This window comes from Pseudomonas sp. PDM01, from assembly GCF_014852325.1.
Taxonomy (GTDB): domain Bacteria; phylum Pseudomonadota; class Gammaproteobacteria; order Pseudomonadales; family Pseudomonadaceae; genus Aquipseudomonas; species Aquipseudomonas migulae.
The window spans coordinates 111,755-168,473 of sequence record NZ_JACVBK010000002.1; the positions used below are offsets into that span (position 1 = coordinate 111,755).

General features: G+C 59.4%; 54 protein-coding genes (2 of these 54 cut by a window edge). 37 read left to right on the forward strand and 17 right to left on the reverse strand.

Going from position 1 to position 56,719, the window contains the following annotated elements:
- The 19 genes from yidD to glmS all read left to right on the forward strand — a co-directional run.
- On the forward strand, nt 1-231 hold the 3' portion of the coding sequence (yidD, locus tag IB246_RS05080) for a membrane protein insertion efficiency factor YidD (protein ID WP_010207715.1). Its footprint begins 15 nt before the window's first position; 231 of the gene's 246 nt are visible here — the last part of the coding sequence; its start codon lies beyond the left edge, outside the window; its stop codon occupies nt 229-231.
- Nucleotides 232-233: 2 nt separating this feature from the next.
- Complete coding sequence (yidC, locus tag IB246_RS05085; protein ID WP_008041448.1) at nt 234-1,919, forward strand: membrane protein insertase YidC; 1,686 nt, start codon at nt 234-236, stop codon at nt 1,917-1,919.
- 79 nt (nt 1,920-1,998) lie between these two features.
- The gene (gene mnmE / locus IB246_RS05090) at nt 1,999-3,369 is read left to right on the forward strand and encodes a tRNA uridine-5-carboxymethylaminomethyl(34) synthesis GTPase MnmE (protein ID WP_192229994.1); all 1,371 of its coding nucleotides are present in this window, start codon (nt 1,999-2,001) and stop codon (nt 3,367-3,369) included.
- Between the two features lie 550 nt (nt 3,370-3,919).
- Nucleotides 3,920-5,818 (forward strand): tRNA uridine-5-carboxymethylaminomethyl(34) synthesis enzyme MnmG, encoded by a 1,899-nt coding sequence (gene mnmG, locus IB246_RS05095; RefSeq protein ID WP_008041445.1) that lies wholly within the window; start codon nt 3,920-3,922, stop codon nt 5,816-5,818.
- Complete coding sequence (gene rsmG / locus IB246_RS05100) at nt 5,815-6,459, forward strand: 16S rRNA (guanine(527)-N(7))-methyltransferase RsmG (protein WP_007948096.1); 645 nt, start codon at nt 5,815-5,817, stop codon at nt 6,457-6,459. The genes mnmG and rsmG overlap by 4 nt, the downstream gene beginning before the upstream one ends.
- An 18-nt stretch (nt 6,460-6,477) precedes the next feature.
- Complete coding sequence (locus IB246_RS05105; RefSeq protein ID WP_008027543.1) at nt 6,478-7,275, forward strand: ParA family protein; 798 nt, start codon at nt 6,478-6,480, stop codon at nt 7,273-7,275.
- 9 nt (nt 7,276-7,284) lie between these two features.
- Nucleotides 7,285-8,157 carry a ParB/RepB/Spo0J family partition protein gene (locus IB246_RS05110; protein WP_008027541.1) on the forward strand — a complete coding sequence of 291 codons (873 nt, stop codon included), beginning with the start codon at nt 7,285-7,287 and terminating at the stop codon, nt 8,155-8,157.
- 148 nt (nt 8,158-8,305) lie between these two features.
- A complete protein-coding gene (locus tag IB246_RS05115; RefSeq protein ID WP_008027539.1) occupies nt 8,306-8,713 on the forward strand; it encodes a F0F1 ATP synthase subunit I in 408 nt (135 codons plus the stop codon).
- A 16-nt stretch (nt 8,714-8,729) separates the two neighbouring features.
- The gene (gene atpB, locus IB246_RS05120; RefSeq protein ID WP_008027537.1) at nt 8,730-9,599 is read left to right on the forward strand and encodes a F0F1 ATP synthase subunit A; all 870 of its coding nucleotides are present in this window, start codon (nt 8,730-8,732) and stop codon (nt 9,597-9,599) included.
- Between the two features lie 133 nt (nt 9,600-9,732).
- Entirely contained in the window at nt 9,733-9,990 is a 258-nt protein-coding gene (gene atpE, locus IB246_RS05125) for a F0F1 ATP synthase subunit C (RefSeq protein ID WP_002555987.1), read from the forward strand.
- Nucleotides 9,991-10,046: 56 nt separating this feature from the next.
- Nucleotides 10,047-10,517 carry a F0F1 ATP synthase subunit B gene (locus IB246_RS05130; protein WP_008027535.1) on the forward strand — a complete coding sequence of 157 codons (471 nt, stop codon included), beginning with the start codon at nt 10,047-10,049 and terminating at the stop codon, nt 10,515-10,517.
- A 12-nt stretch (nt 10,518-10,529) separates the two neighbouring features.
- On the forward strand, nt 10,530-11,066 hold the full coding sequence (locus tag IB246_RS05135; RefSeq protein ID WP_008027533.1) for a F0F1 ATP synthase subunit delta: 537 nt from the start codon (nt 10,530-10,532) through the stop codon (nt 11,064-11,066).
- Between the two features lie 21 nt (nt 11,067-11,087).
- Nucleotides 11,088-12,632: a F0F1 ATP synthase subunit alpha gene (gene atpA, locus IB246_RS05140; RefSeq protein ID WP_008041439.1), complete on the forward strand. Its 1,545-nt coding sequence runs from the start codon at nt 11,088-11,090 to the stop codon at nt 12,630-12,632.
- A 50-nt stretch (nt 12,633-12,682) separates the two neighbouring features.
- Nucleotides 12,683-13,543 (forward strand): F0F1 ATP synthase subunit gamma, encoded by an 861-nt coding sequence (gene atpG / locus IB246_RS05145; protein ID WP_008027528.1) that lies wholly within the window; start codon nt 12,683-12,685, stop codon nt 13,541-13,543.
- 27 nt (nt 13,544-13,570) lie between these two features.
- Entirely contained in the window at nt 13,571-14,950 is a 1,380-nt protein-coding gene (atpD, locus tag IB246_RS05150) for a F0F1 ATP synthase subunit beta (protein ID WP_008027526.1), read from the forward strand.
- Between the two features lie 45 nt (nt 14,951-14,995).
- Entirely contained in the window at nt 14,996-15,421 is a 426-nt protein-coding gene (locus tag IB246_RS05155; RefSeq protein ID WP_007969909.1) for a F0F1 ATP synthase subunit epsilon, read from the forward strand.
- A gap of 116 nt (nt 15,422-15,537) precedes the next feature.
- Nucleotides 15,538-16,905, forward strand: coding sequence for a bifunctional UDP-N-acetylglucosamine diphosphorylase/glucosamine-1-phosphate N-acetyltransferase GlmU (gene glmU, locus IB246_RS05160; protein WP_032832630.1), 1,368 nt, complete (start codon nt 15,538-15,540; stop codon nt 16,903-16,905).
- Between the two features lie 209 nt (nt 16,906-17,114).
- Complete coding sequence (locus IB246_RS05165) at nt 17,115-17,891, forward strand: DeoR family transcriptional regulator (protein WP_008027522.1); 777 nt, start codon at nt 17,115-17,117, stop codon at nt 17,889-17,891.
- Nucleotide 17,892: 1 nt separating this feature from the next.
- The gene (gene glmS / locus IB246_RS05170; RefSeq protein WP_008041429.1) at nt 17,893-19,725 is read left to right on the forward strand and encodes a glutamine--fructose-6-phosphate transaminase (isomerizing); all 1,833 of its coding nucleotides are present in this window, start codon (nt 17,893-17,895) and stop codon (nt 19,723-19,725) included.
- Between the two features lie 69 nt (nt 19,726-19,794).
- On the opposite strand, the gene ppk2 is transcribed toward glmS, so the two are convergent.
- The gene (gene ppk2 / locus IB246_RS05175) at nt 19,795-20,616 is read right to left on the reverse strand and encodes a polyphosphate kinase 2 (RefSeq protein WP_008027519.1); all 822 of its coding nucleotides are present in this window, start codon (nt 20,614-20,616) and stop codon (nt 19,795-19,797) included.
- 106 nt (nt 20,617-20,722) lie between these two features.
- On the opposite strand from ppk2, the gene IB246_RS05180 reads away from it, so the two are divergent.
- From IB246_RS05180 to IB246_RS05200, 5 genes are all read left to right on the forward strand, one after another.
- Nucleotides 20,723-21,625 (forward strand): LysR family transcriptional regulator, encoded by a 903-nt coding sequence (locus IB246_RS05180; protein ID WP_008041374.1) that lies wholly within the window; start codon nt 20,723-20,725, stop codon nt 21,623-21,625.
- A 130-nt stretch (nt 21,626-21,755) separates the two neighbouring features.
- Nucleotides 21,756-22,382, forward strand: a complete 627-nt coding sequence (locus tag IB246_RS05185) for a glutathione S-transferase family protein (protein WP_008041372.1) — start codon at nt 21,756-21,758, stop codon at nt 22,380-22,382.
- A gap of 63 nt (nt 22,383-22,445) precedes the next feature.
- Nucleotides 22,446-24,476, forward strand: coding sequence for a pyridoxamine 5'-phosphate oxidase family protein (locus IB246_RS05190; protein ID WP_008041370.1), 2,031 nt, complete (start codon nt 22,446-22,448; stop codon nt 24,474-24,476).
- A 129-nt stretch (nt 24,477-24,605) separates the two neighbouring features.
- On the forward strand, nt 24,606-25,802 hold the full coding sequence (locus tag IB246_RS05195; protein WP_008041369.1) for a DUF3142 domain-containing protein: 1,197 nt from the start codon (nt 24,606-24,608) through the stop codon (nt 25,800-25,802).
- Nucleotides 25,789-27,906 (forward strand): hypothetical protein, encoded by a 2,118-nt coding sequence (locus tag IB246_RS05200; protein ID WP_008041367.1) that lies wholly within the window; start codon nt 25,789-25,791, stop codon nt 27,904-27,906. The genes IB246_RS05195 and IB246_RS05200 overlap by 14 nt, the downstream gene beginning before the upstream one ends.
- Nucleotides 27,907-27,909: 3 nt before the next feature.
- On the opposite strand, the gene IB246_RS05205 is transcribed toward IB246_RS05200, so the two are convergent.
- A complete protein-coding gene (locus tag IB246_RS05205; RefSeq protein ID WP_008041366.1) occupies nt 27,910-28,539 on the reverse strand; it encodes a LysE family translocator in 630 nt (209 codons plus the stop codon).
- A 144-nt stretch (nt 28,540-28,683) separates the two neighbouring features.
- Here IB246_RS05205 and IB246_RS05210 point away from each other — a divergent pair, with 144 nt between their 5' ends.
- Nucleotides 28,684-29,157 carry an Lrp/AsnC family transcriptional regulator gene (locus tag IB246_RS05210; RefSeq protein WP_008027506.1) on the forward strand — a complete coding sequence of 158 codons (474 nt, stop codon included), beginning with the start codon at nt 28,684-28,686 and terminating at the stop codon, nt 29,155-29,157.
- Nucleotides 29,158-29,278: 121 nt separating this feature from the next.
- Here IB246_RS05210 and lpdA read toward each other — a convergent pair whose 3' ends face one another.
- A complete protein-coding gene (lpdA, locus tag IB246_RS05215) occupies nt 29,279-30,679 on the reverse strand; it encodes a dihydrolipoyl dehydrogenase (protein WP_008041365.1) in 1,401 nt (466 codons plus the stop codon).
- A gap of 217 nt (nt 30,680-30,896) precedes the next feature.
- Here lpdA and hflK (IB246_RS05220) point away from each other — a divergent pair, with 217 nt between their 5' ends.
- The 5 genes from hflK (IB246_RS05220) to cfaB all read left to right on the forward strand — a co-directional run bounded on the left by hflK (IB246_RS05220) (nt 30,897) and on the right by cfaB (nt 38,229).
- Entirely contained in the window at nt 30,897-32,855 is a 1,959-nt protein-coding gene (gene hflK, locus IB246_RS05220) for a protease modulator HflK (RefSeq protein WP_032832634.1), read from the forward strand.
- Nucleotides 32,852-33,892, forward strand: coding sequence for a protease modulator HflC (gene hflC, locus IB246_RS05225; protein WP_008041363.1), 1,041 nt, complete (start codon nt 32,852-32,854; stop codon nt 33,890-33,892). The genes hflK (IB246_RS05220) and hflC overlap by 4 nt, the downstream gene beginning before the upstream one ends.
- On the forward strand, nt 33,889-34,947 hold the full coding sequence (gene hflK / locus IB246_RS05230; protein WP_008041362.1) for a protease modulator HflK: 1,059 nt from the start codon (nt 33,889-33,891) through the stop codon (nt 34,945-34,947). The genes hflC and hflK (IB246_RS05230) overlap by 4 nt, the downstream gene beginning before the upstream one ends.
- A complete protein-coding gene (locus IB246_RS05235) occupies nt 34,944-36,854 on the forward strand; it encodes a cation-translocating P-type ATPase (protein WP_008041361.1) in 1,911 nt (636 codons plus the stop codon). The genes hflK (IB246_RS05230) and IB246_RS05235 overlap by 4 nt, the downstream gene beginning before the upstream one ends.
- Before the next feature lie 190 nt (nt 36,855-37,044).
- Nucleotides 37,045-38,229, forward strand: coding sequence for a C17 cyclopropane fatty acid synthase CfaB (gene cfaB, locus IB246_RS05240; protein WP_008041360.1), 1,185 nt, complete (start codon nt 37,045-37,047; stop codon nt 38,227-38,229).
- Here cfaB and cls read toward each other — a convergent pair.
- Nucleotides 38,226-39,665: a cardiolipin synthase gene (cls, locus tag IB246_RS05245; RefSeq protein WP_008041359.1), complete on the reverse strand. Its 1,440-nt coding sequence runs from the start codon at nt 39,663-39,665 to the stop codon at nt 38,226-38,228. The genes cfaB and cls overlap by 4 nt on opposite strands.
- Before the next feature lie 132 nt (nt 39,666-39,797).
- On the opposite strand from cls, the gene IB246_RS05255 reads away from it, so the two are divergent.
- The gene (locus IB246_RS05255) at nt 39,798-40,319 is read left to right on the forward strand and encodes a DUF3617 domain-containing protein (protein WP_008041357.1); all 522 of its coding nucleotides are present in this window, start codon (nt 39,798-39,800) and stop codon (nt 40,317-40,319) included.
- Nucleotides 40,320-40,398: 79 nt separating this feature from the next.
- Here the strand turns inward: IB246_RS05255 and IB246_RS05260 are convergent, their stop codons facing one another.
- Genes IB246_RS05260 through folE2 form a run of 7 tightly spaced genes read right to left on the reverse strand, consistent with a single transcriptional unit; the run spans nt 40,399 to nt 46,538 of the window.
- Complete coding sequence (locus IB246_RS05260) at nt 40,399-41,304, reverse strand: His/Gly/Thr/Pro-type tRNA ligase C-terminal domain-containing protein (RefSeq protein ID WP_008041356.1); 906 nt, start codon at nt 41,302-41,304, stop codon at nt 40,399-40,401.
- Nucleotides 41,305-41,326: 22 nt separating this feature from the next.
- On the reverse strand, nt 41,327-42,664 hold the full coding sequence (locus IB246_RS05265) for a dihydroorotase (RefSeq protein ID WP_008041355.1): 1,338 nt from the start codon (nt 42,662-42,664) through the stop codon (nt 41,327-41,329).
- A 2-nt stretch (nt 42,665-42,666) separates the two neighbouring features.
- Nucleotides 42,667-43,227, reverse strand: coding sequence for a DapH/DapD/GlmU-related protein (locus IB246_RS05270; RefSeq protein WP_008041354.1), 561 nt, complete (start codon nt 43,225-43,227; stop codon nt 42,667-42,669).
- Complete coding sequence (locus IB246_RS05275; RefSeq protein ID WP_008041352.1) at nt 43,224-44,099, reverse strand: metal ABC transporter substrate-binding protein; 876 nt, start codon at nt 44,097-44,099, stop codon at nt 43,224-43,226. Before IB246_RS05275 ends, IB246_RS05270 begins: the two co-directional genes overlap by 4 nt.
- Nucleotides 44,100-44,110: 11 nt before the next feature.
- The gene (locus IB246_RS05280) at nt 44,111-44,977 is read right to left on the reverse strand and encodes a metal ABC transporter permease (RefSeq protein ID WP_008041350.1); all 867 of its coding nucleotides are present in this window, start codon (nt 44,975-44,977) and stop codon (nt 44,111-44,113) included.
- A complete protein-coding gene (locus IB246_RS05285) occupies nt 44,977-45,645 on the reverse strand; it encodes a metal ABC transporter ATP-binding protein (RefSeq protein ID WP_008041347.1) in 669 nt (222 codons plus the stop codon). Before IB246_RS05285 ends, IB246_RS05280 begins: the two co-directional genes overlap by 1 nt.
- Entirely contained in the window at nt 45,642-46,538 is an 897-nt protein-coding gene (folE2, locus tag IB246_RS05290; RefSeq protein WP_008041346.1) for a GTP cyclohydrolase FolE2, read from the reverse strand. The genes IB246_RS05285 and folE2 overlap by 4 nt, the downstream gene beginning before the upstream one ends.
- A gap of 85 nt (nt 46,539-46,623) precedes the next feature.
- Here folE2 and IB246_RS05295 point away from each other — a divergent pair, with 85 nt between their 5' ends.
- The gene (locus IB246_RS05295; protein ID WP_008041344.1) at nt 46,624-47,820 is read left to right on the forward strand and encodes an N-acetylmuramoyl-L-alanine amidase; all 1,197 of its coding nucleotides are present in this window, start codon (nt 46,624-46,626) and stop codon (nt 47,818-47,820) included.
- Here the strand turns inward: IB246_RS05295 and IB246_RS05300 are convergent.
- A complete protein-coding gene (locus tag IB246_RS05300; RefSeq protein WP_008041342.1) occupies nt 47,817-48,194 on the reverse strand; it encodes a hypothetical protein in 378 nt (125 codons plus the stop codon). The genes IB246_RS05295 and IB246_RS05300 overlap by 4 nt on opposite strands.
- 144 nt (nt 48,195-48,338) lie before the next feature.
- On the opposite strand from IB246_RS05300, the gene zigA reads away from it, so the two are divergent.
- Together zigA and IB246_RS05310 are read left to right on the forward strand one after the other, a co-directional pair.
- Entirely contained in the window at nt 48,339-49,547 is a 1,209-nt protein-coding gene (zigA, locus tag IB246_RS05305) for a zinc metallochaperone GTPase ZigA (protein WP_008027470.1), read from the forward strand.
- Nucleotides 49,547-50,197, forward strand: coding sequence for a DUF1826 domain-containing protein (locus IB246_RS05310; RefSeq protein ID WP_008041340.1), 651 nt, complete (start codon nt 49,547-49,549; stop codon nt 50,195-50,197). The genes zigA and IB246_RS05310 overlap by 1 nt, the downstream gene beginning before the upstream one ends.
- A 4-nt stretch (nt 50,198-50,201) precedes the next feature.
- Here IB246_RS05310 and IB246_RS05315 read toward each other — a convergent pair whose 3' ends face one another.
- Nucleotides 50,202-50,558, reverse strand: a complete 357-nt coding sequence (locus tag IB246_RS05315) for a hypothetical protein (protein WP_008027465.1) — start codon at nt 50,556-50,558, stop codon at nt 50,202-50,204.
- A 27-nt stretch (nt 50,559-50,585) separates the two neighbouring features.
- Between IB246_RS05315 and IB246_RS05320 the strand changes: the two genes are divergently transcribed.
- Nucleotides 50,586-51,551: a CobW family GTP-binding protein gene (locus IB246_RS05320; RefSeq protein WP_008041339.1), complete on the forward strand. Its 966-nt coding sequence runs from the start codon at nt 50,586-50,588 to the stop codon at nt 51,549-51,551.
- Nucleotides 51,552-51,635: 84 nt separating this feature from the next.
- On the opposite strand, the gene IB246_RS05325 is transcribed toward IB246_RS05320, so the two are convergent.
- Nucleotides 51,636-52,049, reverse strand: coding sequence for a DUF3301 domain-containing protein (locus IB246_RS05325; protein WP_008027461.1), 414 nt, complete (start codon nt 52,047-52,049; stop codon nt 51,636-51,638).
- Between the two features lie 120 nt (nt 52,050-52,169).
- Here IB246_RS05325 and pdxY point away from each other — a divergent pair, with 120 nt between their 5' ends.
- Nucleotides 52,170-53,042, forward strand: a complete 873-nt coding sequence (pdxY, locus tag IB246_RS05330; RefSeq protein WP_008041336.1) for a pyridoxal kinase PdxY — start codon at nt 52,170-52,172, stop codon at nt 53,040-53,042.
- 92 nt (nt 53,043-53,134) lie between these two features.
- On the opposite strand, the gene IB246_RS05335 is transcribed toward pdxY, so the two are convergent.
- A complete protein-coding gene (locus IB246_RS05335) occupies nt 53,135-53,617 on the reverse strand; it encodes an acyl-CoA thioesterase (protein ID WP_008027457.1) in 483 nt (160 codons plus the stop codon).
- Nucleotides 53,618-53,818: 201 nt separating this feature from the next.
- On the opposite strand from IB246_RS05335, the gene IB246_RS05340 reads away from it, so the two are divergent.
- Nucleotides 53,819-55,582 (forward strand): cation:proton antiporter, encoded by a 1,764-nt coding sequence (locus IB246_RS05340; RefSeq protein ID WP_008027455.1) that lies wholly within the window; start codon nt 53,819-53,821, stop codon nt 55,580-55,582.
- A 21-nt stretch (nt 55,583-55,603) separates the two neighbouring features.
- Here the strand turns inward: IB246_RS05340 and IB246_RS05345 are convergent, their stop codons facing one another.
- Together IB246_RS05345 and IB246_RS05350 are read right to left on the reverse strand one after the other, a co-directional pair.
- Entirely contained in the window at nt 55,604-56,011 is a 408-nt protein-coding gene (locus IB246_RS05345) for an SMI1/KNR4 family protein (protein WP_003187120.1), read from the reverse strand.
- Nucleotides 56,012-56,148: 137 nt separating this feature from the next.
- Nucleotides 56,149-56,719, reverse strand: the 3' portion of a protein-coding gene (locus tag IB246_RS05350; protein WP_192229995.1) for a Tim44 domain-containing protein. It continues 302 nt past the right edge of the window; only the last 571 of its 873 coding nucleotides appear in the window; its start codon lies off the right edge, out of view; its stop codon occupies nt 56,149-56,151.

Sequence of the window (56,719 nt, forward strand, 5' to 3'; positions counted from 1 at the left end):
CTCGTTCCGATCCAGTTTTATCGCTATGCCATTAGTCCTCTGATGGCCAGTCACTGTCGTTTCTACCCCAGTTGTTCCTGCTACGCGTTAGAAGCCATAGAAAATCATGGCCTTCTGCGCGGTGGCTGGCTGACCTTTCGTCGTTTAGGTCGCTGTCATCCGTGGAATCCCGGTGGTTATGACCCGGTTCCACCTATCCCTACCTCCCGTTCTTCTTCGATGGCCGAGTAATCATGGATATCAAACGCACGATCCTGATCGTCGCCCTGGCAATCGTGTCCTACGTTATGGTTCTTAAATGGAACCAGGACTATGGCCAGGCTGCCCTGCCGACTCAGAATGTTGCTTCCAGTACTTCCGCACCGGGCCTACCGGATACGGCGACTGGCAATAATGCTTCTGTCAGTGACGACATTCCGCGCGCCGCAAGCGATACCAGTGCCACTGCACCTGCTGAAACACCAGTAGCTGCAAGCAAAGACCTCATCCAGATCAAAACGGATGTGCTCAACCTGGCTATCGATCCACAAGGTGGCGATGTTGCACAGTTGACGCTGCCGCTGTATCCACGTCGCCAGGACCATCCGGAAATTCCATTCCAGTTGTTCGATAACGGCAACGAGCGGACTTATCTGGCTCAAAGCGGTTTGATCGGTACCGATGGTCCGGACGCAAGTCCTGCCGGTCGTCCGGTTTACTCCTCCGAGAAGAAGATCTACCAACTGGCTGACGGTCAGGACCAATTGGTCGTAGACCTGAAGTTCAGCAAGGACGGCGTCAACTACATCAAGCGTTTCACACTGAAACGTGGCCTGTACGACGTAACCGTTTCCTACGTGATCGACAACGAAAGCGCCAAGCCTTGGTCCGGTGCGATGTTCGCCCAACTGAAGCGCGACGCCAGCTCCGATCCTTCTTCCAGCACTGCCACCGGCACCGCGACTTACCTGGGCGCCGCCCTGTGGACAAGTAACGAGCCGTACAAGAAAGTGTCGATGAAGGACATGGACAAGGCTCAGCTGAAAGAAACCGTGAACGGTGGTTGGGTTGCCTGGTTGCAACACTACTTCGTGACCGCATGGATTCCGGCGAAGGGCGAAAACAACGTCGTCCAGACCCGTAAAGACAGCAAAGGCAACTACATCATCGGCTACACCGCCCCGGCAATGACTGTTGCGCCAGGTGCGAAAGCCGAAACCAGCGCTGTTCTGTACGCCGGTCCGAAAAGCCAGGCTGTGCTGAAAGAGTTGTCCCCAGGTCTGGAACTGACCGTCGACTACGGCATTCTGTGGTTCATTGCCCAGCCAATCTTCTGGCTGCTGCAACACATCCACGCGCTGGTCGGTAACTGGGGCTGGTCGATCATCTTCCTGACCATGCTGATCAAAGGGATTTTCTTCCCGCTGTCGGCAGCCAGCTACAAATCCATGGCCCGCATGCGCGCAGTGGCACCGAAACTGGCCGCGCTGAAAGAGCAACATGGCGATGACCGGCAGAAAATGTCGCAAGCCATGATGGAGCTGTACAAGAAAGAGAAGATCAATCCGCTGGGTGGTTGCTTGCCAATCCTCGTGCAGATGCCGGTTTTCCTCTCGCTGTACTGGGTTCTGCTGGAAAGCGTTGAAATGCGCCAAGCGCCGTTCATGCTGTGGATTACTGACCTGTCGATCAAGGATCCGTTCTTCATTCTGCCGATCATCATGGGTGCAACCATGTTCATCCAGCAGCAGTTGAACCCGACTCCTCCGGATCCGATGCAGGCCAAGGTGATGAAGCTGATGCCAATCATCTTCACCTTCTTCTTCCTGTGGTTCCCGGCTGGTCTGGTGCTGTACTGGGTAGTGAACAACTGCCTGTCCATCGCCCAACAGTGGTACATCACTCGTAAAATCGAAGCGGCTACTAAAGCAGCTGCCTGATTTACACTGTGGATAACCACTCAAAACGCCCCCTAGTGGGGCGTTTTGCTATCTGTCACTTTTGTCTGGATACCGGTTTATGAGCGCTCCTCGTGAAACCATCGCCGCCGTCGCCACCGCTCAAGGTCGTGGCGGCGTAGGCATCGTCCGTATTTCCGGGCCGCTGGCGAGCGTTGCGGCCAAGGCCTTCAGCGGTCGTGAACTCAAGCCGCGATTCGCCCACTACGGCCCGTTTTTCGATCAAAACGAAGAGGTGCTGGACCAGGGCATTGCCTTGTATTTTCCGGGCCCGAACTCGTTCACCGGCGAAGACGTGCTGGAACTCCAGGGCCATGGCGGCCCGATTGTTCTCGACATGCTGCTCAAGCGATGCCTTGAACTGGGGTGCCGTCTGGCACGACCAGGTGAATTCAGCGAGCGTGCGTTCCTCAATGACAAACTAGACCTGGCACAGGCCGAAGCAATCGCCGACTTGATCGAGGCCAGTTCTGCACAGGCCGCCCGCAATGCATTGCGCTCCTTGCAGGGGGCATTTTCCGATCGTGTGCATAACCTCACCGAGCAACTGATCGGCCTGCGGATTTACGTAGAAGCGGCCATCGACTTCCCGGAAGAAGAAATCGACTTCCTTGCCGATGGCCATGTACTGAGCATGCTCGACAAAGTCAGGGACGAGTTATCCACCGTGCTGCGCGAAGCCGGGCAGGGTGCGTTGCTGCGTGACGGCATGACGGTGGTGATTGCCGGTCGGCCAAATGCCGGTAAATCCAGTTTGCTCAACGCACTGGCGGGTCGTGAAGCAGCGATCGTGACCGAGATTGCCGGCACCACCCGTGACATTTTGCGCGAACATATCCACATCGATGGCATGCCGCTTCACGTGGTAGATACCGCTGGTCTGCGAGATACCGATGACCATGTGGAAAAAATCGGTGTTGAACGGGCTTTGAAAGCCATTATCGAAGCTGATCGAGTGCTGTTGGTGGTCGATGCCACCGCACCGGAAGCGCTTGATCCGTTTGCGTTGTGGCCAGAGTTCCTGGAAACCCGCCCGGATCCGGCAAAAGTCACGTTGATCCGTAACAAAGCCGACCTCACGGGCGAAGCGATTGCCCTGGAAGTCAGTGAGGATGGCCATGTGACCATCAGCCTGAGTGCCAAGTCGGCCGGCGAAGGCCTGGAACTGCTGCGTGATCATCTCAAGGCCTGCATGGGTTATGAACAGACGTCGGAAAGCAGCTTCAGTGCTCGCAGGCGTCACCTTGAGGCGTTGCGTCATGCCAGTGCATCCCTCGAGCACGGCCGTGCGCAGCTGACTCTGGCGGGTGCCGGTGAGCTACTGGCCGAAGATTTGCGCCAGGCTCAACATGCCTTGGGCGAGATCACCGGTGCATTCAGCTCCGATGACCTGCTGGGACGGATCTTTTCCAGTTTCTGTATCGGCAAATAGCCCTTTCGTTGTCCACAGACAGGCCATTCGCGCCTGTCTGTTCTCACCCCTTTTCCTGAATTGCCTCCAGTGCCGAGCAGATTCTTTCTGCCCGGGCGGATTTTCTGCGCCCGGGATTTGATCAATCGGCGCTTTTCTGTGGATTAAGCCCTGTGAATAACTGCCGCTAAGGGCAGTTGATAACAGGGCCTCAAAACTGAAGATAACCGCCTCTGTGGATAACCCCCCCTTTCATCCACAGGCTTACACCGGTTATCCAAGGGCCTCATTGGCACATGACCACAGGGTTTTGATTCTCTGTACATATTGAAAACAAAGGGCTGTACGAATCTATCCACAGAAATGGTGCTCAGTAGAAATAAACATAAAAACAAAGATTTAATAAATTTCTTTCTTTTTAATTTCTATAACCCGACTTCTCCACAGCTGGTTAAATTTTGTGCAAAGGGTTCTTTAGGAAGGGCGAAGTCCCTATACTTGTCGACCAGGTCCAAAAACCTGAGCTCAAACTATTCCTGAATTACCTACTTAAGCAGGCACGAGGTGCGTGGTGGATTTCCCTTCCCGTTTTGAAGTGATCGTCATCGGCGGCGGTCATGCCGGTACCGAGGCAGCACTGGCCTCAGCACGTATGGGGGCAAAAACCCTGTTGCTGACGCATAACGTGGAAACCCTCGGTGCCATGAGTTGCAACCCGGCCATCGGCGGGATCGGCAAAAGCCACTTGGTAAAAGAAATCGATGCCCTCGGCGGCGCGATGGCCATGGCTACCGATAAAGGCGGCATTCAGTTTCGCGTGTTGAACAGCCGCAAAGGCCCGGCCGTGCGTGCAACCCGCGCCCAGGCAGACCGGGTTCTGTACAAGGCCGCTGTCCGCGAAGCATTGGAAAACCAGCCGAACCTGTGGATATTTCAACAAGCCGCTGATGACCTGATCGTTGAACAGGAACAAGTGCGCGGTGTTGTCACCCAAATGGGCCTGCGTTTCTTCGCCGACTCCGTGGTGTTGACCACTGGCACCTTCCTCGGTGGACTTATCCACATCGGAATGCAGAATTATTCCGGTGGTCGTGCCGGTGATCCGCCGTCGATCGCCCTGGCTCGCCGTCTGCGCGAATTGCCACTGCGTGTTGGCCGATTGAAAACCGGTACTCCGCCGCGTATCGACGGTCGGTCTGTGGATTTCTCGGTGATGACCGAGCAAGCAGGTGATACGCCGATCCCGGTGATGTCGTTCATGGGTTCCAAAGAGCAGCATCCAAAACAGGTCAGCTGCTGGATTACCCACACCAACGCCCGGACCCACGAAATCATCGCAGCGAACCTCGACCGTTCGCCGATGTATTCCGATGCAGGGTTGATCGAAGGTATCGGCCCGCGTTACTGCCCGTCGATCGAAGACAAGATCCACCGCTTTGCCGACAAGGAAAGCCACCAGGTCTTCATCGAACCGGAAGGTTTGACCACTCACGAGCTGTACCCGAACGGGATATCCACATCCCTGCCGTTCGACGTGCAATTGCAGATCGTGCAATCGATTCGCGGCATGGAAAACGCGCACATCGTGCGTCCGGGCTACGCCATCGAGTACGACTACTTCGACCCGCGTGACCTGAAGTACAGCCTGGAAACCAAAGTCATCGGCGGTCTGTTTTTTGCCGGGCAAATCAATGGCACCACCGGATACGAAGAAGCCGGCGCCCAGGGTTTGCTGGCCGGGGCCAACGCTGCACTGCGTGCGCAAGGCAGAGACGCCTGGTGCCCGCGTCGCGACGAGGCTTACATCGGTGTGTTGGTTGACGACCTGATTACCCTTGGAACTCAAGAGCCGTACCGGATGTTCACATCCCGCGCCGAGTACCGTCTGATCTTGCGTGAAGACAACGCGGACCTGCGCCTGACCGAAAAAGGTCGCGAGCTGGGTCTGGTGGATGACGCGCGTTGGGCGGCGTTCTGCACCAAACGCGAAAGCATCGTGCTGGAAGAGCAGCGCCTGAAAAGTACCTGGGTTCGCCCGGGCACCGAGCAGGGCGATGCGATATCCGAAAAATTCGGCACGCCGCTGACTCACGAATACAACCTGCTCAACCTCTTGAGCCGTCCGGAAATCGACTACGCTGGTCTGATCGCCGTGACTGGCGGGGGCGCAGAAGATCCACAAGTCGCCGAGCAGGTCGAAATCAAGACCAAATACGCCGGTTATATCGATCGTCAGCAAGATGAAATCGCACGTCTGCGGGCGAGCGAAGACACGAAACTGCCTGTGGATATCGATTACACGAACATTTCCGGTCTCTCCAAAGAGATCCAGAGCAAGCTCGGTGCGACCCGTCCAGAAACACTGGGCCAGGCGTCACGCATTCCGGGTGTTACACCGGCAGCCATTTCGCTGTTGATGATTCATTTGAAAAAACGCGGCGCTGGCCGTCAGTTGGAGCAAAGCGCTTGAGTTCGTTGGTCACCTCGCAACACGCCGAAGAGTTATCCACAGGTGCTCGCCAGCTCGGTGTCACATTGACCGAAACCCAGCACGCGCAGTTGTTGGGTTATCTGGCCCTGTTGATCAAATGGAACAAGGCCTACAACCTGACCGCCGTGCGCGATCCGGACGAAATGGTCTCGCGTCACCTGCTCGATAGTCTGAGCGTGATGTCGTTCATCGAAAACGGTCGCTGGCTGGACGTTGGCAGTGGCGGCGGCATGCCGGGCATTCCACTTGCCATCCTGTTTCCAGAGTCCCAAGTGACCTGCCTGGACAGCAACGGCAAGAAAACCCGCTTCCTGACCCAGGTCAAACTCGAACTCAAACTGGATAACCTGCAAGTTATCCACAGTCGCGTCGAAGCCTTCCAGCCTGCACAGCCTTTCAACGGGATCATTTCCCGGGCGTTCAGCAGCATGGAGAACTTCAGCAACTGGACGCGCCACCTTGGCGATGCCGATACACGTTGGCTGGCAATGAAGGGCGTTCATCCGGCCGATGAGCTGGTAGCATTGCCGGCAGACTTCCACCTCGATAGCGAACACGCCCTGGCTGTACCTGGTTGCCAAGGCCAACGCCATCTGCTGATACTGCGCCGCACGGCATGATTGGGAACACAAGCAAGAATGGCTAAGGTATTCGCGATAGCGAACCAAAAGGGTGGTGTGGGTAAAACCACCACCTGCATCAACCTCGCAGCTTCCCTGGTTGCTACCAAGCGCCGGGTGCTGTTGATCGATCTCGATCCACAGGGCAACGCCACCATGGGTAGCGGTGTGGATAAACACGGCCTGGAAAACTCGGTCTACGACTTGCTGATCGGCGAATGCGATCTGGCCCAGGCCATGCACTTCTCCGAGCACGGTGGTTACCAGCTGTTGCCGGCCAACCGCGACCTGACCGCGGCCGAAGTGGTTCTGCTGGAAATGCAGATGAAGGAAAGCCGCCTGCGCAGCGCGCTGGCGCCGATCCGTGAAAACTACGATTACATTTTGATCGACTGCCCGCCGTCGCTGTCGATGCTCACGCTGAACGCTTTGGTCGCGGCTGACGGGGTAATTATCCCCATGCAGTGCGAGTACTTTGCGCTCGAAGGCTTGAGCGACCTTGTGGATAACATCAAGCGCATCGCAGAACTGCTGAACCCGAACCTGAAAGTCGAAGGCCTGTTGCGCACGATGTATGACCCGCGCCTGAGCCTGATGAACGACGTGTCGGCGCAGTTGAAAGAACACTTCGGCGAGCAGCTCTACGACACGGTTATCCCGCGTAACATCCGCCTGGCCGAAGCGCCAAGCTATGGCATGCCGGCGCTGGCTTACGACAAGACTTCGCGGGGCGCCATTGCCTATCTGGCACTTGCCGGCGAGATGGTTCGCCGTCAGCGCAAAAACTCACGCACTGCCGCAGCTCAGGCAACTTAAGGAATCCCCATGGCCGTCAAGAAACGAGGTCTCGGACGTGGACTGGATGCACTGCTGAGCGGTCCGACCGTCAGCTCGCTGGAAGAGCAGGCTGTACAAGCCGATCAGCGTGAGCTGCAGCATTTGCCCCTGGACCTGATCCAGCGCGGCAAGTACCAGCCGCGTCGGGACATGGACCCGCAGGCGCTGGAAGAACTGGCGCAATCGATCAAGGCCCAGGGCGTGATGCAGCCGATTGTGGTTCGCCCGATCGGCAGCGGCCGCTTCGAAATCATCGCCGGCGAACGTCGCTGGCGTGCCAGCCAGCAGGCTGGCCAGGAAACCATCCCGGCGATGGTGCGCGATGTGCCGGATGAAACCGCCATCGCCATGGCGCTGATCGAGAACATCCAGCGCGAAGACCTCAATCCGATCGAAGAAGCGGTGGCCCTGCAGCGTTTGCAGCAGGAATTCCAGCTGACTCAGCAACAAGTGGCCGAAGCGGTGGGCAAATCCCGCGTGACTGTGGCCAACCTGCTACGCTTGATCGCATTGCCGGAAGTTATCAAGACCATGCTGTCGCACGGTGACCTGGAAATGGGTCATGCCCGTGCTTTGCTTGGTTTGCCGGAGAATCAACAGGTTGAAGGGGCGCGACATGTTGTCGCACGGGGGCTGACTGTGCGCCAGACTGAGGCACTGGTTCGCCAGTGGTTGAGTGGCAAACAGGAGCCTGCCGAACCGGTAAAACCGGACCCGGATATCGCCCGACTCGAGCAGCGTCTGGCTGAGCGCCTAGGCTCTGCGGTGCAGATCCGACACGGAAAGAAGGGGAAAGGGCAGTTGGTAATTGGTTACAACTCCCTTGATGAGCTTCAGGGTGTGCTCGCACACATTCGCTGAAACATTTCCTCATGTAGCGTGCAGTCGGAAATCACTACCTGACAGTTGAATAGGGGCAGAACCGCCCCTATACTCTGCGCGCATTTTGTCGGCACAAATTATGCCAAGTTATTGAATTCTGGCAGCCGACCATTGGGGAGTATTAGTGATGGAAACCCGCACGCCAAACCGCTTGCCGTTCCATCGCCTGGCAGTTTTTCCGGTGTTGATGGCTCAGTTTGTCGTGTTGCTGATCGCCGCTTTGGCGCTGTGGCAATGGCACGGAGTCGTTGCCGGGTACTCAGGACTCTGCGGAGGCCTGATAGCCTTGCTACCCAATGTTTATTTCGCTCACAGGGCATTTCGGTTTTCCGGCGCCCGAGCAGCTCAAGCCATCGTCCGGTCTTTTTATGCCGGCGAGGCGGGCAAACTGATTTTGACGGCAGTGCTTTTTGCATTGACGTTTGCAGGTGTGAAGCCATTGGCGCCGCTAGCTGTATTCGGCGTCTTCGTGTTGACCCAACTGGTCAGCTGGTTCGCGCCCCTGCTGATGAGAACAAGACTTTCGAGACCTTAGGGCGTTTGAGGCAACCATGGCAGAAACAACCGCTTCGGGCTATATCCAGCACCACTTGCAGAACCTGACCTTCGGTCAGCACCCAACCGGCGGGTGGGGTTTTGCCCACACCGCAGCAGAAGCCAAAGAAATGGGCTTCTGGGCTTTCCACGTCGATACCCTCGGCTGGTCGGTCGCTTTGGGTCTGATCTTCGTTCTTCTTTTCCGCATGGCGGCAAAGAAAGCGACTTCCGGTCAGCCTGGTGCTTTGCAGAACTTCGTTGAAGTATTGGTCGAATTCGTCGATGGCAGCGTGAAAGACAGCTTCCATGGCCGTAGCCCGGTGATTGCACCGCTGGCACTGACCATCTTCGTCTGGGTCTTCCTGATGAACGCCGTCGACCTGATCCCGGTCGACTGGATTCCTCAGCTGGCCATCCTGATCACTGGTGATGCGCACATTCCGTTCCGTGCCGTATCGACCACTGACCCGAACGCTACCCTGGGCATGGCCCTGTCGGTGTTCGCGTTGATCATTTTCTACAGCATCAAGGTCAAGGGCATCGGCGGCTTTGTCGGCGAGCTGACCCTGCACCCGTTCGGCAGCAAGAACATCTTCGTTCAGGCCCTGCTGATTCCGGTGAACTTCCTGCTGGAGTTCGTGACGCTGGTAGCCAAGCCAATCTCCCTGGCACTGCGTCTGTTCGGCAACATGTACGCCGGCGAGCTGGTCTTCATTCTGATTGCTGTGATGTTCGGCAGCGGTCTGCTCTGGCTTAGCGGCCTGGGCGTAGTTCTGCAGTGGGCGTGGGCTGTGTTCCACATCCTGATCATCACCCTGCAGGCGTTTATCTTCATGATGCTGACCATCGTTTACCTTTCGATGGCGCACGAAGAGAACCATTAAGGCCAGTCTCGACTAGTCTGATGTCCCACCCGGTCAAACGGGTGGGGGCCCGAACAGGGCTATGAAACGATTTGTTTTACCGCTTTAAAATCTAAAAAACCTAAACCATACGACGTAAAAGTCGGGAGGAAAGATGGAAACTGTAGTTGGTCTAACCGCTATCGCTGTTGCACTGTTGATCGGCCTGGGCGCACTGGGTACCGCAATTGGTTTCGGCCTGTTGGGCGGCAAGTTCCTGGAAGGCGCAGCGCGTCAGCCAGAAATGGTTCCAATGCTGCAAGTTAAAATGTTCATCGTTGCCGGTCTGCTCGACGCCGTAACCATGATCGGTGTTGGTATCGCTCTGTTCTTCACCTTCGCGAACCCATTCGTTGGTCAACTCGCTGGCTAATCACTCGAACCTTCGAGTGATTGGTTTGATGTGCAACGAACGAGCGAGGTGTTGGCGTGAACATTAATGCAACCCTGATTGGCCAGTCCGTTGCGTTCTTCATTTTTGTACTGTTTTGCATGAAGTTCGTGTGGCCTCCGGTCATCGCGGCTTTGCACGAACGTCAGAAGAAGATCGCGGATGGACTGGACGCTGCCGCCCGAGCAGCTCGCGACCTGGAGTTGGCCCAAGATAAAGCGGGTCAACAACTGCGCGAAGCTAAGGCTCAGGCAGCTGAAATCATTGAGCAAGCCAAGAAACGCGGTAACCAGATTGTTGAAGAGGCTGTTGAAAAAGCCCGTATCGACGCTGACCGTGTGAAGGTTCAGGCTCAGGCCGAGATCGAGCAGGAACTGAACAGTGTCAAAGACGCGCTGCGTGCCCAACTGGGTGCACTGGCCGTTGGCGGCGCCGAGAAGATCCTGGGTGCCACAATCGATCAAAACGCGCACGCGGAGCTGGTAAACAAACTGGCTGCTGAAATTTAAGCGAGGGCGATCATGGCAGAATTGACCACGTTGGCCCGACCTTACGCTAAGGCAGCCTTCGAGCACGCCCAGGCCCACCAGCAACTGGCCTCTTGGTCAGCCATGCTCGGCCTGGCTGCAGCAGTGTCGCAAGACGACACCATGCAGCGCGTGCTCAAGGCCCCGCGACTGACGAGCGCAGACAAGGCCGCCACGTTTATTGACGTGTGCGGCGACAAGTTTGATGCCAAGGCACAGAACTTCATCAACGTCGTTGCCGAAAACGACCGTCTCCCGCTGTTGCCGGAGATATCCGCTCTGTTCGACCTGTACAAGGCCGAACAAGAGAAGTCGGTAGACGTTGAAGTGACCAGTGCTTTTGCATTGAACCAAGAACAGCAAGACAAACTCGCCAAGGTTCTCAGTGCACGACTCAACCGGGAAGTGCGCCTGCAAGTCGAGGAAGACAAATCCCTTATTGGGGGCATTGTCATCCGCGCCGGCGACCTGGTTATCGATGGCTCGGTTCGCGGCAAACTCGCGAGCCTTGCCGAAGCATTGAAATCTTGAGTTTGAAGGGGCAGCAGAGCAATGCAGCAACTCAATCCTTCCGAAATAAGTGAAATTATCAAGGGCCGCATCGACAAGCTCGATGTGACCTCCCAAGCCCGTAACGAAGGCACTGTCGTCAGCGTATCTGACGGTATCGTGCGGATTCACGGTCTGGCCGACGTAATGTACGGCGAGATGATCGAGTTTCCGGGCGGCGTCTTCGGTATGGCCCTCAACCTGGAGCAAGACTCTGTAGGTGCCGTTGTATTGGGCGCATACCAGACTCTGGCTGAAGGCATGAGCGCCAAGTGCACCGGCCGCATCCTCGAAGTTCCGGTTGGTAAGGAACTGCTGGGTCGCGTAGTCGACGCACTGGGTAACCCAGTTGACGGCAAAGGTCCGCTGAACAACACCGAGACCGACGCGGTCGAGAAAGTTGCTCCAGGCGTGATCTGGCGTAAGTCGGTAGACCAGCCTGTACAGACTGGCTACAAGGCTGTCGATGCCATGATCCCTGTCGGCCGTGGCCAGCGTGAGCTGATCATCGGTGACCGTCAGATCGGTAAAACCGCTCTGGCGATCGACGCGATCATCAACCAGAAAAACAGCGGCATTTTCTGCGTCTACGTAGCGATCGGTCAGAAACAATCGACCATCGCCAACGTGGTTCGCAAGCTGGAAGAAAACGGCGCACTGGCTAACACCATCGTCGTGGCAGCGAGCGCTTCGGAATCTGCAGCACTGCAATTCCTGGCACCGTACTCCGGTTGCACCATGGGTGAATTCTTCCGCGACCGCGGTGAAGACGCGCTGATCGTTTATGACGATCTGTCCAAGCAAGCAGTGGCTTACCGCCAGATTTCCCTGCTGCTGCGCCGTCCACCAGGCCGTGAAGCTTACCCAGGCGACGTGTTCTATCTCCACTCCCGTCTGCTGGAGCGCGCATCCCGCGTTTCGGAAGAATACGTAGAGAAGTTCACCAACGGCGCAGTGACCGGCAAAACCGGTTCCCTGACCGCACTGCCGATCATCGAAACCCAGGCTGGCGACGTTTCCGCGTTCGTTCCGACCAACGTGATTTCCATCACCGACGGTCAGATCTTCCTGGAATCGGCCATGTTCAACTCCGGGATCCGTCCTGCTGTGAACGCCGGTGTTTCGGTATCCCGTGTGGGTGGTGCCGCTCAGACCAAGATCATCAAGAAGCTCTCCGGTGGTATCCGTACCGCTCTGGCTCAGTACCGTGAACTGGCGGCATTCGCCCAGTTCGCTTCTGACCTGGACGAAGCGACCCGTAAGCAACTTGAGCATGGTCAGCGCGTTACCGAGCTGATGAAGCAGAAGCAATACGCACCAATGTCGATCGCTGACATGGCGCTGTCGCTGTATGCCGCTGAGCGTGGGTTCCTGACTGACGTTGAAATCGCCAAGATCGGCAGCTTCGAACAAGCGCTGATTGCTTTCTTCAACCGCGATCACGCCGAATTGATGGCGAAGATCAACGTGAAGGGTGACTTCAATGACGAAATCGACGCTGGCATGAAAGCCGGTATCGAGAAGTTCAAGGCCACCCAAACCTGGTAAGCCGCAGCGGGAGCCGCAAGGCTCCCGCTTGCTAACCTGATAGGTGTTACATGGCAGGCGCAAAAGAGATTCGCAGTAAGATTGCGAGCATCAAAAGCACGCAAAAGATTACCAGCGCCATGGAAAAAGTGGCGGTCAGTAAAATGCGCAAGGCACAAATGCGCATGGCTGCTAGCCGTCCTTACGCGGAGCGCATCCGCCAGGTTATTGGCCATTTGGCCAACGCTAACCCGGAATATCGCCACCCATTCATGATCGACCGTGAAGTAAAGCGCGTTGGTTATGTCGTGGTGAGCAGTGACCGTGGTCTGTGTGGTGGCTTGAACACCAACCTGTTCAAGGCTCTGGTCAAGGACATGGCGGTAAACCGCGAAAACGGCGTCGAGATTGATCTGTGTGTTGTTGGTAGCAAGGGTGCGGCTTTTTTCCGCAACTTCGGCGGTAACGTCGTAGCAGCTATCAGCCACCTGGGTGAAGAGCCGTCGATCAATGACCTGATCGGCAGCGTCAAGGTGATGCTGGATGCCTACCTGGACGGCCGTATTGACCGCCTGTCCGTGGTGTCCAACAAGTTCATCAACACCATGACGCAAACGCCTACCGTGGAGCAGTTGATTCCACTGGTGGCAACCCCGGATCAAGGACTCAAGCACCACTGGGATTATCTGTACGAACCGGACGCCAAAGAGCTGCTTGACGGCTTGATGGTCCGTTACGTGGAGTCGCAGGTCTACCAGGCGGTGGTCGAGAACAACGCGGCTGAACAAGCTGCGCGGATGATCGCGATGAAGAACGCTACCGACAACGCCGGTGATTTGATCAGCGATTTGCAGCTGGTCTACAACAAGGCGCGTCAGGCTGCGATCACCCAAGAGATCTCGGAAATCGTCGGCGGCGCTGCCGCGGTTTAACGGTTCAAATATTCAGAGGATCCAGCTATGAGTAGCGGACGTATCGTTCAAATCATCGGCGCCGTTATCGACGTGGAATTCCCACGCGACAGCGTACCGAGCATCTACAACGCTTTGAGTGTAAAAAGCGATGCAGGCACCACTCTCGAAGTTCAGCAGCAGCTGGGCGACGGCGTGGTTCGTACCATTGCGATGGGTTCCACCGAGGGCTTGAAGCGCGGTCTGGAAGTCACCGACTCTGGCGCAGCCATCTCCGTACCGGTCGGTAAAGCGACTCTGGGCCGGATCATGGACGTACTGGGCAACCCGATCGACGAAGCTGGCCCGATCGCCACCGAAGAGCGCTGGGGCATTCACCGTCCTGCGCCAACCTTCGCTGAGCAAGCGGGCGGCAACGACCTGCTGGAAACCGGCATCAAGGTTATCGACCTGGTTTGCCCGTTCGCCAAGGGTGGTAAAGTTGGTCTGTTCGGTGGTGCCGGTGTAGGCAAAACCGTAAACATGATGGAACTGATCCGTAACATCGCCATCGAGCACAGCGGTTATTCCGTGTTCGCCGGTGTGGGTGAGCGTACTCGTGAGGGTAACGACTTCTACCACGAGATGAAGGACTCCAACGTTCTGGACAAAGTGGCACTGGTTTACGGTCAGATGAACGAGCCGCCGGGTAACCGTCTGCGCGTAGCACTGACCGGCCTGACCATGGCCGAGAAGTTCCGTGACGAAGGTAACGACGTTCTGCTGTTCGTCGACAACATCTATCGTTACACCCTGGCCGGTACTGAAGTATCCGCACTGCTGGGCCGTATGCCTTCCGCAGTAGGTTACCAGCCGACCCTGGCCGAAGAGATGGGTACTCTGCAAGAGCGTATCACTTCGACCAAAAACGGTTCGATCACCTCGATCCAAGCGGTATACGTACCTGCGGATGACTTGACTGACCCGTCGCCAGCGACCACCTTCGCCCACTTGGACGCGACCGTCGTTCTGTCCCGTGACATCGCTTCCCTGGGTATCTACCCAGCGGTCGATCCACTCGACTCGACTTCTCGCCAGCTGGACCCGAACGTAATCGGCCAGGACCACTACGATACCGCTCGCGGTGTACAGTACGTTCTGCAGCGTTACAAAGAACTGAAGGACATCATTGCGATCCTGGGTATGGACGAGCTGTCGGAAGCCGACAAGCAGTTGGTAAACCGTGCTCGTAAGATCCAGCGCTTCTTGTCGCAGCCGTTCTTCGTGGCTGAAGTCTTCACCGGTGCCTCGGGTAAATACGTTTCCCTGAAAGACACCATTGCTGGCTTCAAAGGCATCCTCAACGGTGACTACGACCACCTGCCAGAACAAGCGTTCTACATGGTCGGCGGCATCGAAGAAGCGATCGAGAAAGCCAAGAAACTGTAATCCCGGCGCCCGGCAACGGGCGCTAATTTAGGTTGAGGCAATCAGATGGCTATGACAGTCCATTGCGATATCGTCAGCGCGGAAGGAGAAATCTTTTCCGGCCTGGTCGAGATGGTGATTGCGCACGGTGCACTGGGTGATCTTGGTATCGCCCTGGGCCACGCGCCGCTGATCACTAATCTCAAGCCTGGCCCGATCCGCCTGGTCAAGCAGGGCGGGGAAGAGGAGGTGTATTACATCTCCGGTGGTTTCCTCGAGGTTCAGCCGAACATGGTCAAGGTTCTTGCCGACACCGTGCAACGAGCTGCCGACCTGGACGAAGCCTCCGCTCAGGAAGCCGTTAAGGCTGCCGAGAAGGCCTTGCATGAGCGGGGCGCGGAATTCGATTACGGTTCTGCTGCCGCACGTCTGGCCGAGGCTGCAGCTCAGCTGCGCACCGTCCAGCAGATCCGCAAGAAGTTTGGCCACTAACAGGCCATCACTTGTTGCGCGATTGATTAAAAAGGGTAGCCTCGGCTACCCTTTTTTCTTTTCCGATTTTCATAACCTGGTCGCAGCCGCTGACCATCCAGGATTGGTAGCCAGTCATGTCTCTTGAAATTGTTATCCTCGCTGCCGGCCAAGGCACTCGCATGCGCTCGGCACTGCCGAAAGTCCTGCATCCGATTGCCGGCAACTCGATGCTTGGCCATGTTATCCACAGCGCGCGGCAACTTGATCCACAGCGCATCCACGTGGTGATTGGCCATGGTGCCGACGCCGTACGTGAGCGACTGGCAGCCGATGATCTGAATTTCGTCCTGCAGGACAAACAGCTGGGTACTGGCCACGCGGTTGCTCAGGCAGTGCCGTTCATTGAGTCCGACACCGTCCTGATTCTTTACGGCGACGTGCCGTTGATCGAAGTCGAGACCCTTCAACGTCTGCTCAAGCAGGTTGCACCGCAGCAATTGGGTTTGCTGACCGTTCAGCTGGATGATCCAACCGGCTATGGCCGCATCGTTCGTGATGCTGCCGGCAAGGTGACGGCTATCGTCGAGCAGAAAGACGCAAACGAAGCCGAGCGTGCGATCACTGAAGGCAACACCGGCATTCTCGCGCTGCCGTTTGCGCAACTGGGCGGCTGGATGAGCCGTCTTTCCAACAACAACGCCCAGGGCGAGTACTACCTGACTGACGTGATTGCCATGGCAGTCAGCGATGGTCTGGTGGTGGCGACCGAGCAGCCTCACGATGCGATGGAAGTGCAGGGCGCCAATGATCGCAAGCAGCTTTCCGAGCTCGAGCGTCATTATCAACTGCGCGCGGGTCGTCGTTTGATGGCCCAGGGCGTGACCCTGCGCGACCCGGCACGTTTCGATGTCCGTGGTGACATCACTGTCGGTCGCGATGTGCTGATCGACATCAACGTGATTCTCGAAGGCAAGGTTGTCATCGAAGATGACGTGGTGATCGGCCCGAACTGCGTGATCAAGGACAGCACTTTGCGCAAAGGCGTGGTGATCAAGGCCAACAGCCATATCGAAGGCGCGATCATGGGCGAAGGCAGTGATGCCGGTCCATTCGCACGCTTGCGTCCCGGCTCTGTGCTGGAGGCTCGCGCGCATGTGGGTAACTTTGTCGAGCTGAAAAACGCTCACATGGGCGAAGGCGCCAAGGCCGGTCACTTGGCGTATCTGGGCGATGCCGAGATTGGCGCACGCACCAACATCGGTGCGGGTACCATCACGTGCAACTATGACGGTGCCAACAAGTGGAAAACCGTGTTGGGTGAGGATGTGTTCATCGGTTCCAACAACTCGTTGGTGGCGCCTGTGGATATCTCTAGCGGTGCGACCACTGCGGCCGGATCGACAATTACGCAGAATGTGGATAAAGAGCAACTGGCCGTCGGACGTGCGCGCCAGAAGAATATCGATGGCTGGAAACGGCCAGTGAAAATCAAAAAGGCCTGAGTTATCCACAGTTCATGACATCGCCTTCGCGGGCAAGCCTCGCTCCTACAGGATTCGTTCACTATCGGAGAACGACGTGAAATCTGTAGGAGCGAGGCTTGCCCGCGAAGCTTTTATCCACAGACCTTTTTATCGCCTCGCGCTTGACGAAGTTTCGCCAATAGGTTTTGATTGCTTCCGTTATCTTTCGAATCGAAACTTACCAGGTCATGTCGAAGCGCAATACACCTCAACGCCGTCACAATATCCTCGCCTTGCTCAATGAGCAGGGCGAAGTCAGTGTTGATGAACTGGCCAAGCGCTTCGAAACCTCGGAAGTTACGATTCGCAAGGACCTGGCGGCGCTCGAAAGCAATGGTCTTTTGTTGCGCCGGTATGGCGGTGCGATCACCATGCCTCAGGAACTGGTCGCCGATATCGGGCAACCGGTTTCCAGGTACAAACAGGCAATCGCCCGCGCTGCCGTTGCGCGGATCCGCGAGCATGCACGGATCATCATCGACAGCGGCAGCACCACGGCAGCGATGATTCCGGAACTCGGTCAACAGCCGGGCCTGGTGGTGATGACCAACTCGCTTCATGTCGCCAACGCCTTGAGTGAACTCGAGCACGAACCGGTGCTGCTGATGACCGGCGGTACCTGGGACCCGCATTCCGAGTCTTTCCAGGGGCAGGTCGCCGAGCAAGTACTGCGCTCCTACGATTTCGATCAGTTGTTCATCGGTGCCGACGGCATCGACCTGGTGCGCGGTACCACCACTTTCAATGAATTGCTGGGACTCAGCCGCGTCATGGCGGATGTTGCCCGTGAAGTGATTGTGATGGTGGAGTCCGACAAGATAGGCCGCAAGATTCCCAACCTGGAGCTGCCATGGAGCAGCGTCCATACCCTAATTACCGATGATCGCCTGCCGCTGGAGGCACGCGATCAGATACAAGCCCGCGGTATCACGCTGATATGCGCGGCTGTCAGTCAGGAGAAATAGCATGTGTGGAATTGTCGGTGCAGTCGCAGAACGTAACATCACTGCCATCCTCCTCGAAGGCCTCAAGCGCCTGGAATACCGTGGCTATGACAGCGCCGGTGTGGCGGTCTATACCAATGACCAACAGCTCGAGCGCATGCGTCGTCCGGGTAAAGTCAGCGAGCTGGAACTGGCGCTCGAAGCCGAGCCGCTGGCCGGCCGCCTGGGCATCGCCCACACTCGCTGGGCCACTCACGGTGCGCCGTGCGAGCGCAACGCTCACCCGCATTTTTCCGGTGATCTGGCGGTGGTGCACAACGGCATCATCGAGAACTACGAAGCCCTGCGCGAACAACTCAAGGCATTGGGTTACGTGTTCACATCGGACACCGACACTGAAGTCATCGCCCACCTGCTGAACCACAAACTCAAGGATCTGAACGACCTGACCGTGGCCCTCAAGGCCACCGTTAAAGAGTTGCACGGTGCTTACGGCCTGGCCGTGATCAGCGCTCGGCAACCGGATCGTCTGCTCGCCGCTCGCAGTGGCAGCCCGTTGGTGATCGGCCTTGGCCTGGGTGAAAACTTCCTCGCTTCCGACCAATTGGCCCTGCGCCAGGTTACTGACCGCTTCATGTACCTGGAAGAAGGCGATATCGCCGAAATTCGTCGCGATAGCGTGCAGATCTGGGACGTTAGCGGCAAGGTCGTCGAGCGCCAAACCGTGCAGTATCGTGACGGTGCCGACGTGGCTGACAAGGGCGAGTTCCGCCACTTCATGCTCAAGGAAATCCACGAACAACCGGCTGTGGTGCAGCGTACCCTCGAAGGTCGTCTGAGCCCGGACGGTGTGTTGGTGCAAGCTTTCGGCCCACAGGCTGCCGAGCTGTTCGCCAAAGTGCGCAACGTGCAGATCGTCGCCTGCGGCACCAGCTACCACGCCGGCATGGTCGCCCGTTACTGGCTGGAAGAACTGGCCGGCATCCCGTGCCAGGTCGAAGTCGCCAGTGAATTCCGCTATCGCAAAGTCGTGGTGCAGCCCGACACCCTGTTCGTGACCATTTCCCAGTCCGGCGAAACCGCCGACACCCTGGCCGCGCTGCGCAACGCCAAGGAGCTGGGCTTCCTCGCCAGCCTGGCGATCTGCAACGTCGGCATCAGCTCGCTGGTGCGTGAGTCCGACCTGACCTTGCTGACCCAGGCCGGTCGCGAAATCGGCGTGGCCTCGACCAAAGCCTTCACCACTCAATTGGTTGGCCTGCTGTTGCTGACGCTGTCCCTCGGTCAGGTGCGCGGCACTTTGGCCAAAGGCGTCGAAGCCACCCTGGTCGAAGAACTGCGTCGCCTGCCTACCCGTCTTGGCGAAGCCCTGGCCATGGACAGCACGGTGGAGAAAATCGCCGAGCTGTTCGCCGAGAAACACCACACCCTGTTTCTCGGTCGTGGCGCGCAATTCCCGGTAGCGATGGAAGGTGCCCTGAAACTTAAGGAAATCTCCTACATCCACGCTGAAGCCTACCCGGCCGGCGAACTGAAGCACGGCCCGTTGGCGCTTGTGGATAACGACATGCCGGTAGTGACCGTGGCGCCCAACAACGAACTGCTGGAGAAGTTGAAGTCCAACCTCCAGGAAGTGCGCGCCCGTGGCGGCCAACTGATCGTCTTCGCAGACGAACAGGCCGGCATGACCAACGGCGAAGGCACCCACGTTGTGCACATGCCGCACATTCACGACATTCTGTCGCCGATCCTCTACACCATCCCGCTGCAGTTGCTGTCGTACTACGTCGCGGTGTTGAAAGGCACAGACGTTGACCAGCCGCGCAACCTGGCGAAGTCAGTCACCGTGGAATAAGTTATCCACAGCTGAATCGAGGGGCAAGGTTCCTGTTGTTCACAGGACCTTGCCCCTTTTACATTCAGCTCAGAATTTTTCCTCTATCAATCGCAGTGGATAATCCGGCTCTCGATAGCTGCCTGGCTTCTGGCGTTTGGGCAACTTCACGGGCTCCCTCGGAACATCCTTATAGGGAATGCGGCTGAGCAGGTCGGTGATGATGTTCAGGCGAGCCCGTCGCTTGTCATTGGAGTTGGCCACGAACCAGGGGGCATGTTCGGTGTCGGTCATCTTGAACATGTCGTCACGGGCGCGTGAATAGTCGTACCAGCGGCTGTATGACTTGAGATCCATGCCGGTGAGCTTCCAGATTTTGCGTCCATCCTTGATGCGTGCCTGAAGACGTCGTGTCTGTTCCTCTTGGCTGACCTCCAGCCAATATTTGATCAGGATGACGCCCGAATCGACGATTGCACGTTCCACCAACGGAATCGACTTCAGGAAACGGTCAACCTGCTCCTGGGTGCAGAACCCCATCACACGCTCAACGCCCGCACGGTTGTACCAACTGCGATCGAAGATCACCACTTCGCCAGCCGCCGGCAGATGCGGCAGGTACCGCTGGACATACATCTGGGTTTTCTCACGTTCGGTCGGCGCGCTCAACGCCACCACCCGAAAGATACGTGGGCTCACCCGTTCAGTCAGGGCCTTGATTGTCCCTCCCTTGCCGGCACCGTCGCGGCCCTCGAAAACAATGCACACCTTGATCCCTTTTTGCCGTACCCACTCCTGCAACTTGACGGTTTCGACGTGCAGTCGGCGCAGTTCTTCCAGGTAGTCCTTGTTAGACATCTTCGAGCTGTCGGCAGCGTTCTGCTTAAGCGGGCGCTTCTTATCCTTTGCCATAATCAAGACCTCGCAAATTCCCGGTTATGTCAGACTAGATTGTTTTGAACGCCGTATTGGATTCGCAGCCTGACGGTAGCGATTATCTGAGTAGAGGACATACCCAGTGGACCGATTCCAGGAAATGCAGGTCTTCGCCGCCGTCGCCCAGGACCAAGGTTTTTCGGCTGCGGCGCGGCGTTTGGGCCTGTCGGCGGCCAGTGTTACCCGTGCCGTGGCCGCGCTGGAAAAACGCATTGGCACACGCTTGCTGACGCGCACCACACGCAGCGTGCATTTGAGCGAGGCGGGTCAGCGGTATCTCGAAGACTGTAGGAGGATTCTTGCCGAGGTGCAGGAAGCGGAGGATTCAGCTGCGGGCAGTCATGCCGAACCCCGTGGGCAACTGACGATCACCGCGCCGGTGTTATTTGGCGAGTTGTTCGTTACGCCGGTAATGGTGAGTTATCTGAAGCAGTTTCCTGAAGTCTGCATCAACGGCTTGCTGGTCGATCGGGTGGTGAGCATGGTCGAGGAGGGGATTGATGTGGCTGTGCGCATCGGTGAGTTGCCCGACAGCAACCAGCACGCGATCCGCGTCGGCGAAGTACGGCGGGTGATTTGCGCTGCTCCGCCATTTTTGGAGGCGCAAGGCAGGCCGGTGCATCCTCAGGATCTGGCGCGTGCACCGGTTATTTCGACGTCCGCTATTGGTCAGCTTAAAAGCTGGCCTTTTCAGGATGCGCGCGAGCCACTCAGCGTGCGGGTTGAATCGCGATTGGTGGTGACGGCGAATCAGGCAGCCATTACGGCTGCGTGTCTCGGGCTGGGATTCACCCGTGTCCTGTCTTATCAAGTCGCCAGTAAAGTCGCTTCCGGCGAACTGGAAATCGTATTGGCTGACTTCGAACTGCCGCCATTGCCCATCCATGTGGTGTATCAGGGCGGCCGCAATGCGCCGGCCCGGATTCGCAGTTTTGTCGACTTCACGGTGAAAGCACTGCGCGAACACCCGGCCTTGCAGGGCTGATGGATTATTGCACTGGCTGAAATAATTGATTGCGTTTGCTGGTTATTCTGTTGTTTTGGTTGGGGGTGGAAGATGGCTCCCATCGGCGCTGATCGTTTCAGAACGGCGCCACCACCCAGCGGAGTCGACCATGCAAGCGATCAAACTCTACAACTTCCCACGTTCCGGCCATGCTCACCGTGTGGAGCTGATGTTATCCCTGCTGCAACTGCCGACCGAGCTGATCCTGGTCGATATGGCCAAGGGCGCGCACAAACAGCCGGATTATCTGGCGATCAACCCGTTCGGACAGGTCCCGGCCATCGATGATCAAGGCGTGGTGCTGGCCGATTCCAACGCGATTCTGGTTTACCTGGCGAAAAAATACGGTAACGGTCGCTGGCTGCCAGACGACCCGCTCGGTGCCGCCAAGGTTCAACGCTGGTTGTCAGTGGCGGCTGGACCGATTGCCTTTGGCCCGGGCCGGGCCCGGCTGATCACGGTGTTTGGCGCGCCTTACAGGGCTGAAGAGACGATCGCTTACGCCCACGTCTGGCTCAAACTGATCGATCAGGAACTGGCGGATACGGTTTACCTGACCGGCAGCGAACCGACCATTGCCGACGTGGCCGCCTACAGTTACATCGCCCACGCTCCGGAAGGCAACGTGTCGCTCGAGGACTACGCCAACGTGCGGGCCTGGCTGGCGCGCATCGAAGCCTTGCCAGGGTTTGTCGGCATGCCGCGCACCGTCGCCGGCCTGCAAAAAACTGCCTGATACCTGCGGCCCGGCATTGTCGGGCCGTTCACACTGCGCCTGGCGCGCACGGGAGAAGCCGTAATGGACCAGTCACCTTGGCACGCGGGCGAAAAACAGTTGCAGGCACACGTCGGTGTTGCCCAGCGAATGGAGGAGTTGGGTCGTAGGGTGGTTCGCACTGAGATGCCGGACCAACACCGCAAATTCTATGAGCAACTGCCGTTCATGCTGTATGGCGCAGTGGATGCCGACGGCAATCCTTGGGCGAGCATTCTTGAAGGGCAACCGGGCTTCGCTCATTCGCCCCAGCCAGGTGCGCTGCAATTCAACAGCTTGCCGGGGGCGGATGACCCGGCGCAATTGACTGATGGCGCGGCGATCGGCTTGTTGGGGATCGAACTGCACACGCGGCGGCGCAACCGCCTCAATGGTCGCGTCGGCGCCGTGACGGCGAATGGCTTCGGCGTAACGGTCGAACAGTCCTTCGGCAACTGCCCGCAATACATTCAATTGCGGCAGTTTCGTTCGGTGCCGCTGGCGGATCCCTCGACGCGCATCGCGCAGCACCTGGGCGCTCTGGATGACGCTGCCAAAGCCATGATTGCCGACGCCGATACCTTCTTCGTCGCCAGTTATGTGGATGTCGACGGTCGGCGCTCAGTGGACGTTTCCCACCGTGGCGGTCAGGCCGGTTTCGTACACGTGGAAGGTAATCGTCTGACCATCCCGGACTTCGCCGGCAATCTGTTCTTCAATACCCTGGGCAACCTGTTGATCAATCCACGGGCGGGTTTGCTGTTTATCGATTTCAACTCCGGCGACCTGCTGCACCTCAGCGGTCGTACCGAAATCATCCTTGAAGGCCCCCAAGTCGAAGCCTTTCAAGGCGCCGAGCGTCTGTGGACATTCGAGGTGGAGCAGGTGGTGCGTCGGCCTGCAGCACTGGCTCTGCGCTGGCGCTTCGACGGCGTATCGCCCACCAGTTTGCTGACGGGCACCTGGGAGCAGGCCAACGCACGCCTGCAAGCCCGGGCGCTGGGTGATCATTGGCGGCCGCTGCGGGTGGTGCGCATCGAAGCGGAAAGCCACAACATCCGCTCGATCTATCTGGAGCCCGCCGATGGCGCCGGGTTGCCGCTGTTTCAAGCGGGGCAGCATCTACCGCTGCGGTTCAACATTGGCGGCGAGGTGCATATCCGCACCTACAGCCTGTCGAGCGCGCCGTCCGATGACTTTTTCCGCATCAGCGTGAAGCGAGAAGGGCGGGTGTCTTCGCATCTGCATGAGCAGGTTCGTGTCGGTGACCTGCTGGAAGCCCGCGCGCCTCAGGGGCACTTCACCGTGGCAACCCATGAACGTCGGCCGCTGGTGTTGTTGGCCGCCGGCGTAGGCATTACGCCGCTGCTGTCGATGGTACGGGAGGTGGTGTATCAAGGCCTGCGCACCCGACACATTCGGCCTACATGGTTTTTCCAGAGTTCGCGCACGCTGGCTGATCAACCGTTTCGCTCCGAGCTGGATCGTTTGCTGGATGACGCCGGTGATTCGGTGCGGGTGCTGCGTCTGCTCAGTCAGCCGGAGGCCGATGCTCACGAGGGTGAGGACTTTGACCTGACCGGACGGATAGACGCCGCGTTGCTGAAGAACATCCTTGAAGTGGAGGACTACGATCAGCTCGATTTTGTACTCTGCGGGCCGGGCAGTTTTACCCAGGGGCTGTACGACAGCCTGCGGGAACTGGACATCCGTGACAGCAGGATTCACGCCGAGACCTTCGGCCCGTCGACCTTGCGTCGCCGGCCGGACCCCGATGCGGTGGTCATCGAGCAACCGCCCGCCGCGACCACGTCAGTGCCGGTGGTGTTCGAGCGTTCGGCCAAAGAAGCTCGCTGGCAACCCGACGGCGGCAGTTTGCTGGAGTTGGCGGAAAGCCGCGGTTTGCGCCCGGAGTTCAGTTGCCGCGGCGGTTCCTGCGGGACCTGTAAGACTCGCCTGATCAGCGGTCAGGTGAATTATCCACAGCCACCAGCGGAAGTGCCGGAAGTAGGACATGTCCTGATTTGTTGTGCGATTCCGGCGCAGGGCTCGCAGCCTTTGGTGCTCGACCTGTAGCATCTGACGCGGCGTGTAGGAGCGAGCGATGCGGCGACCCGACTTGCCCGCGAAGCTTTTGGCGGAGTTTAGGACGCCTTCGCGGGCAAGCCTCGCTCCTACAAGATGAGATTCAGGCTTAGGAGATTTATGGTTTTTCTCGCTCGCCTGTCAGGCTTGCTGGTGATGCTGGCTTTGCTTAGCGGTTGCGAACAACAGGACGCACCGCCGCTCGATCAGCAACTTTATGTATGGCAACGACAATGGACGCCGGCCCACGAAGCCGCACTCAAAGACAGCCGTGCGGATTTTTCGACCCTGCGGGTGTTGGCCTTGCAGGCATTCCCCAAGGCGGGCTGGAACCGGGCGCGAATCGACCCGGTGCTGCTCAAACGGGATGGCCGGCCGCTGATTGCGGTGATTCGTCTCGATGGCCAGCTCAAGTCGCTGGATCAGGACGAGGTCTCTGCGCAGATCCTGCAAGTGCTCAGCGATTGGCAGGCGCAGGGGCTGGTGCTCTCCGGCGTGGAAATCGACCACGATGCCGGGAACGCTCGGCTACCGGCTTATCGGAAATTCCTCACGGATTTGCGCGCGGTGCTGCCGGCTTCCATGCCGTTGAGCATTACTGCGCTGCCGGCGTGGCTCGACAGTCCTGAACTGCCTGCATTGTTATCCACAGTCGATAGCAGCGTGTTGCAGGTACATGCGGTGAGCGACCCGCGCATGGGATTGTTTGACCCGGATCAGGCCAGAAAATGGGCCGGCGCCTGGAGCCGCATCACGTCGAAACCTTTTTATCTGGCGCTGCCGGCCTATGGCGTAGCGTTGTTGCCGCAGGCCGGCGGCGCACCCGACGTGGAAAGCGAAGTGCCCATTGAGCGCGTCGGTGAGCGCCGGGAATTGCTGGCCGATCCGCAGCAACTGAGCACACTTGCTACCCAGTTGCGCGACGATCCACCGGCTCATCTGGCCGGGCTGATCTGGTTTCGCCTGCCGTTGGCCAATGATCGCCGGGCCTGGAGCCTGACGACCTTGCGCGCCGTGGCCCGTGGCGATGCCCTCGATAGTCGCCTGACGCTGAAACTCTCGGCGCAGGATGGCCTCTATGACGTCAGCATCAGCAATCAAGGCAACCTCGACAGCGCCTGGCCCGAACGCCTGACGCTCGCCGCGCGAGGTTGTGAGGGCGCCGATGCGCTGGCCGGTTATGCGTTGCAACAAAGCCCGGATCTGCTTACCTTCACCCGCCTGCGCGACGGTCGGATCCCGGCCGGTGGGCAGCGCGCCATTGGTTGGGCACGCTGCACAAACATTGATCAAGGAGGTTCGAATGTTCACCCGTAACTGGCCCCGCCATTTGCTTTGCCTGAGCCTCGGTTTTCCACTGGGTTCGGCAGTGGCCTGCGGGCCGGATTTCCCTATGCGCCTGCTCGACAACCGGGGCCAGTCGCTGGCGGAGCTGCCGGAAGGCAACTTCCGGTTCGAGATCAGTCGTCTCGGGCAGGCGATTACGGGTTTGAAGAACGTCAGCGAAGTCGTCTACAGCATGGACGCGCCTGACTATGCCGTGCAGCGCGACGACGCCGAACAGGCTGGTTTGACGGCGCCGCAGCAGGCGTTGGTCAAACAACTGCGCACGCTGAGCGATGCTCATCAGGTCGAGGCGCAGGGCGCAGGCCTGCCGACCGAGCACAGGCTCTATCTGGCGGGCGCCGTGGCGTTCAGCGCCGGTGACCATGGATTGGCCGCCGATTACTTCCAGAAAGTGCTCGCATTGCCGGCGGATCAACGCGCGTTGCGCAGCACGTGGGCCGCTTATTCGCTGGGCCGGGCGCTGTTTGCCATGAGCAGCGAAGCGGACGCCACGCCCGATCTGCTGACGCAGTCGCGCAAGGCCTTTGAGCAGGCGCGCCAGTTGAGCATCGACGGTTTCAGCGACCCATTGGGGCTTGGCGTCGCCAGCCTCGGCGAAGAGGCGCGTGTCGCTCGCACGGCGGGCGATTGGGACAACGCTATAAAACTCTACGCCACGCAAAACCTCCACGGTTCCGCAGTGGGTTACACCTCATTGAAGCTGTTGATGGCCGATCTGGCGGCGATGCCCGACGAGCAACTGGCCGCGTTGCTTAAAGGCAAACCGGTGCAGCAGCTGGTCACGGCGTCACTGATCAGCCGGTTGGGTTGGTCATTTGGTGATCAACCGCCAAACGAACAAAAACTGATCAAACTGCTGCAGAACAGCACGCGCGGTAGCCTCGACAATGCTGATCGACTGGCCGCCGTGAATTATCAACAGGGCGATTACGCCAGCGCCAAGGCATTTCTTGAACACGCCGGTGACGGTGGCCTGGCATGGTGGCTGCGGGCGAAACTGGCGATGCGCGAGGGTGATAAAACGGCTGCCGCCGCCGCGTACGCCAAGGCTGCCCAGGCCTTCCCGCAGAACGAATCCTGGGGCGAGCGACGGACACCGGACTGGGATTTCGAAACGCTTCAGCCCAAGTGCCGCGTCGAGGGGGAAAGCGCGATCCTGGCCTTGCAACGTGGGGATTATTTGCAGGCATTCGATCAGCTTTATCGCAGCAATGACATTTACTGGTTCGACGCTGCGACCGTCGCTGAGCGTGTACTGACCGTCGATGAACTCAAGCACTACGTCGACACTCAAGTGCCGGCGCCGCCAGCGCTGACTCAACAGGATCGCGATAACTACGTGCCGTTGTCGGTGGCGGCGAAGTTGCGCAACCTGCTGGGGCGGCGCTTGCTGCGTGAGGGCCGTTATGATGAGGCGCCAGGCTATTTCGACAATGCCAACTTGCAGGCCAAGGCCAAGTGGTACGGGGAATTGCGTCACGATGCCGAGTCGAAATGGTGGCCAACCAAACGGGCATTCGCTTATTACCATGCCGCGACCGTGGCTCGTTTCGACGGAATGGAGCTGTTGGGCTACGAGATGTCTCCGGATTACGCCACTTTCGGTGGTAATTACAGTCTCGAGGCTCCCGAGCTCAAGGTCGGCCCGTTGATGGCCGAGGGTGAGGTGAAACGCCAGCAAGCCACGTTGGCGCAACCTGATGAGCGTTTCCATTACCGGTTTGTTGCCACCGCGCTGGCGAGTAAAGCGGCTGATCTTTTACCCCACAGCAGTCAGGCTTTCGCGTCGGTGCTGTGCAAGGCTTCGTCGTGGGGTACGAACCTGCAAGAGCAAAGCGCGTTCTACCGTCGTTATGTCGAGGAAGGCCCGTATGTCGTCTGGGCGGGGGATTTCGGTCACCAATGCCAGGACCCGGACTTTCAGCGCGCCGACAAGCGCTACGTCACCCAGGTCACCGACGCCGTGCGCTCCGAGCTGCGGCCTTACAAAAAAACTTTGCAGATCGGCGGTGTGTTGGCGGTCACGGCAGCGGCATTGTTACTGATCAATCGTCGTCGCCGTAAGTCGCAGTAAGGTTCAAACCTGTTGAACAAAGGTCAGTCGCAGGGCAAAACCAATCAACAGGCTGCCAAACAACCACTGCTGTACGCGCTGGGCCGAAGGACTGCGTTGCAGCCAGCGGCCAAGCGCGGCGCCGGCCAAGGCGTACGCGCTGTCGAACAACAAACCGACACTGACCAGCACCACGCCCAGGGTCGCGAATTGTGCGAGCACCGGCCCTGCATGCGGATCGATAAACTGCGGCAGCAGCACCGAGCAGAACAGCAGCGCCTTGGGGTTCAGCAGGTTGGTCAACAATCCGCGCTGAATGGCTTCGCGCCAACGAGGTTTTCCACAGGCTGAATCTGCGCCGTTCAGGCTCGGGAGCATCGTGGTCCGCAGGCATTGAATGCCGATCCACAACAGGTACGCGGCCCCGGCCAGGCGCACCAAATCGAACGTCCAGGGCGCGGCCTTGAACAGTGCCGCCAGCCCCAGTGCCGCCAACGCCACGTGACAACCCCGGGCAATGCCCAATCCCACCGCCGTGGCCAGCGCCGCGCCTTTGCCCTGACGAGCGCCGGTTTGCAGCAGCAGAATCATGTCCGGGCCTGGGAGCAGGTAAACCACTGCCAGCGCCATGAAAAACAGCCAAAGCCCCGCCATGCTGCACCCCTTTCGTTGTCGATTCGGTAGCGCCAGTCTAGGGCTGAAACACAGGGCAGGTGGTTGCGTAGTTTGCTTCTAAACAGTCTTGAATTGGCATAACCTGCCATTCTCTGACGCCTATACCATCAGGATCTGCCAAACATGAAACTGGACGCTTACGACCGAAAAATTCTCGCGGCCCTGCAACGTGACGGTCGTTTGAGCAACGTACAACTGGCTGACGAGATTGGTCTGTCCGCGTCCCCCTGTTTGCGTCGGGTGCGGATGTTGGAGGAGGCCGGGGTGATTCGCGGCTATCAGGCCAATCTGGATCGCGATGAAGTCGGGTTGGGGCTGACGGTGTTTGTCGGGGTCAAGGTCGAACGCCACAACGACGAACAGGCCGAAGCCTTCCGTGTGGCGGTGATGGCGTTGCCCGAGGTGATTTCGGCGTTTCTGGTGTCAGGGGAATCGGATTTTCTGTTGCAGGTGGTGGTGCCGGATTTGCGTGCTTATGACCGCTTTCTCACCGGGCGTTTGCTGAAGTTGCCGGGCGTGAGCGACATCCGCAGCAACTTTGCGATCCACACGGTGAAAACGCCTGGGGCTTTGCCGTTGGAACACTTGCCGCTCTAGACCGAGTTGCCCCCTTCGCGAGCAAGCCCGCTCCCACATGTGATCTGTGGCGTACACAAAACCAGTGTGGGAGCGAGCCTGCTCGCGATGGCGATAGATCAGTCTCATCAGGTCTCCAGCCCTACATCTGCGTCGCCATCCCCTCCACATTCATCGCCGCCTGGCGCAAAGCCTCGGAGCGGGTCGGGTGTGGATGACAGGTCAGGGCAATATCTTCAGCCGAAGCACTGAACTCCATGGCCACGCAATATTCGCCAATCATTTCACTGACGCTCGGGCCTACCAGGTGTACACCGAGAATCTCGTCGGTGCGCTCATCGGCCAGCACTTTGGCGAAGCCTTCAGTCTCGTGGTTGATCTTTGCCCGGCTGTTGGCGGTGAAGGGGAATTTACCGACCTTGTACGCGCGGCCCTCAGCCTTGAGTTGCTCTTCGGTCTTGCCGACGCTGGCCAGCTCCGGCCTGGTGTAAATGACGTTGGGGATCAGGTCGTAATTGACCTCGCCTGCCTTGCCGACGATCTGCTCGATACAGGCCATGGCTTCATCTTCGGCCTTGTGCGCGAGCATCGGCCCCGACGTGACATCGCCGATGACCCACACGCCTGCCGCTTCAGTGCGATGACCCTTGTTGGCGAGCATGCCGCGTTTATCCGTGGCGAGGCCGACGTTCTCCAGCCCCAGCCCCTCGGTGTAAGGCCGGCGCCCGATGGCGACCAGCACGTAATCGGCTTCGAGTAGTTCGGCAGTACCGCCGGCGGCCGGTTCGACGCTGAGCTGAACGCTGTTCGCCGAGGTCGTGGCGCGGGTGACTTTCGAACTCAGCTTGAAGCTGATGCCTTGCTTGCTCAACGAACGTTGCAGGGTTTTGCCCGCCTCACCGTCCACACCAGGGCAGATCCGGTCGAGAAACTCGACCACGGTTACCTGTGCACCCAAACGCCGCCACACCGAGCCCAATTCCAGGCCAATGACCCCGGCGCCAATCACCACCAGATGCTTGGGTACTTCGGACAAAGAAAGCGCACCTGTGGAATCGAGGATGCGCGTGTTGTCGATGTCCACGCCGGGCAGGGGAGTGGGCTCGGAGCCGGTGGCAATGATGATGTCCTTGGCGCTCAGCTCAGTCTTGCCGCCCTGGCTGTCCGTTACCGTGACTTTGCCCGGCCCGTCGATATGGCCCCACCCCTTGATCCAGTCGACCTTGTTTTTGCGGAACAGAAACTCGATGCCCTTGGTCAGCCCGGCAACACTGTCATCCTTCTGCATCATCATTTGCGCGAGGTTCAGCGTGGGTTTGACCTCGATACCGAGGTTGGCAAATTCCGCACCCATGGCCGCGTCATACAATTCAGAAGCATGCAGCAATGCCTTGGACGGCATGCAACCGACGTTCAGGCAGGTGCCGCCGAGGGTGGCGCGGCCTTCGACACAGGCGGCTTTAAGGCCCAACTGGCCGGCGCGAATCGCCGCGTTATAGCCGCCGGGGCCTCCGCCCAGTATCACGACGTCATAGTTGCTCATGGATGTACTCCTGAATTGGATGGGAATCGGGCTGGATAAACGTAGTTCCTGAATAAAATTACGAGCGTAATATGTGCGCAGCCACGCCTTTCGGTCAAGGCTTCAGCCAAGCGACAGGTTGAGCGTCTTTAGATAAAGAGATTTAGTACGAAAATTTCACGGCTTTCGTTATATCGTAACGAATTGCGACGTGAGCAAAGAAAATCACTGGGGTGGTATGCAAGTCGATCTCGAGATTGAGGGCGCAACGGTAGCCGGGCTACCGCGCTTTCAGCAGGCAGTCTTTCAAGGGCGGCGATTGCGGCAGTTGGCAATCGGCCTCGGCGCGCTCGCAGGAGCAGGCTGGGTGCTGGCGTTTTTCGTCGGGCTGTTTGCACCGCAGTCGCTTTGGCCTGCGGTGCTGGTCAATCAGAGCGCCGGTTTGCTGGTGCTGGTCGCCGGGCTGCAATCGGCGTGGTGGGTGACGCAGTGGCGTGAAAGGGCGATGAACCCTGCGATGCTCCCTGTGGAAGTCGTCGCTGAATCACCGCCGGAGGGCTGGTATGAGCGGCTGCTGGAGCGGATCAGCCAGCGATGGTTGCGGCTGCTGGCGCAGATCGGCGCCTCGACGCTGTGGCTTGGCGCTTGGGCGCTGCTGGTCGTGTTCAGCATCAATCAAGTCTGGAACCTGGCCCTGCCTCCCGCTGCGCTCGGTTTTTCCGCGAGTGTCGCGGCGGCCTTGTCGTTACTGTTGGCCTTCGGTTTGCTGGTGCTGGAGCGGCAACTTGCCCAGGAAAACGTGGCCCAGTGGCCCGAAGCAGGTTCGCTGGCGCAGCTGACGCGCGTGGCAATCATCTGTCTTGTGTTGAGCGCGCTGTGCCTGTTGTTCGGCAGCGAAGCGTCGGTTTGGCCGGTACGTCTGGCTGTACTGATTGGCCTGCTGCCGGGTCTGGTCGCGGTCGAGCTGTTGCTACGCGCGGTGTTGTCACTGTTCAGTCCGCAGCGTGAACAACTCGAACCTGCGTTGCTGGCGCGAAGTTTCGTCGCCGACATGCTGCGCTGGCCGCCCCAACCGTTGCTGGCGCTGCAACACGAATTACATAACCGCTTCGGCATCGATCTGCGGCAGATCTGGGCCTTCACTTACATGCGCCGGGCATTCGTTCCGGTGCTGGCGGTGGTGGCACTGGTCGGTTGGTCGCTCACTGGCATTCACGAAATTTCCCTGCAAGGGCGGGGCATCTATGAGCGTTTCGGCAAACCGGTGGAGGTCTTCGGCCCCGGTTTGCACGCAGGTCTGCCATGGCCGCTGGGTCGAGTGTTGAGTGTCGAGAACGGCGTGGTCCACGAGTTGGCCACCAGTGTTGGCGAAGCGACGGCGCCGATTGTGGCTGAACCGGCTGAAGGTCCGGCGCCGACGACGGCCAATCGCTTGTGGGACGCCAGTCATGTGAACGACAAGTCTCAGGTGATTGCCAGCAGTCGCGCCGACAAACAGAGCTTCCAGATCGTCAACATGGACGTGCGTTTTGTCTATCGCATCGGCCTCACGGATCAAGCGGCGTTGGCCGCGACGTACAACAGCGCCAACGTGCCGGCACTGATCCGCAGCACCGCCAGCCGGATTCTGGTGCACGACTTCGCGTCTCGTACCCTCGACGGACTACTCGGTGAGGACAGGGTAGGGCTTGCCGAAGAGATTGGCCGCGCGGTGCAGGCGGACCTGGAAAAGCTCGACAGCGGCGTGGAGATTCTCGCGACCGTGGTCGAAGCGATTCACCCACCGGCCGGCGCGGCCAACGCTTATCACGGTGTGCAAGCGGCGCAAATTGCTGCGCAGGCCTTGATCTCGCGTGAGCGCGGCGCGGCTGCAGAGGCCACCAATCAGGCGCAATTGCAGGCCAGCATCGCACGGGATCAAGCGACGGCCAGCGCGCGTGAAATCAATGCGGCTGCGCAAGCGGCCGATCTGAAATTCAGCGCCGAGCAAAAGGCCTACGCCAGCGCGGGCCAGGCTTTCGTGCTGGAACAGTATTTCAGCCAGCTCTCCCAAGGCCTGACCAACGCCAGGTTGCTGGTTCTCGATCATCGTCTGGGCGGCAGCGGCAACGCGCCGACCATCGACCTCCGTACTTTCACGCTGCCGGTTGACCCTGCATCGGCGCGTAAAACTGCTCAGCCAGGAGCTGCCAATTGAGCCAGTCGCACACTCACGATCATGATGACCACGCCGGCCACGATCACGGCCATGGCGGGCATCACCACGGGCATCACCATCACCACCACGGCGATCCGCAGGAAGCGGGTCCATTCCCGTGGCGGCGCATGGGGTGGGCGGCGTTGCTGGTGGCGTTTGCCATCGCCGCCGCGAGCCTGGTGCAGGTGCGCTCCGGCGAAGCCACGGTGATCACGCGCTTCGGTAATCCGTCGCGGGTGTTGCTGGAGCCGGGGCTGGGCTGGCGTTGGCCCGCGCCTTTTGAAGCGGCGATTCCGGTCGATCTGCGTTTGCGCACCACGTCCAGTGGTTTGCAGGATGTGGGCACGCGCGACGGTTTGCGTATCATCGTTCAGGCTTACGTGGCGTGGCAGGTGCAGGGCGATCCGGACAATGTGCAGCGCTTCATGCGCGCCGTGCAGAATCAGCCGGACGAAGCGGCGCGGCAGATTCGCACCTTTGTCGGCTCGGCGCTGGAAACCACGGCCAGCAGTTTTGACCTAGCCAATCTGGTGAACACCGATGCCAGCCAGGTGCACATCGCTGATTTTGAAGCGCAGTTGCGTCAGCAAATCGATCAGCAGTTACTCGCCACTTATGGCGTTCGTGTGCTGCAAGTCGGCATCGAACGATTGACCTTGCCGTCGGTGACCCTGACCGCCACCGTCGATCGCATGCGCGCCGAGCGTGAAACAATCGCCACCGAACGCACGGCCATCGGCAAACGTGAAGCGGCGCAAATTCGCTCTGCTGCCGAGCGTGATGCGCGAATCGTCCAGGCCGATGCGACAGTAAAAGCTGCCGACATCGAGGCTCAATCCCGGGTCGAAGCCGCACAGATTTACGGCCGCGCTTACGCGGGTTCGCCGCAGCTGTATAACTTGCTGCGCTCCCTCGACACCTTGGGCACCATCGTCACACCTGGCACCAAACTGATTCTGCGCACCGATGCCGCGCCGTTCCGGGTGTTGGTTGACGGTCCGCCGACGCTCGATAAAAAGTCCGGATCGCAGCCATGAGTTTGGTTCCACGTGGAACAAATGAGTTAAGCAGCCCCTGGATTCAGGCCGGGCGATTGGCTTTTCTCGCCCTGTATGCGGTGACAGTCTTGGCCGCGTTGGCGTGGGCATTCTCCAACGTGCGGCAAATCGACCCGCAAAATCGCGCGGTGGTATTGCACTTTGGCGCGCTGGATCGCATTCAGAATGCCGGTCTGCTGTTGGCGTGGCCGAGGCCGTTCGAGCAAGTGGTTTTGTTGCCAGCGGCGGATCGGGTGATCGAGCGTCGAGTCGATAATCTGCTGCGCAGCGATGCTGCGCTGCAGGCCGACCGAGCAGCCACTTTCGCCACGCCGCTCAGTGATGCGCTGGCAGGTTCCGGTTATCTGCTGACGGGTGACGCGGGTGTGGTGCAACTGGATGTGCGGGTGTTTTACAAAGTCACCGAACCGTATGCGTTTGTTGTTCAAGGTGAACACGTGCTACCGGCACTGGATCGCCTGGTGACCCGCAGTGCCGTGGCACTCACCGCCGCACGAGATCTGGACACCATCCTGGTGGCGCGCCCGGAGTTGATCGGCGCGGATAATCAAGCGGCGGAAAGACGCGAACGCCTGCGCGGGGATTTGGTACAAGGCATCAATCAACGACTCGCGCAATTGTCCGCAACCGGGCAGGGACTGGGGATCGAAGTGGCGCGCGTGGATGTGCAGTCGAGTCTGCCAGGACCTGCGGTCAATGCTTTCAACGCCGTTCTGACGGCAAGTCAGCAAGCCGACAAAGCCGTTGCCAATGCTCGCACTGAAGCCGAGAAACTCACCCAGGCCGCCAACGAGCAAGCCGACCGTGCGCTGCAAGTCGCCCACGCTCAAGCCAGCGAACGGCTGGCCAAAGCCTCCGCCGACACGGCCACGGTATTGAGCTTGGCCAAGGCGCAACAACAAGGCACCGACCCGCAAATGCTGTTGCGCATTTACCGCGAGCGCTTGCCAAAAATCCTCGGTCAGGCCGGCTCGGTGACCACGGTTAATCCGAAAGACGATTCCCGCCTGATCATTCAGGGAGCTGCACAATGACCGCCCAAACTGCCGCCGCACCGAGCATGTTGTCCTCGGCCGAACAACGCAGCGCTGCACGCCAACTGACCCTGGCCATGCTCGCGCTCGGCTTGCTGGCGCTCGGTTTGATCTGGCGCTGGTGGTCGCCGGAGCAGACGGGCGTCAGTCAATTGCTGCTGGGTTTTGCCTCGTTGCTGGTGGCCGTGCCGGTGATGCGTTCGGCCTGGTACAGCCTGCGTTATCCCAGCTTGCACGGGATCACCGATCAGTTGATTGCGTTGGCGATGTTGGGTGCCTGGGCGACTGGCGATCTGCTGACCGCTGCGTTATTGCCGATCATTATGATCTTCGGTCATGTGTTGGAAGAGCGCAGTGTGATCGGTTCTCAGGAGGCGATTCACGCACTCGGCAAACTGACACGCAGCCATGCGCGCAAGGTTCAGGCGGATGGCACCATCGTCGAAGTCGACAACGGCACACTCAAGGCTGGCGACCGCGTGGAGGTCCGCGCCGGTGATCGGGTGCCGGCCGATGGTCGTGTGCTCTCCGGTCAGGCGAGTCTCGATACCGCATCGATCACGGGCGAGTCGGTGCCGGTGGAGGCGGGCGTCGGCATGACGGTGTTCGGCGGGGCGATCAACCTTGATGGCCTGCTGCGCATTGAAGTGACCCGTACCGGCAATGAATCGACACTCGGTAAAGTCATCGCGCTGATGCAAAGCGCCGAGCGTTCCAAGCCGCCAATCACCCGTTTGCTGGAGCGCTACGCTGGTAGCTATATGGTGCTGGTGTTGTTGCTGGCCGCAGTGACCTGGTTCATCACCAACGATGCGCAAGCGATGCTCGCGGTGTTGGTGGCAGCCTGTCCGTGTGCGTTGGTGTTGTCGGCACCGGCCACGGCGATTGCCGGCGTCGCGGTTGCCGCACGACACGGGATTCTGATTCGCAGTTCGGCGTTTCTCGAAGAGCTGGCGGATTTGACGTCGCTGGTGGTCGACAAGACCGGGACGCTGACCTTCGGCACCTTGCGCCTGCAATCGATCGACAGTCCGCTGGAAGATCGCAACCACGTGCTGAAACTGGCTGCCAGCCTGGGTTCCGCCAGCAGTCACCCGGTCAGTCGCGCGCTCGCCGGGTTGGTTAGCCAGGAACATTTTCTGCTGCTCACGGACATTCACGAACGTCAGGGCCTGGGCGTGGTAGCGATGACTGAGCAGGGTGAAGCGGCGCTCGGGCGACCGGAGTTGTTTGCGCAATTGGCAATCGCCACTTCAGCGGTTCCTGAACACGATGGCCCGATCGCCGGGTTGGCGCTCAAGGGTGAATTCCTGGCCTGGTTGTTGCTCGCGGACAGCGTGAAGCCTGAAGCGCGGTTTGCCTTGAGTGAGTTACGTGAACTCGGATTGGGCCGGCAATTGTTGCTCACCGGCGATCGCCAAAGCGTCGCGAATACGTTGGCCCTGGATGTCGGGATCAGCGATGTCGAAGCCCAGGCCTTGCCCGAGGACAAACTCAACCGTGTGCTGAAAGAAATCGGCAGCGGCTTCCGGCCGATGGTGGTCGGGGATGGCATCAATGATTCTCTGGCACTCAAGGCCGGTGTGGTGGGCGTCGCTATGGGGGCGGGCGGTGCGGATATTGCCTTGGCTTCAGCCGACATCGTGCTGATCGGCAGCGACCTGCGTCGGCTCGGCACTTGCGTACGTTTGAGTCGCCAATGCCGGCAAACCTTGCAGGTCAACGTGATCATCGGTCTGGGCTGGACACTGGCAATTGTCGCTTTCGCTGCCTTCGGCTGGCTCGGTGCGGCAGGGGCGATGATTGCTGCGCTGCTGCATAACCTGAGCACGTTGCTGGTATTGGGCAACGCCGGACGGCTGCTGCGTTTCCAAGAGCCGTTGCTCAAGATGAAGGATGACGTCTAAGCGATGTGAACATTTCAGAACTGTGCGCGAAATTCGCAGTCATCTAGTGTGAGGGCAATCACTTCTGTGATTTTGCGGCGCTTTTTTCCAGCGCTGCAAATCATAGAAAACGGCTATTAATTCGATAGCCTGCTATTTTTCAAGGATGGTCTACCCTCACATCAGACGTCTGAAACAAGGGGGATATTCCATGCTCGCGCAACTTCCACCGGCCTTACAGAATCTGCAGTTACCGCTACGCCTGCGACTCTGGGACGGCCATGAATTTAATCTGGGGCCGACGCCCAGCGTCACGATTGTGGTCAAGGACCCACAAATGGTTACCCAGTTGACTCATCCCAGCCTCGATGCGCTCGGAGCGGCATTCGTCGAGGGCAAACTTGAGCTGGAAGGCTCCATCAGCGAGGTGATCCGCGTCGTTGATGAATGGAGTCAGGCCTTGCTGGGCGACATCGACAGTCAGCCTGTTCGCACTGCCCACGACAAGGAAACCGACGCCAAGGCGATTTCCTATCACTACGACCTGTCCAACGCGTTTTATCAGCTGTGGCTCGACAGTGACATGGCGTATTCCTGCGCCTATTTCGAGACCGGCAGCGAAACGCTTGAGCAGGCCCAGCAAGCCAAGTTCCGCCATCTGTGTCGCAAACTACGCCTGCAACCTGGGGAGTATCTGCTGGATGTCGGCTGTGGCTGGGGCGGTTTGGCGCGCTATGCGGCGCGGGAGTTTGGCGCGAAGGTCTTCGGGATCACACTGAGCAAAGCGCAACTGGCCCTGGCCCGTGAGCGGGTGAAGGAGGAAGGCCTCGACGATCTGGTCGAGCTGCAACTGCTGGACTACCGCGATCTGCCTCAAGACGGGCGCTTCGATAAAGTGGTCAGCGTCGGCATGTTCGAGCATGTGGGGCACGAGAACCTGGCCGAGTACTGCAAAACCCTGTTCGGCGCGGTGAAAGAGGGCGGCCTGGTGATGAACCACGGCATCACCGCAAAGCACACCGATGGCCGGCCGGTGGGACGCGGCGCGGGTGATTTTATCGAGAAGTACGTGTTCCCCAACGGCGAGCTGCCGCACCTGTCGATGATCTCTGCCGAGATCAGCGAAGCGGGGCTGGAGATCGTCGATGTCGAGAGTTTGCGCCTGCACTACGCGCGCACCCTGGACCATTGGAGCGAGCGCCTGGAGGACAACCTGGAAGCGGCCGCCCGGCAGGTGCCGGAGCAGGCCTTGCGAATCTGGCGGCTGTACCTGGCGGGATGTGCTTATGCATTCGCCCGGGGCTGGATCAACCTGCATCAGATCCTCGCAGTGAAAGCCCACCCCGATGGCAGCCATGAACTGCCCTGGACCCGCGACGACATCTACAACCCTTAAAGTATCGGTGAAATAAGCCGGGCGATCCGCATGCCGACCTGTTGCAGGCGGTGGGTCTCCCGGCTTTCTTCTTTGGCGACTTCATGCGCCTGATCGAAGTCGTCGTTGAGCATCTGTTCCACCTCGCCGGCAAACACTCGGTCGACAGTCAGCAACATCACTTCAAAATTCAGCCGGAACGAGCGGTTGTCCATATTGGCGCTGCCGATGGCGCTGATTTCGCTGTCGATCAACACCACTTTCTGATGCAGGAAACCGGGCTGGTAGCGAAATACCCGCACACCGGCGCGCACGGCTTCGAAGGCATACAGGCTGGAGGCGGCGTAGACGATGCGGTGATCCGGTCGTGAAGGAAGCAGCAATCGCACATCCACGCCGCGCAGAACCGCCAGCCTCAAGGCGGCAAACACCGCTTCATCGGGGATGAAGTAGGGGCTGGTAATCCACACCCGCTCGGTCGCCGCGTGAATGGCTTCGACAAAGAATAATGAACAGGTTTCGTAGGAATCTGCCGGTCCGCTGGCAAGCAATTGGCAGAGCACCCCGTTGTCCGGATACGCGTCCGGCAGTATCAACGGGGGCAACGAGCGCGCTGCCCAAAACCAGTCTTCGGCGAAGGACTCCTGCATGCACGCCACCACCGGCCCGCGCACCCGCACGTGGGTATCGCGCCAAGGGGCGAGGGGTGGTTTCTCGCCCATGTATTCGTCGCCTATGTTATGCCCGCCAACGAAGCCCAACACGCCGTCCACCACGACGATCTTGCGATGGTTGCGGAAGTTGACCTGAAAGCGATTGAGCCAGCCGCTACGCGTCGCGAAAGCTTTGACCTCGACACCGGCATCGCGCAACGGCTGCACATAACTGTGGGGCAGGGAGTGGCTGCCGATGCGGTCGTACAGTAAATAAACGGCGACGCCTTCGGCGGCTTTTTTCAGCAACAAGGTTTGCAGGCGTTGACCCAGACGGTCGTCGTGGATGATGAAAAACTGGATCAGCACGGCTTCCTTAGCCTGGCTGATGGCCTCGAAGATCGCCTCGAAAGTGGCGTGACCGTTGATCAGCAGGCTGACTTCGTTGTTCGCCAGGCAGGGCATGCGGCCCAGTTTTGGCATCGCCCTCAATGATGCGTAGGCGTTGGAGGCACGGGCGGTCAGTGCTTCTTCGACCCACGGGCGCCAGTTCAAATCGGAGATGGCCTTGCGCATTTCCTCGTTGGCCTGCCGCCGTGCCTTGATGTAGCCATCGAAGGTGCTGCGGCCGAAGACCAGATAGGGAATGAGCGTGAAGTAGGGAATGAACAGCAGCGACAAGGCCCAGGCGATCGAGCCCTGAGCGGTCCGAACGGACAACACGGCATGAATGGCGGCGATCATGCCTAACGAGTGCAGCAGGGCGATCAGGTAACCGAAAATGTGCGGTCCAAAGTAATCCATGGGGGCAGCCTTGCTCCTGAAGATTCAGTGCTTAACAGACCATGTTCCGTGCAGAATGTCGCTATTTAATTGGCCCATGAACCGAAGCCCGTGGCTGACGTCTAACGGCCACTATCGATCAGGAGTTACTCAATGAACGTTCGTCTGCTGGGTTTGGCCGTAGCTTTAGGTTTAGCACTTCCGGTGGCCGCTCAGGCGCAGATGCTGCAGCCGGGTTTGTGGGAATTGACCTCGAGCAACATGAAGGTCGATGACCAGAACATGCCGGATCTGCAACTGATCCTCGGCCAGATACAGAGCCAAATGACGCCTGAACAGCGCGCGCAGCTGGAGAAGCAGGGCATCACCATGGGCGGCAAGGGGATCCGGGCTTGCCTGACGCCGGAGCAAGTGAAGACCGACAACATTCCGCTGACGGATCCGCAATCGGGCTGCAAGCAGGAAATCACCGAGCGCACCGGTAACCAGTGGAAATTCCGCTTCAGCTGCCCGAAAGCGCAGGGTGCGGGTGTGGCCACATTCCTCAGTGATCGTGAGTTCACCACCAAGGTGAATGGCACGTTCAACGCTACCGGCATTCAGCAGAAGGGTAGCCTTGATACTCGCGCGGTGTGGTTGGGGCAGGATTGTGGAACAGTGAAGCCAAGGGCTTAAAAGCTTCGCGGGCAAGCCTCGCTCCTACAGGTTTTACACCGTCCCTGTAGGAGCGTGGCTTGCCCGCGAAGGCGTCATTTCAGGCACCCGCAATCCCCGTTGATCTCAGCCAATCACACACCGCCTCAATGGCCATCCGGCCAAAATCCTCTCCGGTGCGACTGCGCACGCTGACAAACCCGCCTTCTTTTTCTTTCTCCCCGATCACCACCAGATACGGCACTTGCTGACTGTGTTCGCGAATCTTGTGGCGGACCTTCTCGTTGCGCAGGTCCGCACGGGCGCGTACGCCGCTTCGGCGCAAGGCCTCGGTCACCCACTGTGCGTAATCCGTTTGGCGATCATCCATGCTCACGACCATCACGTGCGGCGGTGCCCGCCAGTCGTCCAGTTCCTCCTGGCAAGACCAGCACGTGCCATAGATCCGCTGTGGCGCAAGGCCGCTGATGTGATCGAGCGCGAATGCCTGCAACACTCTGGTTGCCGGAGCATGCGGGCCCATCGACACACATTCGAAGTCCCCGAGCAGGTAGGTCGCAAGTTTTTCCATGTACTTGGAACGCGGTGACGGCTCGCGCCGGCGGATCGAATGATTGGTCGCCGCCAGGGTCTTCATGCGCGCTTCGATGCCCGCAAGGTCGTCCAGGTTTAACGGTCGTTCAAAGGCAAACTCATAATAGAACCCGTCACCCAGCGCCGATCCGGTCTGCAATTGCGCTTTTGGATAGAGCTGTTTCACGGCCATCGCCAGCATCAATGCGCAGGAGCGGCGCAGTATCTCCAGGCCATCGGGTTCTTGAGGCGTCACGATGCTGACCCGGGCATCGGCCTCGATCAAGAACTGACAGTCCACCAATACGCCGTCCACCCGGCCGGCGACGGCTGCTTTGGCAAGCCCAGGACCAATGCTCGCGGCGAACTCGTACACCGACAACGGTTGGTCGTATTCACGCAATGAACCATCGCTCAGAGTGATGTGGATCATGTCGGTGCTCTCGAGTGCTGCACTAGCGTGTAAACCGTAGCGGTAAACCCTGGCAGCTGTCATTAAGACATTTGTCGTGCCACGCCATTTGCCCCGATACCAACGTAGTGCTCACGCTGTGGCGAAAGCGCCGTTGCGCGAAGGGCGTCCAGCCGCATTGAGACAGGATCGGCTGTTGGGAGACGGCAACGCCACCAGGTTCGGGTTTGATCAACACCAGGTCGGCCCAATACCCTTCGCGCAAATAGCCTCGGTCGGGAATCGCAAACAGATCGGCGACACGGTGACTGGTCTTGGCCACAAGGGTGGTGATCGGTAGAACGTCATCCGCCACCAACTCCAGCAGGGCGGGCAGGGCGTGTTGCACCAATGGCAAGCCGGACGGTGCCTGGCAGTAGGGACGTTGCTTTTCGTCCCAGGTGTGAGGCGCGTGATCGCTGCCGATGACGTCCAGTCGATCACTCATCAGGGCCCGGCGCAAGGTGTCTCGGTCGGCCTGGGTCTTGATCGCCGGGTTGCATTTGATCAAGTTGCCGAGCGTTGCGTAGTCGCGATCGTCGAAGAGCAGATGGTGCAGACAGACTTCGGCGGTAATGCGTTTTTGTGCCAGTGGCTTGTCTTCGAACAACGCCAGTTCGCGGGCGCTGGTCAGGTGCAACACATGAAGCCGGGTGCCATGTCGCTTGGCCAGATCCACGGCCATCGAGGACGAACGGAAGCACGCCTCGGCATTGCGGATCAGCGGATGGGCTGAGGCGGGAATGTGCTCACCGAACAGCGCTCGCAGGTTCGCTGCATTGGCGTCGATGCTCGGCGTGTGTTCGCAATGGGCCAACAGAATCGTCGGCACTTCAGCGAATAGCCGCTCCAGGACCTTGGGATCGTCTACCAGCATATTGCCCGTGGACGCGCCCATGAACACTTTTACGCCGGCCACTTCGCAAGGATTGAGCGCGGCGACAGTGTCGAGATTGTCGTTGCTCACGCCGAAGTGAAAGCCGTAGTTGGCCACCGAATTGATCGCTGCGCGGCGCTTCTTGTCGGCCAATGCAGCCAGCGTCAGGGTCGCCGGATTCGTGTTGGGCATGTCCATGAAACTGGTGATACCGCCGGCCACCGCTGCTCGCGATTCGGTGTAGAAACTGCCCTTGTCGGGCGAGCCGGGATCGCGGAAGTGCACCTGATCATCGATCATTCCAGGCAGCAACCACTGGCCGTCAGCATCGATTTCGACGGCAGCATTTTCCCCTTCGATGCTGCTCGCGATCTTGACGATGCGACCATGGCCGACCAACAGATCACCGTCAAACTCACGTCCTTCATTCACCAGCCGGGCATTGCGAATCAGCACGTTGTTCATGGTCAGAACTCGTTTTGCAGGGCTTTGTAGCCACGCACCAGATCGACGTTGGTGCGCGCCACGTCTTCGGAAAACTCCGAGGCGCTGACGCTCACCGGCGGGAATTGCGACAGGTCGGTGTTGGGCCCGATGCGGGTGGTGGAGGGCACATAGAAGTCGGTGGGCAAGTCGCGACCGTCGACCACCGAGTTGTGCCGCACCACGCAGCCATCACCGACGGCGCAGTTGAACAGCACGCTGTTGAACCCGATGAACACCCGGTCGCCCACGGAGCACGGTCCATGAACGATGGAGCGGTGGGCGATCGAGCTGAACTCGCCGATCGTCACCGCCGCACCGGACTTGGAGTGGATCACCACGCCGTCCTGGATGTTCGAGTTGGCGCCAATGGTGATCGGCTCCATCTCGCCCGAGGCGTCGACTTCGTCCGCGCGAATCACCGCGTAGGGGCCGACGAAAACGTTCTCGCCGATCACCACTTTGCCGCAGATGATCGCGGTCTTATCGACGTAGGCGGACTCCGCAATCAGCGGCAAATCACCTGAGGGATTCTTGCGGATCATGGCTTGCTCAACGCCTCGTACAAGGTGTTGAGGTTGTACTCGAACAACCCGGTAAAGGTGCTCGCCGGACCGGTGGCGGCGAGCGCATCGGAATACAGCGTGCCGCCGATGTGTGCACCGCTTTCATCGGCAATCTGCTTGAGCAGGCGGGCGTCCTTGATGTTCTCCATGAACACCGCTTTGACCTTGGCCTGGCGAATCTGGGTGATCAGCGCAGCGACTTCGGCGGCGGAAGGTTCGCGCTCGGTGGACAGACCTTGCGGCGCCATGAAGTCGATGCCGTAGGCCTGACCGAGATAACCGAATGCGTCGTGGGACGTGACGATCTTGCGGTTGCCCGGTGGCAGCGAACCGAGCTTGGCTTTGGCTTCGGCGAGCAGCGCGTAGATCTGTTTCAGGTAGGCCTGGCTGTTGCGTACATAGTCGGCTTTGTTCGCCGGGTCGGCGGCGATCAGCGCCTTGGTGATGTTGCTGATGTACAGCTCGGTGTTCGCCAGGTTGTGCCAGGCGTGAGGGTCGGGGACGGTCTCGCCATCTTCATCCAGCGAGCGTGGGATGACGCCGTGGCTCGCGCTGATGACCGGGGCTTTGGTCTCGGTGCTGGTCACCAGGCGGTCCAGCCACGGCTCGAAACCCAAGCCGTTTTTGATGATGAGTCTGGCCTTGAGCAATGCCTTGGCATCATCCGGGGTCGGCTCATAGGTGTGAGCATCGGCATCGGGGCCAACCATGTTGGTGATCTGGATGTGCTCGCCACCGACCTGATGGGTCATGTCGGCGAGGATGCTGAAGCTGGTGACCACCTGCAGTTTTTCCGCCGCAGACAACGACATCGACAGCATCAAACTGAACAGCACGAGTAAAGCGCGCATCGGGAAACACCTCATTGGGATGTGAGCAAGGGCGGGCGGCGCAGCAAGCCGTGCACCGGTCCGAACACCACGGACAGCAGGTACCCGCCGCCAGCCACCAGCACGATCGCCGGGCCGCTGGGCAGCGAGTAGTAGAACGACAGCAACAAGCCGAGCCACACCGAGAGGCAGCCGAGCAGCCCGGCGATGGCCATCAACACGGGCAAGCGTCGGCTCCAGAAACGCGACGCGGCGGCGGGCAACATCATCAGACCGACGACCATCAACGCACCAATGGCTTGAAATCCGATCACCAGATTCAGCACCACCAATGTCAGGAATACGCCGTGTGCCAGCGGACCAAGACGGCTGACGGTTTGCAGAAACAGTGGGTCGAGGGTGTCCAGCAACAACGGTTTGTAGATGAGGGCCATGGCGATAAGGCTGAGCCCTGAGACCCATAACATGCCGGTCAACGTCGGGCCGTCGACCGCCAACGCCGAGCCAAAAAGCAGGTGCAGCAGGTCCAGGCGTTTGCCGGCGATGCCGAGGATCAGCACGCCGCTGGCGAGTGAGATTGGGTAAATTGCGGCAAGGCTCGCGTCTTCTCTCAGACCTGTGCGGCGGGTGATCCATGCCGCGAGCCCGGCCATGCTCAGGCCCGCACCGAGGCCGCCGAAGGTCAGTGCCGGAAGGCTCAACCCGGCGAACCAGAATCCGAGCGCGGCGCCGGGCAGGATGCCGTGAGCAACCGCGTCACCGATCAGACTCATGCGTCGCAGGATCAGAAATACGCCGAGCGGTGCCGTGCTGCAGGCCAACACCAATCCACCGAGCAGTGCCCGGCGCATGAACACGAACTCGTGGAACGGTTGCCAAAGATGGGCAGCGGCGAGCATCAGGCCACCTGCGTCTGTGGTTGTTGGCGGATAAGCTCGGTGCTTGAGCCGAGGACGCAGCCGCTGCTTTTGATCAGCAGCGTTTGAGGAATGTGTTGGCGCACGGCGGCGAGGTCATGACACACGACCACCAGGGTTCGACCTTCGGCGTGCCAGGCGTGGATGTTTCTCCACAGCAGTGATTGACCGAGTTCGTCGAGGGCGGCGTGAGGTTCATCGAGCAACAGCAAGGGCGCTTCGGCGAGGCTCAATCGGGCGAGCAGGGCGCGCTGCAATTCGCCGCCGGAGAGGGCCATCAATGGGCGCTGCTCCAGACCGGTCAGGCACCAGTTTTCCAGTGCGGCTTTAAGGCGTTGACTTCGGACGTCGGGGGATTGCTTGCTGCCCCAGAAACCCGCGGCGACCAACTCTTGCAGACTGATCGGGAATTGCCGGTCGAGGTGCTGTTGCTGGGGAAGGAACGAGAGTGAGCCTTTGCGTGGAACATCCAGGATCACTTTGCCGGTCAGTGGTTTTTGCAGGCCGGCGATGACTTTCAGCAGGCTGCTTTTGCCTGAGCCGTTGGCGCCGATCACGGCGGTCAGGCTGCCTTGGTTCAGTTCGAAATCTACCGGTGGCGTGAGCGGTTGGCCCGGTGCACCCCAGCGCAACGCCTCGCAGCGAATCATGCGGCCTCCCAATTCCATCGGCTTTCGGCGACGGCGTCGTGGGCGTGCAGGCTCTCGGCGTGGACGACTTTCAAGTGGAAGGCATTGATGCCGGGCGAGCGCCTCAACGCCAGATTCAAACGGCGAGCGGCGTCTTCGCAGAACATCAGGTTTTGACCATTGGCCAGCGCGAAGGCTTGTTCGTCGGCACGCTTTACCGCGGTTTGCACGGCGGTGCCGAGTGCGGCTTCGGCGTCGTTGATCAGCGCAATCAGTGGCAGGTCATCGAGATAATCATCGAGACGCAGCCTCAGCTGTGCATTGCTGCGTTGGCTGTGAGGCGTGGCAACGATGCCTTTTGTGGTACCGAGCCAAGCCAAAACATCGGCGTGTTGCAGTGGTTGGTTGGCAAAGTCGTCGACGAACTGCTGCTGAATCAACTGCCGCGCCAGTGCAGCTGAACAGGGGCAAGTTGAGGAATAGGGGATGTCGATGTTTAGTTCCACGTGGAACATCGCGTTTTTCAAACGCGCATTGATGCTGACTGGATAGGATTTCCAACCGGACAATGGACTGATCAGCGCTGGCCGTTTGAGCAGCAAATCTGCGTGAATGTTCAGGTAAGCGCTGTGGGATAGACCTTCATGGGTATCAAGAAATCGCTGCAAGACACGCCGCAACAGGGCGGGTGTCAGCCGTTCCTGTTCGAGCATTTCCAGCGCCAGGTACAGCCGCGACATATGAATGCCGCGCGCTTCTCCATCGTCGAGGCTCACGCCCGCATCGGCCTTCACGCTCAATCGTTGGCCATCGAACAAAACTGGAAGAGCAATGCCGCACATGCCCACCCATTCAAGTGGCAGGGCTTGGCGTGAGGCCTGCGCGGCGATATCCGGCAGAGTCAGCGCATTCATGAGCAGGTCCATCGTGGAAGTCGGTTCGACATGTTATGTTATTACATTAAAATCGACTACGCCTTTTTCACGAGCGGCTTTCACCATGCACAGACGTCACTTGCTCAACTTGATCCTGGCCAGCGCGGCCTTCGCATTGCCCTTCGGTGTTGGCGCCACGCAAATTCGCAACGCGCGGCTCTGGCGCTCGGATGACAAGCTGCGCCTGGTGTTCGATCTGAGCGGGCCGGTGCAGTACAAAACCTTTTCACTGAGCGCGCCTGAGCGGCTGATCATTGACCTCAGTGGCGCCGACCTCAGTGGCGACTTCAGCCAGCTGGTGCTTGGCAACACGGTGATTCGCTCGATCCGCTCCGGGCACTTTGGTCTGGGCGATACGCGGATCGTCCTCGACCTCAGCGGCCCGGTGCAGCTCAACAGCTTCCTGCTGCCGCCGCAGGACGGACAGGGTCATCGGCTGGTACTCGACCTGAAGACAGCGGCACCCTTGCAAATCGCTGCAGCGCCCATGGCAGCCATCGACAAGGCTCACCCGAAACGGGACATCATCGTGGTGGTCGACCCCGGTCATGGCGGCAAAGACCCGGGCGCGGTCGGTGCCAAAGGTGAACGTGAGAAAGATGTGGTGTTGTCCATTGCTCAGCTGCTGGCCAAGCGGCTGAAACGGGAGAAGGGCTTCGACGTGAAACTGGTGCGCAACGACGACTTCTTCGTCCCGCTGCGCAAGCGCGTGGAGATCGCCCGCAAACACAATGCCGATATGTTCATCTCGGTGCATGCCGATGCGGCGCCGCGTCTCACGGCTTCTGGCGCGTCGGTGTATTGCTTGTCTGAGGGCGGAGCGACGTCGGCCACGGCGCGCTTCATGGCGCAGCGAGAGAACGGCGCGGACCTGTTGGGCGCCACCAGCCTGCTCAATCTCAAGGACAAGGACCCGATGCTGGCCGGGGTGATTCTCGACATGTCGATGAACGCCACCCTCGCCGCGAGTTTGCAGTTGGGCAACACGGTGCTTGGTAGTCTGGCGGGCATCACCACGTTGCATCAGAAGCGCGTGGAGCAGGCAGGATTTGCCGTGCTGAAATCGCCGGACGTGCCGTCGATCCTGGTGGAAACCGGCTTCATTTCCAACGCTCGCGACAGTCAGCGGCTGGTCACGGCGCGGCATCAGCAGGCCGTGGCTGACGGATTGTTCGAAGGATTACAGCGCTACTTCCAGAAGAATCCGCCGGTCAACAGTTACATCGCCTGGCAACAAGAACAGCAAAAAGCGCAGGCCTAGCAGCCGGTGATCCGGCTGCAAGTGAACCTGGCACTGCTGCCACCGGAACTGGAAAACCGGTTGATGGTGGTCCAGCCAACCCGACGGTTGTAGCCCACCCAGGCTTCGCCGTCGGAAGCGATCCCTGTGAAGAATGTCAGTTGCCCGTAGCGACTGTTGGTTTGCGCCCAATAGCGCTTGCCCGCCCGTTCGAAGCCTCGCAAGTAGATCGTGCTGCCGACGGTGTTGACGCTGTAAGCGTTGCCGTCGGCATCCACGCAGGCCAGCAGGTTAGCGCTGCGGGTGCAGCTGGCCAGGCTCGGGATTTGCGCCCAGGCGTCTACGGCGAGCAGCAGCGAAACGCTTATCAGCGTTAATTTCAAGGCAGTGCGCATGGGGTTTCTCTCGGGGCGAACGGGCTTCAGCATCCTGCCCTTTGTCACTGCCGGCAAGAGGGGAGTGGTTTAATTGCATTGTTATACTATAACATTGAATTAAGCCCGACACTGCGACCGGGCATCTCCTGTGAGGACTACCTGATGCCCAATCGTCTCCCCGTGACCGTTTTGTCGGGCTTTCTCGGCGCCGGCAAAAGCACGCTGCTCAACTACGTGCTGCGTAACCGCGACAACCTGCGAGTCGCCGTGATCGTCAACGACATGAGCGAAATCAACATCGATGGCAGCGAAGTTCAGCGTGATGTCACCCTGAATCGCGCCGAAGAAAAACTCGTGGAAATGAGCAACGGCTGCATCTGCTGCACCTTGCGCGAAGACCTGCTCGAAGAAGTCAGCCAACTCGCCAGGGACGGCCGCTTCGATTACTTACTGATCGAATCCACCGGCATTTCCGAACCCCTGCCCGTGGCGGAAACCTTCACCTTCCGCGACGAAGAAGGGCAAAGCCTGGCCGACATCGCACGTCTCGACACCATGGTCACTGTGGTCGATGGCATGAACTTTCTGCTCGATTATCAGGCCGCCGAAAGCCTCGCCTCGCGTGGCGAAACCCTGGGCGAAGAGGACGAGCGCTCGATCACCGACCTATTGATCGAGCAGATCGAATTCGCCGACGTGATCCTGATCAGCAAGATCGATTTGATCAGCAGCCGCGAGCGTCAGGAGCTGATCGCGATCCTCGAACGATTGAACTCGCAAGCCGAAATCATCCCGATGGTCATGGGCGAAATCCCGCTGAAAAAGATCCTCAACACCGGTCGTTTCGACTTTGAAAAAGCGGCGCAGGCGCCAGGCTGGTTGCAGGAGCTTCGCGGCGAGCACGTGCCGGAAACCGAGGAATACGGCATCGCTTCCACGGCGTATCGAGCACGCAGGCCCTTTCATCCACAGCGCTTTTTCAGCTTCATCGACCGTCCGTGGGTGAATGGCAAACTGCTGCGCTCGAAAGGTTTTTTCTGGTTGGCGAGCAAACCCATGGACGCGGGCAGTTGGTCTCAGGCGGGCGGTTTGATGCGCCATGGTTTTGCCGGACGCTGGTGGCGTTTCGTGCCGAAAACCCAATGGCCGCAGGACGAAGAAAGCACCGCCGGGATCATGGAAAACTGGACCGCCGCCACTGGCGATTGCCGGCAAGAACTGGTGTTCATTGGCCAGAACATCGACTTCAACTTACTCACTGCGGAACTCGACGACTGCCTGCTGAGTGATGAAGAAATGGCGTCCGGCGTCGAGGGCTGGCGGTTGCTACCCGATCCGTTCGGCCCCTGGCATGAAGAGGAAGCCGCGTGATGCTGGCGCCGACCTTGAAGTTACGACCGGTCATTTGCCAGGTTCAGGGCGAGACGCCGCAAGCCCTCGCACGGATTCTGGACGACGGTGTGAACCTCGCCATTTGGCAGCGCCGACTCCCGGTGCACATCGTCGATTTCGGCCGTTTGTTGCTGTCCCTGAACGAGCCATTGGCCGAGTCGCTGGTTTTGGAAATGCCCGGTGACGACACCGAGCCCAATCTGCAGGGACTGGCCTCAGGCTTCAGCGATCTCGAGGGCTACGAAGGCTTTATCGCCGACGTTTCCTGGTTGGTCAGCGCATTCGCCTGTCTATTGGGCGCCAAGCGTATTGGCGTGCGTCTACGGGTTCTGGACAAGGCCATGTGCCCGCGTTTTCACGTCGATCATGTGCCCGTGCGCTTGATCACCACGTACGCCGGAATCGGCAGCGAATGGCTGAAGGAAGGGGCAATGGATCGCCGCCAATTGAGCAAGCCCGAAGCCGAACCCACGGATGATTCGCTGATCCAGCACATCGGCAGCGGTTACGTGGCTTTACTCAAGGGCGAGAAATGGCACGGCAACGAAGGCTTTGGCCTGATCCACCGCTCGCCGCAACCCGCGCCGGGCGAGCGCCGCTTGATCCTGACCCTCGACTGGTTGGGTTAGCGAATCAAGGCTTGAGCCAGTTGCCCTGGCTCTGGCCTTCGCAAAACGGCTTCAGATACGCCGCGTCGGTGGCCACGCCGTAATAGTGAATATCCTGTCGGTAAGGCATATTGGCGACTTGGGCGTTGCTGCACACACCGAATGCGCCGCCGGGGCATTGGTCGACGTATTGCACATCGACTTTCTGGCCTGCAAGGTTGGGCTGGCAGAACCCGTCGGCGAAGAGCTTTTCCGGGATGTTGCGGTTCTGCTGGCAGACTTTCACGTCGAGGCGCTCAGCCGTGCTATGTACTACGCAAGCCTGGGCCAGCGCCTCGCCGCAAACCAGCGCCAGAAGCAACGTCCAGCCAATCAACCGCATCCTTTACCTCCTCAGAAAACACCGACCATGTTGCAGAACATTCCCACGCACGTCATTGCCGGCCCCTTGGGCGCAGGCAAGACCAGTTTGATCAAGCATCTGTTGGCGCAGCGGCCGGCGAACGAGCGCTGGGCGGTGTTGATCAACGAGTTCGGCCAGATCGGCCTCGACGCTGCGTTGCTGACCCGGGACGCCGATGGTATCGCACTGGGCGAAGTGGCCGGGGGCTGTTTGTGTTGCGTCAATGGTGCGCCGTTTCAGATCGGCCTCGGACGTTTGCTGCGCAAGGCGCGGCCGGATCGGTTGTTTATCGAGCCGTCCGGGCTGGGCCATCCGGCGCAGTTGCTCAGGCAACTGCAAGAGGCGCCGTGGTTGGGTGTGCTGGCCGTCCAGCCCAGCGTGCTGGTGCTGGATGCCCAAGCGCTGGCGGCCGGCAAACCGCTGCCTGTGACGCAGCAGGAGGCGTTGGGCAGCGCCGGGTTGTTGCTGCTGAACAAGTCGGAAAACCTCGACACGAGCGATCGTCAGCGAATCGTTGCGCAGTTGCCGGCGCGTCGCGTGTACTGGACGCAACAGGCGCGGTTGCCATTGAGCGAGTTGCCCGGCCTGGAGGCGAAGGCTGTGGCGGGTGTGGATAACTTCATCCAACCCAAAGGAATGGCGCAGATGCCGACCGTCTGGACCGATCCCGAGGTGCCGATTTGCTTGAGTCAGGAGCAGGAGGGGGGCTGGAGCATTGGCTGGCGCTGGCATCCGAGCCAGACATTCGATTCCGCGCGCGTTGGCCGATGGCTTGAAAGCCTTGCCTGGCGGCGGGCGAAGCTGGTTATCCACAGCAGCGACGGCTGGGTTTCAGCGAATGCCCTGGATAACTCGACGCTGGATTGGCAGCCCAGCGAATGGCGTCGGGATTCACGGATCGAGCTGATTTTTACTGAGCCGCAGGATATTGAGTTGCTGCAAAGAGGTTTGGCCGACTGTCGGTCGAATTAAAGATCAAAAGATCGCAGCCTGCGGCAGCTCCTACATGGGAATGCGAAATCCTGTAGGAGCTGCCGCAGGCTGCGATCTTATGATTTATGGACGCCATTTTGTGTGTTCTTGCCGCCACTGACTAAGCTCAATCACTTCAGCGCGAGGCTTCGCCACGTCGACCACCGGAGGCGTGTCGTCGAACGGCATCGGGTAGGGCGCCAGTTCGATCTGCGCGCTGTGGGCGCCGAACTGGGTGATGGTGCCGTTGTGGCGGGTTTCGCCGGTCACCGTGAACTCGAAGTTGTACACGCGGGCCAAGCGTCGCCGACCGTTGGCATCCTTGATGAAGGCGATTTTTTTCAGCGCCACGTTGCCGTCCAGCAACTCGATTCCGAGCTTGACGCAATGCAGCTTGACCCGCTCCAGCGCGCGTTCGCGCAAGCCATGGTTGTGCCACAGCCACGCGCCGCCAGTGGCGAGCAGCATCAGCACGAAGATATTTCCGAGGGTCAGCATCAACAGGGTGCTCCAACTAGATAGTGTCAGCTTAACTGCGTCGCCGGCCTGTCGTACAGGCTGCGTTTAGTCGCATACTGCGCGGCTTGAATTTCAATCGGTTTACGGAAAACTCACCGCATGAAACGTACGCCCCATCTGCTCGCCATTCAGTCCCACGTGGTGTTCGGCCACGCTGGCAACAGCGCCGCGGTTTTCCCGATGCAGCGGGTCGGGGTGAATGTCTGGCCGCTCAATACCGTGCAGTTCTCCAACCACACCCAATACGGGCAATGGGCGGGCGACGTGCTGGCACCGCAGCAGATTCCCGAATTGGTCGAGGGCATCGCAGCGATTGGCGAGCTGGGCAATTGCGATGCGGTGTTGTCCGGTTACCTCGGCAGTGCAGCCCAGGGCCGGGCGATCCTGACGGGCGTGGCGCGGATCAAGTCGATGAATCCCAAGGCACTGTATCTGTGCGACCCGGTGATGGGCCATCCAGAGAAGGGGTGCAGCGTGCCGGCCGAAGTCAGCGATTTTCTGCTGGAGGAAGCGGCAGCCATGGCGGACTTCATGTGCCCGAACCAACTTGAGCTGGACAGCTTCTCGGGCCGCAAGCCGCAGTCGCTGTTCGATTGCCTGGCCATGGCGAAAGCGTTGCTGGCACGCGGCCCGCAGGCGGTGCTGGTCAAGCATCTGGCCTATCCCGGCAAACCGGAGGATGTGTTCGAAATGTTGCTGGTGACGAGCGAAGGCAGCTGGCACCTGCGACGTCCAATGCTGGCGTTTCCGCGTCAGCCGGTGGGTGTTGGCGACCTGACGTCCGGCCTGTTTCTGGCGCGTGTACTGTTGGGCGACAGCCTGGTGGCGGCGTTCGAATTTGCTGCGTCGGCGGTGCATGAGGTGCTGCTGGAGACCCAGGCGTGCGCCAGTTACGAGTTGGAGCTGGTGCGGGCGCAGGACCGGATTGCGCATCCGCGCGTGCGGTTTGAAGCCACCGCGATCAGCCTTTAAAAGCTTCGCGGGCAAGCCTCGCTCCTACAGTTTGTATGCGATCCCTGTAGGAGCGAGGCTTGCCCGCGAATGCGATTTAACGGTCAAACGTATCAGGCGTCGCCCTTGATCTCCTGATACCGCTTTTCCAGCTCCTGACGAATCTGCCGACGCTGCTGGGCCTGCATGTAGCGGCGTTTGTCTTCGCTGTTCTGCGGTTGCAGCGGCGGTACGGCGGCGGGTTTACGGTCGTCATCCACCGCAACCATGGTGAAGAAGCAGCTGTTGGTGTGGCGCACCGAGCGCTCGCGGATGTTTTCGGTCACCACCTTGATGCCGACCTCCATGGAGGTGTTGCCGGTGTAGTTGACCGACGCCAGGAAGGTCACCAGTTCGCCGACATGGATCGGCTCGCGAAAAATCACCTGATCCACCGACAGGGTCACCACGTAGCGGCCGGCATAGCGGCTGGCGCAGGCGTAGGCCACTTCGTCCAGGTACTTGAGCAAGGTGCCGCCGTGGACATTGCCAGAGAAGTTGGCCATGTCGGGAGTCATCAGTACCGTCATCGACAGCTGGGCGTTTCCGGGTTCCATAACGTTCTCACGGTTCAAGGCAGGTTTCGGAGGAGTGCACCTCTGCGGGTGCCTGTTCGGTTTTTTCAAACCACAGTTATCGGGACGCCGGGCGGGTGATCGCCGTCACGCCGGATCGATCTGTTTCCATATATTGCACCGCCTTTCTGACGGAAGTCGCGGTGTTAACCTCCGAAAGTCGACCTTAAGGAGCCCCACGCCATGCATGCCATCAGTTTTATTCAGGATCTGGCAGTGATCATGCTGGTCGCAGGCGTGGTGACCGTACTGTTTCACCGCCTCAAACAACCGGTCGTCCTCGGCTACATCGTCGCCGGGTTCATCATCGGCCCGCACACGCCACCCTTCGGCCTGATCCACGACGAGGAAACCATCAAGACCCTCGCCGAACTCGGGGTGATTTTCCTGATGTTCTGCCTGGGCCTGGAGTTCAGCCTGCGCAAACTGTTCAAGGTCGGCGCCACGGCGTTTATCGCGGCGTTCCTGGAAATCGTGCTGATGATCTGGATCGGCTACGAAATCGGCCGCTGGTTCGACTGGAACACCATGGACTCGCTGTTCCTCGGCGCGATCCTGGCCATCTCATCGACCACCATCATCGTCAAGGCACTCAATGACCTGAAGATGAAAAACGAGCGTTTCGCGCAGCTGATTTTCGGCGTATTGATCGTCGAGGACATCCTCGGCATCGGCATCATCGCCTTGCTGTCGAGCATCGCGGTCAGTGGCACGGTCAGTTCCGGCGAAGTGTTTTCCACGGTCGGCAAGCTCTCGCTGTTCATGATCGTCGCGCTGGTAATCGGGATTCTGCTGGTGCCGCGCCTGCTGGCCTACGTGGCCAAATTCGAAAGCAACGAGATGCTGCTGATCACCGTGCTGGGCCTGTGTTTCGGCTTCTGCCTGTTGGTGGTCAAGCTGGAATACAGCATGGTGCTCGGCGCGTTCCTGATTGGCGCGATCATGGCCGAGTCGCGGCAATTGCTGAAGATCGAGCGACTGATCGAGCCGGTTCGCGACCTGTTCAGTGCAATCTTTTTCGTCGCCATCGGGCTGATGCTCGACCCGATGATCCTGCTGCAATACGCCTGGCCAATCGCAGTCATTACCGTCGCTGTGGTACTCGGCAAGATGCTGTCCTGTGGCCTCGGCGCCTTTATCGCCGGCAATGACGGACGCACCTCACTGCGCGTGGGAATGGGTCTTTCGCAGATTGGCGAATTTTCTTTCATCATCGCGGCACTGGGGATGACCCTGCAGGTCACCAGCAACTTCCTCTACCCGGTCGCTGTGGCGGTGTCGGTGATTACCACGCTGCTGACGCCGTATCTGATCCGCGCGGCTGATCCGCTGTCGATCAAACTGGCTGGCGTGATGCCGCAGCGGTTGGGCCGCGTATTGGGGATGTATGGCGAATGGCTGCGCAGCATCCAGCCTCAAGGCGAGGGTGCGCTACTGGCGTCGATGATCCGGAGGATTCTGTTGCAGGTGGGGGTCAATCTGGCGCTGGTGATTGCGATTTTCTTCTCGGGCGCTTTTTTTGCCGAGCGAATGTCTCCCTATTTGCAGGACTGGATCAGCGACCCAAGCTGGCAGAAGGCGTTGATCTGGGGAGGGGCATTGCTGTTGTCGCTGCCGTTCCTCATCGCCGCCTATCGCAAGCTCAAGGCGCTGTCGATGTTGTTGGCGGAGATGGGCGTGAAACCGGAGATGGCCGGCCGCCACACGCAGCGAGTGCGCCGGGTGATCGCCGAGGTGATCCCGATCCTTTCGCTGTTGGTGATCTTCCTGCTGTTGGCAGCCTTGTCGGCCAGTATTCTGCCGACCAACAAGTTGCTGGTGCTGATTGTCGTGGTCGCGGCCGCCGTGGCGGCGCTGCTCTGGCGCTGGTTCATCCGCGTGCACACGCGGATGCAGGTGGCCTTGCTGGAAACCCTGGACAATCACAAGGAATCTTCGGGGCATTGACCACGCGGCGCGTCAGACGGCTCAGCTTTCCAGCCAGACGTCTCGTGCCCAGTGCCACACCGATTCCCAGGTTTCTTCGGCGATCAGCTCTTCTTCGGCTTGCCACAGCACTACAGTGCCGTCTTCTTCGACGCAGTAGTAGTCGTCACCGTCCTGGCAGATCGGGATCAGGCTGCGATCGACACCGGCGTCCCAGGCGTTGGCGGCAACGTCCGGCAGGTAGGTGTGGGATTGCGGGTCGGTGACGGTCACCGGCTCCAGGCTGCCGTAGACCACGTCGCTGACGGTCAGCAAAAACTCTCTGAAAACAAATGGGATGTCGATGAACAGTTGTTCTTCGATTTCGACCAGCAGATCTTCGTCGGGCAGCTCCAAGGGGACCGGTACCGGTTCGTTGGCTTCACGCAGTTGTTCGATGATTTCTTCCACGTCCGGGATCCTCTTGCTTGTATGGCGCGGTTTAGTTGGGGCGGTTTATACAGTAGCTCGCTATAGATGCAACCGTGAAATAGAAAACCCCGGCCGAGGCCGGGGTTTTTGTTGCGACACATTTAACGCAGGTCGGTTCAGCCGTTCTGGCGGATACCGGCAACCAGCCAAGGCTGGTTTTCACCCTGTGGACGTTCCATGTTCCAGCTTTCGCTGAACACTTCGCCCTGGTCGAAACGCGAGGTTTTCGACACGCCGCTGAAGGTCAGGGTGGCGATGGTCTTGTCGGCGCGATCATCGACGCCATCCAGTTGAACATTGAGGTTATCAATGTAGGTGGACTGGAAACCCTCACCCAGATCGGCACGTTCGCGCTTGAGGAACTCAAGCAGCTGCGGGGTCACGAACTCGGCGATCTTGTCCATTTCGTTGGCGTCCCAGTGTTGCTGCAGGGACTGGAAGTGGTTGCGGGCCGCTTCAATGAAGTTCTTTTCATTGAACCAGGCTGGCGCGTTGATGACCGGACGAGCGGCAGCCGGAGCGGCCGAACCACCGAAGATCGAACCCATGGCGCTTGGTTTCTGCTCGAACACTTCACGCTGCATCGGGGCGCCAGCCGGAGCCAGGTGCTCCTGTTGCTTGCGACGACGAGCGGCGATGAAACGGAAGACCAGGAAGGCAATGACGGCCATGATCAGGATGTCGAAG

Coding starts and splice junctions, on each gene's coding strand:
- IB246_RS05315 (WP_008027465.1), bottom strand. CDS start 50,558: ATGCGGTTGATTGGCTGGACGTTGCTTCTGGCGCTGGTTTGCGGCGAG.
- lpdA (WP_008041365.1), bottom strand. CDS start 30,679: ATGAGCAACTATGACGTCGTGATACTGGGCGGAGGCCCCGGCGGCTAT.
- IB246_RS05185 (WP_008041372.1), top strand. CDS start 21,756: ATGCAAGCGATCAAACTCTACAACTTCCCACGTTCCGGCCATGCTCAC.
- IB246_RS05205 (WP_008041366.1), bottom strand. CDS start 28,539: ATGGCGGGGCTTTGGCTGTTTTTCATGGCGCTGGCAGTGGTTTACCTG.
- IB246_RS05310 (WP_008041340.1), top strand. CDS start 49,547: ATGCTGGCGCCGACCTTGAAGTTACGACCGGTCATTTGCCAGGTTCAG.
- IB246_RS05210 (WP_008027506.1), top strand. CDS start 28,684: ATGAAACTGGACGCTTACGACCGAAAAATTCTCGCGGCCCTGCAACGT.
- IB246_RS05200 (WP_008041367.1), top strand. CDS start 25,789: ATGTTCACCCGTAACTGGCCCCGCCATTTGCTTTGCCTGAGCCTCGGT.
- atpG (WP_008027528.1), top strand. CDS start 12,683: ATGGCAGGCGCAAAAGAGATTCGCAGTAAGATTGCGAGCATCAAAAGC.
- pdxY (WP_008041336.1), top strand. CDS start 52,170: ATGAAACGTACGCCCCATCTGCTCGCCATTCAGTCCCACGTGGTGTTC.
- ppk2 (WP_008027519.1), bottom strand. CDS start 20,616: ATGGCAAAGGATAAGAAGCGCCCGCTTAAGCAGAACGCTGCCGACAGC.
- IB246_RS05340 (WP_008027455.1), top strand. CDS start 53,819: ATGCATGCCATCAGTTTTATTCAGGATCTGGCAGTGATCATGCTGGTC.
- IB246_RS05285 (WP_008041347.1), bottom strand. CDS start 45,645: ATGATTCGCTGCGAGGCGTTGCGCTGGGGTGCACCGGGCCAACCGCTC.
- IB246_RS05265 (WP_008041355.1), bottom strand. CDS start 42,664: ATGAACAACGTGCTGATTCGCAATGCCCGGCTGGTGAATGAAGGACGT.
- IB246_RS05300 (WP_008041342.1), bottom strand. CDS start 48,194: ATGCGCACTGCCTTGAAATTAACGCTGATAAGCGTTTCGCTGCTGCTC.
- IB246_RS05135 (WP_008027533.1), top strand. CDS start 10,530: ATGGCAGAATTGACCACGTTGGCCCGACCTTACGCTAAGGCAGCCTTC.
- IB246_RS05155 (WP_007969909.1), top strand. CDS start 14,996: ATGGCTATGACAGTCCATTGCGATATCGTCAGCGCGGAAGGAGAAATC.
- hflK (WP_008041362.1), top strand. CDS start 33,889: ATGAGTTTGGTTCCACGTGGAACAAATGAGTTAAGCAGCCCCTGGATT.
- IB246_RS05115 (WP_008027539.1), top strand. CDS start 8,306: ATGGAAACCCGCACGCCAAACCGCTTGCCGTTCCATCGCCTGGCAGTT.
- atpE (WP_002555987.1), top strand. CDS start 9,733: ATGGAAACTGTAGTTGGTCTAACCGCTATCGCTGTTGCACTGTTGATC.
- zigA (WP_008027470.1), top strand. CDS start 48,339: ATGCCCAATCGTCTCCCCGTGACCGTTTTGTCGGGCTTTCTCGGCGCC.
- IB246_RS05275 (WP_008041352.1), bottom strand. CDS start 44,099: ATGCGCGCTTTACTCGTGCTGTTCAGTTTGATGCTGTCGATGTCGTTG.
- hflK (WP_032832634.1), top strand. CDS start 30,897: ATGCAAGTCGATCTCGAGATTGAGGGCGCAACGGTAGCCGGGCTACCG.
- IB246_RS05235 (WP_008041361.1), top strand. CDS start 34,944: ATGACCGCCCAAACTGCCGCCGCACCGAGCATGTTGTCCTCGGCCGAA.
- glmU (WP_032832630.1), top strand. CDS start 15,538: ATGTCTCTTGAAATTGTTATCCTCGCTGCCGGCCAAGGCACTCGCATG.
- IB246_RS05165 (WP_008027522.1), top strand. CDS start 17,115: ATGTCGAAGCGCAATACACCTCAACGCCGTCACAATATCCTCGCCTTG.
- IB246_RS05270 (WP_008041354.1), bottom strand. CDS start 43,227: ATGATCCGCAAGAATCCCTCAGGTGATTTGCCGCTGATTGCGGAGTCC.
- IB246_RS05335 (WP_008027457.1), bottom strand. CDS start 53,617: ATGGAACCCGGAAACGCCCAGCTGTCGATGACGGTACTGATGACTCCC.
- IB246_RS05320 (WP_008041339.1), top strand. CDS start 50,586: ATGTTGCAGAACATTCCCACGCACGTCATTGCCGGCCCCTTGGGCGCA.
- atpA (WP_008041439.1), top strand. CDS start 11,088: ATGCAGCAACTCAATCCTTCCGAAATAAGTGAAATTATCAAGGGCCGC.
- cls (WP_008041359.1), bottom strand. CDS start 39,665: ATGGATTACTTTGGACCGCACATTTTCGGTTACCTGATCGCCCTGCTG.
- glmS (WP_008041429.1), top strand. CDS start 17,893: ATGTGTGGAATTGTCGGTGCAGTCGCAGAACGTAACATCACTGCCATC.
- IB246_RS05110 (WP_008027541.1), top strand. CDS start 7,285: ATGGCCGTCAAGAAACGAGGTCTCGGACGTGGACTGGATGCACTGCTG.
- atpD (WP_008027526.1), top strand. CDS start 13,571: ATGAGTAGCGGACGTATCGTTCAAATCATCGGCGCCGTTATCGACGTG.
- IB246_RS05280 (WP_008041350.1), bottom strand. CDS start 44,977: ATGCTCGCCGCTGCCCATCTTTGGCAACCGTTCCACGAGTTCGTGTTC.
- IB246_RS05325 (WP_008027461.1), bottom strand. CDS start 52,049: ATGCTGACCCTCGGAAATATCTTCGTGCTGATGCTGCTCGCCACTGGC.
- atpB (WP_008027537.1), top strand. CDS start 8,730: ATGGCAGAAACAACCGCTTCGGGCTATATCCAGCACCACTTGCAGAAC.
- IB246_RS05260 (WP_008041356.1), bottom strand. CDS start 41,304: ATGATCCACATCACTCTGAGCGATGGTTCATTGCGTGAATACGACCAA.
- IB246_RS05190 (WP_008041370.1), top strand. CDS start 22,446: ATGGACCAGTCACCTTGGCACGCGGGCGAAAAACAGTTGCAGGCACAC.
- mnmE (WP_192229994.1), top strand. CDS start 1,999: ATGAGCGCTCCTCGTGAAACCATCGCCGCCGTCGCCACCGCTCAAGGT.
- IB246_RS05105 (WP_008027543.1), top strand. CDS start 6,478: ATGGCTAAGGTATTCGCGATAGCGAACCAAAAGGGTGGTGTGGGTAAA.
- yidC (WP_008041448.1), top strand. CDS start 234: ATGGATATCAAACGCACGATCCTGATCGTCGCCCTGGCAATCGTGTCC.
- folE2 (WP_008041346.1), bottom strand. CDS start 46,538: ATGAATGCGCTGACTCTGCCGGATATCGCCGCGCAGGCCTCACGCCAA.
- IB246_RS05195 (WP_008041369.1), top strand. CDS start 24,606: ATGGTTTTTCTCGCTCGCCTGTCAGGCTTGCTGGTGATGCTGGCTTTG.
- cfaB (WP_008041360.1), top strand. CDS start 37,045: ATGCTCGCGCAACTTCCACCGGCCTTACAGAATCTGCAGTTACCGCTA.
- IB246_RS05295 (WP_008041344.1), top strand. CDS start 46,624: ATGCACAGACGTCACTTGCTCAACTTGATCCTGGCCAGCGCGGCCTTC.
- IB246_RS05255 (WP_008041357.1), top strand. CDS start 39,798: ATGAACGTTCGTCTGCTGGGTTTGGCCGTAGCTTTAGGTTTAGCACTT.